The organism is Alteromonas sp. AWJ4_197 (assembly GCF_056160285.1).
The window spans coordinates 115343-173013 of the sequence record NZ_JBSWWW010000005.1 but is presented as its reverse complement, the minus strand read 5'-3'; the positions used below and the strand labels follow the sequence as shown (position 1 = coordinate 173013).

The window sequence follows — 57671 nt, the reverse complement described above, 5'->3', positions numbered from 1 at the left end:
TTTGGCAAACAACAGCATATCGTTTACCTGGCTCTCCAGTTCTTTCAGACGATCGGTAAGTTTACCGGCAAAATCGGCTGTGGCCGCTTCGCCGAGGCCTTTGCGTTTCATATTAGCGGCGTACAACATCGCAGCAGAAAGCGGCGTGCGGATTTGATGCGCCAGTGACGCCACCATTTTGCCCAGCGCTGATAAGCGCTGCATGTGGCTGACTCTGGCCTGCAATTGCCGGGTTTCGGTAAGATCGGTCAGAACAATAAGCTGGCCCGGCTCGTTATCAAGAGGGGTAATGGATAGCTTTACCCGGCGGCCGTCAATTAATGACACTTCATGGCCGTCGTCCGCACGGGGTTTAAATGAACGGGCAATGATGGTTCGCCAGAGCTGGCCCTCGAGGGGTTCACCTAACAGTGACTTAGCCTGACCGTTCGCCTGACGCACAATCCCCTGCCCGTCAATAACGATAACGCCGGCAGGCATGACCTGCAATAAATGAGATAAACGACTGGCCTGCTTTTTAAGCACATCAATATCATCACTACTGCTTTCCGCCTGTGCAGAATGCGCGTAATGATAGTCAGATAAATGTACGGATGCTTCGCCGGCAGCGGCTGCGTAGCTATGCCCATCGTATGTCATGATAACCCTCGTCAAAAAGCAGACATTACGTCCTGACTGGGTTAATGCATTTGATGTGCCAGTATTATTTTACATTTAAAACAGTAGGTTAAAGAGGTTTTGTAAAGAAGGTTAAAGTCAATTATCTGACGATACCGACTCCTCGCGCTGAATTTCATACTTGCGCATCTTTTCAACCAGAGTGGTTCTGCGCATACCCAGTTTATCAGCAGCGCGGGCAACAACCCAGTCCTGCTGATCCAGAGCCTGTATGATCAGATTAATTTCCAGCTCCGACAGATACTCTTTAAGATTTACGCCCTCTTCCGGTAGCTGGGAAGACTCCGCGCCTTCTTCACGGGGGACAGCATAAGCCGAATCTTCAACCGGTGAACGTAAATCTTCTGAAGCAGCTGACTCGGCGAACAATTCATTGAATGCATCGCGTTCCAGCAACTCTTCCGGATAGTCCGGCTCGTAAGCCTGAATTTCGCCGTACTGATACTTAGGCGGCAAGTCCTGAATATCAACGATTTGATTAGGGAACAGTATACTCAGCCGCTCTACCAGATTAGACAGCTCACGGACATTACCCGCCCAGTCATGTTCCATTAAAGAGGAAATAGCCATTTCGGTGAATTTAACCACCGATACGCCGTCACCCTGAATACGGCTGATCAATTCCTGCAGCAATAACGGGATGTCTTCGCGGCGTTCACGAAGTGCAGGACTGTCGATGGGAAACACGTTCAGGCGATAATAGAGATCCTCACGGAACTTATCGTCTTTAATCATGTTTTCCAGGTTACGGTGGGTGGCAGCAACAATACGAACATTGGCTTTTATCGGTGTATGACCACCAACACGCTCAAATGTCCGTTCCTGCAATACCCGCAGTAATTTAACCTGCATTTGCAGCGGCATGTCACCTATTTCGTCAAGAAACAGTGTCCCGCCTTCTGCCAGTTCAAAGCGTCCTTTCCGTGCACTGATTGCACCGGTAAATGCGCCTTTCTCGTGGCCGAATAATTCACTTTCTAACAGTTCACCGGGTATGGCACCACAGTTAACCGGAATAAACGGGCCTTCTTTACGCTCAGACATAAAGTGAACGTTACGGGCGATAACCTCTTTACCGGTACCGGACTCACCCAGAATCAGCACGGTGGCATCGGTCGGGGCAACCTGCTCTACCAGTTTACGTACAGTCTGAATTTGCTGGCTGCGACCAACAAGGCTACGGAAAAGACGGGTTTTCAGGCCAGCGGTTTTTACCGGGCCCGGACGGTGACGGGTATATTCCTGGCAACGATGAATTGCCTGAGTCAGTACCGGGTAAGTAATAGGAAGTGTAGCGGTGCTGACCAGATTGCAATTCGGTGCAATAAGGCCATCCTGCGCCTGAATAGCGACAAACGGGATGTGGGGAAACTGCGCCACCAGGTTTTGAACCTGGTCAGCTCTGGCGTAATCAATCATGACCGCTTCAACGGTATGGGTATTCAGATAGCCGTAGCTATCCGCAAAAGATTGCCCGTAGCAAGCTTCCCCCATGAACGTGATAACGGTTTCTAATTTTTGAATGAGTTCGCCGTCATCACTAACGAGCAGAATTTCCTTCATCTATTCCCCGAGAACGCATTTTTATTATTTACAGTTTAGCGCATCTGCATGATTGTAGCGGTAAAAGATCAGTTCGCAAACACTGATTCTTGTTCCTGAAGCAAAAAAAGCAGGTTTAACCTGCCTTTTTGATTAAAACGTAATCACACCCGTTCTAGTTTAACAATGCCAGAACCTGTCCTTGCTGTTGGTTCGCCTGTGCCTGCACAGAAGTAGCAGCCTGACCCAGTACGCTGTTAGAAATATTTTCTGATACCGCCTGCGCATAGTCCAGATCCTGAATACGGCTGCGGGCTGCAGACACATTCACATCAGCTTCACTGAGGTTTCTTGCCGTACTGGCCAGTGCGTTCTGTGTCGCACCGAGATCTGCGCGGAATCCGCCCACTGACTCAACGGCTTCATCAGCCGCCTGCAACGCAGCATCCAAATCGCCGGAAGTGATATCAATATTCAAAATACCGGACAGATTGCCGGCAACATCAGAAGTGCGTACGCCCACGGACTGATCAGGATTTGCCCCGACCTGAAAATTAATTTCCCCTTCAGCACTCAGCAGAGGCTTACCGCCAAAGGTCGTCTGATCGATTGTTTGCGAGATATTATCCTGCAACTGGGTAATTTCAGACTGTATCGCCTGACGATCGGCATCATTCAGTACACCGCTGCCGGCCTGCAAGGTGAGTTCGCGGATACGGTTAACATCGTCATTAATGCCGGACAAGCCACTTTCCGCAACCTGCGCCAGCGAAATACCGTCATAGGCATTATTGATTGCCTGCCGGTTGCCTTCTACCTGAGAAGTAAGACGGTCGATGATTTGCTGCGCAGCCGCACCGTCGGCAGCACTGTTAATGCGTTTGCCCGACGCCAGTTTCTCCATCAGGCTGGTTTGTTTTTCCTGCACCTGCTGAAGTAATGATGTTGTCGATGACGAATTGCTGTTGAAATTGATCATACACGCCTCCTCTCTGCATTAGAGCATAGCACAAAAAGTAATTCTCCGCTCAGAGTGACATCTTAGGTATATAGAACAATAATCAGTGAGTATTTCTCATACCATTTCAGGCAGGACTAAATACTGCACGGATACCATACCCACGTTTATTCTCTGCAAAATCTTCTGGTTGAATTTCAATGCCAGCTTGTCTTTGCATTATAGAAATTCCGTATGATTCTACCGCCCGGCACTTCAGGCGGCTGTTCTCAGACAGTTTAACCAGCGATTCAGGTGTAAAAAAGTGAATATGCGGAATGTCACGTTCCGGTACATCCCAATAATCATATTGAGTATTAGGTACATCGATGACCAACAGACCGTCAGGCTTAAGCTTTTCACGGATGGCAGTTAATACAGCCGGAACATCAAGGACATGCTCCAGCCAGTGACTGGCGATAATTAAGTCGAACTTCTCATCGCCGGAAAAAGGAAAATAACCGGCGATCTTCTCAAGGCCCAGAGACTCATAATGGGAATCCCACTGAGCGCCTGCTTCACATATACACGTCCTGATGTCTTCGTTTATCGTCTTGAGACATTGACTGGCAAATGCTTCACCTGCACCAATTTCTAAAGTCTGAAACACATTGTTCGCGGACTTAAATCGCATTGCCATCTCAATCTGATGTTCCGAGCGTAGCTGATGATTTCTCGATACAACACCTTCACGGGCCTGATCAACTCTGACTTCACGCTGTTTCCAGAACAGCGCTTTATAATAGCTTTCCAACTCTTCTCCGGACGGAGGTGATAACATTTTTCCGTATCCGCAACTGCTACAGACGGCAATGCATCCTTTAAACAGGTAACCCGGAAAGTCATGATATTTCTTAACATTTGCAGCCATATTTCCGGTATTTACTGAAACATCATGGTGATCGTAGAGTTTTAGAAATCTCTCTTTTGCCGAACAGGCATCGCATCGAAATTCTTCACCTGTCTCAATGTAATAGTTTTCTGCCATAACTAATCTGCAACCTGTTAAATAATGTTCCGTAAAAAATTCAGTTCTCTTGCTGCTGCGCTTTTTAATTTTTCATGGTCTGTCGTATTGATTCTTTTCCGGTTAGAGGCATTTAATCCTCGTGGCAATTGTTCAACGGGCACATGCTCTGCTTGTAACCACTTCAACAAACCGTCATCTTCGCCTTTCAATTCGCCGCAAAACGACAGCTTACCGATAGCAATTTTCGCATTAACCTCATCCAAATCCGGCGAAAATGTACTTATCTGACCATCACGTAGTGAATCTGGAATTTTATCCAGCCAACCGGCCAATTCTGATGTATCCCAGTACCGCCAGTACTCATTATATTTAGGCAAAATTCTGAGATTGTATCCTGTAACTGCACTATCCAAAGATTGAAAGAACATCGAATGTAATCGTTCAACAGGATTACGAAACAAGGTAAAGCCGGAATATCTTTCCCGATCGACAGGAAATACATCAACCCCCATATGCTTTGTACTCAGGTAAGGAAAGTAGTTACTTAGTTCCCTGATGCAGAGCCCTGCCAGTCCGGCGTGGATATAACCGGGAGTTATCACGTTATGTTGCGGGCCATAGAAATAGGTTCCCAGCATTTGATTAACCGATGTTCCGGCGCATTTGGGAATGTGGTAAAACACCAGAGTTTTATCACGTTGATGCCTGACTGAAGGTAAAACATAGGGCTTCACATATTCATCATAGACTTCGTTATCAGCAGACTTACCCATTTGCAACGCCAGAGTTAGCCGGGCTTTTACCTGGTCCGCCGACACCGGCATCTTTTTAACTTTTTGGTGCATCTCTTCAACAAGATTACCTAAAAAGCCCTTGCTGACTAAAAACAGCAAATTAGTAAGCGCAAGACTCCGGGTTTCCTCAACATCGAGCAAATCCATTAATGTACGTCCACCAGCTTCAATATCATCATTCAGCACTTCCAGAATGCCCCGGCTCAACGAAGGTAAAGGACAGGGGTAATCAGATGAGTCTAAGGAATATGGTTCAGAGCGCTGACCACTATTGAAAAGCGTTTTGGCAATGGCAAATCCATCATCATTTGAAGGTACTGACATCCTAGTATCGCCGCCCCATCTTGATGTGGTCACTGTAGTTCGCAACTATTACCCGCCTCGAAGCGCCATCGACCTGAGGGTAACCTCTGTGAATTCCGGTTTGATTACTGATGATTATCGTACCGCGGGGTGCAATGAAACGAATATAAGGTAAGTATTCACTGCTAAGCATATCGCGGGGACGAATGCCGCTTTTTTCGGTTTGCCGGAGCTCCAGACGATGTAAGTAAGGTAAACGATGACTGCCGGGTATATAGCAATACGGCCCCTCGTCTTTTGAGGTTACATCAGTCAAATAGACGAAAACCTTATAAGTCCCGAAAATATTATCAATATGGAATCCACGCGTATCTGTGACAGATTCATTCTCATACATTTGCACATTCGAAAAAGTGAATGACGAAATGGATCTAATCACCTGATAAGCCAGTCCACTTGTAAACAGTTCATATAGCTGTCTGAAACCATCGTCGGCTTTAAGTGGAGTAATACTTTGGATGTTAAACATATCCATCATGCCGGTATCACTACCTGCATTGCCGCGGATATTTACAATTGGCTTGCTGTAATCAAGGAGTTCATTGAAAGTCCGGGCAAGGCTAAGGTTTCTTTGCCATGCGAGTTCACCCAAGTCTCCTGAATCCTTGTCTCCGGCTCCTTTGACCGACGCATATATGTCAGAGAACAATTTGTCGACTTTATGATTGAGGACGTCGAAGCTTGCACTGTCTACCGCATTGTTCAGACAGACAACACCAAATTTCTGAAGACAGGAAGCAATATCTTCAGCCTTTGTGGTTTGCACATCAAAAGTCAGCGCTGATTGACTAACATTTGCAATTCCATGTTTTAATGTGACATCTGCAACTTTTTTTAAAAAGTCGTCCCGGGTGTTCAGTGAACGGGCAAAACGTTTAACGCTGGGGTGACTACCGGCAAAAAATGAGTCCATTTTACCTCCGTTACTCAATCAAACTTGATCACCGGGACATTTAACAACGTGAGTTAAATGCAACCTGCATCTGAACGATACATGCCCGGAAAACTTAACTGGAGTAAGTATACGCCAGAAAAACTAAAATTACCTGCAAGGAAGCCTTTGTTGTGCCTGAAAAAAGTTGCTTTCAGGAAGTCGGAAAATGCGTGCTGAGTGAACCTGTTTTGCGAATTCAAAAAGCAGGCTATATTATACAAAGATACCTTCCGCCTTCTCCGGATCCTTACGTCTGTTGAAGCAAAACAATGAATGTTGAAGCTGAATGAATAAAGAAAGCTTAAAAGGCAGTATCCGGGGCTTGAACCGGCAGAATGTTTGGGATTATGAAAACGGGTTTTATTGGTTTTCACAAAAGTCGCGTCTCAATAAAATGCTCGCTCATTATGAGTTGTACAAACAAATCACCGGCCTTCCCGGACATATTATTGAACTGGGTGTCTATAAAGCCGCTTCATTAGTGCGCTTCGCCACCTTTCGTGACGCTCTGGAAAATGACTTTTCCAGAAAGATAATAGGGTTCGATGCTTTTGGAGCGTTTCCTACAAACAAGCTTGAAGTCGGAGCAGATCTGGATTTTATAGAACGGTTTGAGGAAGAAGGGGGGCATGGTCTCAGCGAAGATGAAGTTTCCGGAATTTTATCTTCAAAAGGATTCGGGAACTGTCATCTGGTTAAAGGAAACGTTTTTGATACGCTGCCTGACTATTTAGATAAGCATCCGGAGACACGTATTGCCTTGTTACACCTTGATATGGACGTCAAAGAGCCTACCGAATTTGCCCTCGGGATCTTATATGAGCGGGTGGTTCCCGGAGGTCTTATTGTACTGGATGACTATAATGCCGTCGCCGGAGAAACAATAGCCGTTGATGCTTTCATAAAAGAACATAACCTTAGAATTGAAAAGCTTCCATTTTATAACGTACCTGCCTTTATCCGAAAACCCTGATAACGGACAGAAGACACAGGTTGTATAAGCCGTTCATGCTTATACAACCTTCACACCCGGTTCAACCTGTTTTCCAGCTTTGCAAAAGCGGTCCAGAAACCCTCACCTTTATTTTTGTGTCCCTGCCAAATTTCAGGGAGCCACGTTGCGTCAGGGCAATACTGACTATACAGAGAGAAGATACGCTGTACCGGAAGCTCACCTTCGCCAATCTGTAGCCCTTCATCGTCAACACCTTTGGCGTCTGCAATATGTAAATGTTTAATCGTTGAGCCGGACAACGAAAAGAAATCATCAATTTCTAAATCGAAATAATTGCAGGCTAACCAGCTGTGAGAAACATCGAGGCATACATTGACATTAAACTGCTTGCAAAAGGTAGCAATCTCATCGGGCTTCACAAACAGGTTGTGGAACCTTTGCCCTCCAAAATGCCACGGAAAAGGAGGCATAGACTGTATAAGTAAATCAACGCCATCGAGTTGTAGTCCGGATAGTGACAGTCCGACTCTTTTGTACATTTCAGCTTTTGTTTCATCGTCAACAAAACTATTTTGTGAAAAACCACCGGCATTGACGACAACGGGAATATCACCGGTGGCAGGATAAAATTGCTTAATCTCCCTTGCGGTGTCTAATACCTTGTTTAGCCATTTCACCGATGTCCGGCGATAGTCTTCATCGGCACTCGCTAAATCAAGTGTATGGTCTGCCTCAAACAGCTCTGGCGCATGCACTACTGCCACTTTATCCTTCAGTACATTCAGATAGCTTTGTGGTGACAGGGAAAGATCCTTAAAGCTGAGATGGAATTCAAGCATGCCAAACTCTGCCTCATTAACGAGGGAGACATCGTGGTAACGAACCGGAATACCAAACGTTCCCGGTAATGCAAAGCGGGATTTTCGCTCAAACACTTCCGAAATCAAATCGGATGAATAAAAGGCATCACCGGCACACATATCACGGTTAGCCGTCTTGCCAACCAGAAGTGCGAGTTTATCTGGTGACAACCCTTTGCCGGGGCTTTTTACCGTTACCATAGACTCAGAGATGACGGTTCCCTTCGAAATAGCCGTACATACATAGAGACTTTTGCCAAGCACTTCCCGGTTCATCATCTCTCCCTGACTAAGGCTGCGCTTATCTGAAGAACCCAGCGCTGCTTCAACCTGCCGTATGCCCTTTACCATACATTCAAACTCAGATGGTAACAGGCTGACTTTATGGTCATTTCCTTCGAGGCTGCGGTCCAGAGTAAAGTGTTTTTCTATAACTTTAGCACCCAATGCGACAGCAGCTATGGCAACATGGATGTCGCGCTCATGGCCTGAATAGCCAACTAATCCCTGATTCAGGTCACTCAATTTTTCAAGATACCTGAGATTAATATCTTTAAATGGCGCAGGGTAAGTTGAGTTACAGTGTAAAAGTACATAACTTGCTCCCTGCTCGTTTAGCAAGGAAACAGCAGCAGCAATTTCATCATCTGTTGCCATTCCTGTTGATACGATGAGAGGTTTTCTCATCGCACTCAGGTGAACAAGAAGGGGGTGGTTAGTTAAATCGGCTGAAGCTACCTTAAAAGCGGGTACGCTAAGCGCCTCGAGTTTATCAGCACTAACGATATCAAAAGGAGTACAGAGGACTGTTATCCCAACTTTTTCACAGTAAGCAAAAAGTGTTTCAAATTCAGTGTCTTTTAGTTGATATTTTCTCAACAACTCCAGCACGTATTGCGCACCGAGATCTTCGCTCTCATCATCAGCATTACCTTGGTTAATATAAAGCGAATCCATATCACGCATCTGAAACTTTACGCAGTCCGCACCGGCAGCGACAGCCGCATCCACCAGCTGACAGGCGCGCTCCAGGCTGCCATTATGGTTATTACCAATTTCGGCGATAATAAACGTTTTGCCTGCGCGGGAAATGGTGAAATCATTGATAGCAACAACAGGCGACTGGCGGCGTGCAATACCACAAACCCTGGCCTGACTATCCAGAACCGGTACATATCTGATGCGCTCATTTAAGCAAGATTCCAGGACTTCTGGTCCCTGCTCTTCAAAAAATGAAACGCACCCGGCATTCATCGCGTGGGTAACGGCCTGATGTATGTCTATATTTGTCTGGCGAAGCACCCAGCGACGGAAGTCTCCGTCTGTAAAGCACCCTAAAAGATGATGATTATTGTCTGTAATAAAAACGATCTGATGTTTATTTGCATTCAGCGCTTCCAGGGCATTCGCGACAGAGCTGTCTGATGACAAAATAAACTTGTCAATTTCACGATCAATGATCATTTACTTCTCCGTCTTCACTTAATTTAGTTAGCATCGCCTGCGCTAGCAAAAGATCGTTCTCAGTATCAATGTCTATGTTGCTACTTTCACCCATTTCATAAAGTGCAATTTTTCCTCCTAACCTGTTGTTGTACTCTTTCAACACCTCAGGAGTAAAAATATAGATAGAACCATTTTCCTGGTATTGGGGCGCCATATCTTGCCGCCTTGGTCTTTCCCTGTAATCGTAATTGACAGAAACGGCATTCCCGTTAACTTCTTTCCAGAAAAACCGGTGGCTGTTGACAACAGACAAAAGTGAGTCGGCCTGTGATTGCTGCAGAACGCGTATTGCGTTATCGATGTCAACCGGAGACCGTACCGGAGAGGTGCATTGTAAAAAAACGATAAGAGACACATTCTCCCCTGTATCTTCAATTACATGCAAAGCATGAAGAAGAGCAGATTCAGAACTTGCTGTATCACCGCTGATTTCCGCAGGTCTGTGAATTATATTTGCATTGTAGTTTTTAGCGACCTGAAGGATTTGGGGGTCATCACTGGTAACATAAACATCATCGACAAGTGATGCAGCTTCCGCCTGTGAAATACTGTGCGCTACCAACGGAATACCATTCAACTCACGAATATTTTTACCGGGCACTCCCTTTGAGCCGCCCCGCGCCGGGATTAGACAAATTACTTTTCCGCTCATTGTTGAAATCTCTGTTTACACAACCTGGCGGACAGTTGCCGGCAGGCAGGTGTAATTAATTCTTACAGCCTCACTATTAGTGAAGCAGTCGCTACCATACACACCAAGTTCATCAGCTCTCTTCAGCATATTCTCAGTGGGTGCGTAACAATACAATTTGATCTGTTGAAAAGCAGACGACGCGACATAAAAAGCGGTAGACACAAAACCATGTAAACTTGCAGGTGGCCGGTCCTGCTCACGTAACCATAGCTCTAAAGGTAAATCGATATACTCAACTTTCAGTGCCGGAAATGCAGCAAGCAGCTCTTCATTAAATGACTGCGTCTGTCCTCTGTGGGGGATATAAATGACGTTTTCCGGACATCTTTTGAGAATTGAATCGATAAACTGCTGGTACTCCTGCACATCACAAAAATCCCGTTCAACGACTTTAGAGCCAATAATGACAGCGGTACTTTCATCTACCTCTTTAAATTCCTTTCTTAACGCGCGCAAGTGATTTGTCATAAATTGTGTGTTTTCCGGAACATGAGTGCCAAAAATGGTAAAAAGACTGATATTACCCGGCACCTCCGGACCAAGACCATACGATACTTTTATCTTGGCTGCTTCCTCACGGCGCACGGCAGAGCCGTATACAGGCAGACTAAACTGTTTACCTGCAGGTAAATGAAAATACAGAAAAGATAATGTGGCAGTGCCGTCATCCAACATCCAGGTGTCTGTTCCGGACATTGCAGACGCGATATCCTTTTGCCACTGAGAGCGGAAGTCGGAGAGAATCAGACGCCCGTAAGCCCTGTCGCGAAATTTTTTGAAGGGTAATGCATAAACACCAATGCGGGCGTTTAAGTCCGGACCGGTTGCTTCATCAGTATTTCCGTAGTGCCAGGTAACCATTGAACTGATTAATTTCGGGAAATAGGACTTAACCGTCTGTAACTGCGTAAAATTTCTGCTTTGATGACTTGTAACCACGAACACATCTAATTCTGTGATCGCCATCTCACTGATGGCTTCATTCAGACATATGAGGTGGAAGGGTGATTCAACCAGAGCTAAAGCACGCATATTTGATCTGATCCGCTGTCGTATTCAAACCGTGTATCGGCCAGCTTTCCGAAAACTTTATTCGTCATATCAGGCTTCGTTTAACCATGGTTTTGATGAAATTTGTTTTGCTCTGTATTCCAGCAACCTTTCAGATGTATATGTCCCCGTGCTTAATAATGACCAGTTTAACGGAGCAGTTACTTTTATCGCCCGGTGACCATCAGGCATAATTAAAGAATCGTTTGTTCTTTCACTGCGGCTAAAAACTACAGCCAGACAGGCATCGTAACAATGAAAAGGTTGCAACTTATTGATACGTAAAGGGTAAGGTTCCTCCACATTTTCAGGCACTAGTACTTTAGGTAACACCACGTCATAGTCTTTACGCAACATAAAATAATTCACTAACATAGATGCCCTGACATAATCATTGGCCTGGAGAGGCGCATCATATTCTTTCATACTGTTACCGGCTAAGCGGATCAACATCATGTCTTCACCAGTTAATAAATCAACCTCCGTATCGCCGGCTGAATCACTGACAAGAATGACATCATTTGCGAATGAAGAAATACGTTTCCTTAGTTCATCACGCTGACAGTCCCGGAAGTAAATCACAACGGGCAGATCTTTAAACTCTTCACGAAAATCCACACCGGACACCCCTTCGTCCAGATAGTCAATTTCAAGCCCGATATTATTGTCCTGCACAAAGGCATCCAGTGATGTTTTAAAGCTCCGGATATTTGTTAGTACCGCCAGCCTTTTCCCTTTCACACTTGCGGCCAGACAGGTATAAACACGTCGTTGCGATATGGCCACTGAAACATCATATGCCAGTTCAGGAGACGCTAATTGTTGTTTCATAAGATCAAAATAATGACTCCAGTCTTCTCTGACTTTGTCACATAAATTCACAGTATCTGCATCAGTGAGTCCCGCCCCGAGTATTTTGCTCAGTACGGCATGATAGTAATTCATTGAGCCATAGAAAAAATAAAACAGAAGACTCTGACCCTGGCTGTAGGAATCAAACAGCTTTATTTTTTGGCTTTCGACTTGCTTTTCGATTTGACAGGGTTCTTCAAACTTCGCGTTGATACTATCCTGCAAGTCATTCAGTTCGCTACGTAATACGGATTCTGAGTATTGCCCGAAATAGCGCTGCGAAAATACTTCTGCCGGCACATTTGCATATGCGTTTCCACGCAGTTTTTTAAGCGCCTGTCGCTTTCGTTCAATCTCTTCAGATACCAGCACCATCTCGGGCCTGAGCGGAACAGCACCGCTAATTCTGGCGCCATCAGCAGTGTTATAGCACTCTGGCTTATAAGCTGATAAAGCCTGTTCCAGGGAAGTTGCAGCGACTTTGAACTCATACTTTGTATTTACCACCGGAGAGAAATTGCCTGGCACCCGGATTGAAACGTTGTTTTTTTCGCTGTAGTCATACACTTCCTGGCCATCTTCAGTGTAATAGCCGGAAGATTTGGAATGATGATTTTTGGCATCCTTAAACCCTAAATCAACACCAAACAGATATAGTTGCCGCATGCCCCATGCAAGTACTACGTTAGCAACAAAATTGGATACTGTTGGAAAAGCAAATTTAAGACGCTGGTACTTTTTGTCATTCAACACCGCAAGGGTAGATACCGTGGACGACTCTCCTTCTTTAAAGGCAAGGTAACATTGCCTGAACAGGTTTGCCGTGTCCGGATGGAAGCCGTTGCACGAAATTAAGTCTATTTCTTTCAGATACGCATCATCGTAAACAGATTTTGCCCAATCAAACGTTGACCTGTTTTGTTCTATTTCTGCGTGAAAATCTGGTTTTATTCCATGACGATGCAATACCTTGATGGCGGTTCCGCAACTGATAATGATTGCACTGTCGCGATTATCTTTTATCACATCAATCGCATCATCGACTGAAGGGCCATTCCCCACAATGAAAACAGGCGTATCACACAGTGCACTACCAAGAATTGCCGGTGCATCCGTTAATAGAAAGCGATGTTGTCTGACCATAGATTCACGGGTATGGCTAATGCCGAAATATGCGTGATCAAAATACTCTCCCATGGCGATAACAACTTGTAGTTGTTCCCTTAATTTTGCAACAGCGTCATTCAGCTTTTCATCATAGTAGCTTTGATAAAAGTAAGTCTGTGCAAGGACGTAAGGACCAATAGAGTGAAACTGATTCAGCAGGTCAGTAAAAAGGTGTGTGCCATCATCCCCTACGTTTAAGTAAATCCGGCTTCCCTGTTCATCAATTTTTTCGAGGATGCCAGCCCAGTCAATGGCAAAGAGAGACGCATAGAAGAAATCTCTGTTTGGTTCGCAAATAAATAGCTTCTCAATTACGCGCTGGCCTGACAGTTCTGCCAGGTCGTAGCCACTACCCAGACCGAAAACAATCAGTGATTTTACTCTTTCCGGTAAAGACTGTTGTTTTTCATGGACTTCATTCAAAAGCTCTTCGCTACGTGCAACGAACTGATAGTGCAAATAGTGCTTTAACTTATCGCCTTTGTATCCCAGGACTATTCCATCCTTTCTGGGATGTTTACAAAAACCTTCAAACTGAACCTGACTTGTTTTTTCAGGTGAGGCTGCATACCACGGTACAAGCAATTTTTTGTTTACAATATTAATACTGCCATTGTCATCAACCGCACACCATTCAAGCGGCTCATAGTCCTTAAATTGCTGATAGACATCAGGAACATATTTCTCAAAAGCAGCCAGGTTTTTATTGAACTTCTCCCCCCGTGATACTGGCTTCCAGCCAGCAGGATCTGCTACACCAGTCCACGCAGGAATATATTGTTCTGGCAATGCAGCAGCTTTTCCCTTACCTGATTGCCGTTTCAGATGAAGGCCGTTTACAGCCAGATCATAGACCACATGACTAAACACGGGAGTGTTGTAGTGCCGGTATACATAAATATGATTAAAGTCTACAGCTGCAGATAACTCGCTAATATCACTGAAGAAGCTATTACCGTCATTTCCGGCCTGAAGATAAATAGCGGTATTCTTCCTGTGTGCAGTCCGGAGCATTTCTTCCCAGGGAGCAACCAGTACCGAGTTTTTGAACATTTGCAGGTCGGGTTCATATACGATCATGTGATCGATTGAGTGATGTTTTAACAGTTCTCTTATGTGAAATCCCATACCTGCGCCCAGAACAACAAGGACAGGAATATGTTCCGGTAAGCCTTCGCGATAATAAGAGTAAAGAGGGGCGCTTCCGAATGGCGTCGACTCACCTCCCTCCTCAACAGTATCAACATCAAAACGCAGCGGATGCGCTTTAAATGATTGATATTGCTCCACCATTCCGGCTTCAGGATGTAAGCCATAAAAGACTCTGCCCTGCCCATAATCCACAATGTTGGGTTCGCCGGATTTATTGCAGAATACAGATAGATTAGTTGAAGGTATTGAGTTAATCAGCTCAGCAACCGGCGGAATGTGATGACTAAAAGCAGTAAGATTGCGTCTGAAATTTCTATGCAGCATTTCAGATAATTGCTTTTCTGAAGCGAGTTGAGCTTCTTCATCATCATGTAAGTGGATTTGAATAGATTCAATCATTTTTCATTCGCCGGGGTGGCGTCCGGTTAAAACATTTATGTTTGTTTATTAGTATTTTTTCCGCAGACAATCCATAAAAAGCGACAGTCCGAAATGCCGGCCCTGCAGGAAAGTTGTAAGGCCGGCGACACTGATATAATGAAACAAGCCTGCGATTCCACTTCTGACAGCGTGGCGCCTGAGCAAGTGAAGAGTCAGTTCTTTCGCATAATCGCCGTACTGCCTTTGAGGGAGTAATCGTAATAACTGGCGACCGGCATGACAGCTTTTCTTCATTGAACCGGTAGAATACGGTAATTTCAGAATGTCAGCCGGATAAATTAAGAACTGCGCCATATCGTCTGTCGTCATGCCCGTAATACCAAGTTCTTCTAACTGTCTTAATACTATTTGCTGACACCCGCGCAATTGTCTGCCAATCTGCGCTGTTGATTCTTGTGCCTCATGCCTGCGATATCGCATCAATGGCTCGTGAATCATTCCTATCTTACCCACTTTACTTACGTCAACCCAAAACTGGTAGTCACTGGCACCGGCAAGTGACTCATCAAAGGTTATTCCATGCTGATGAATGACATCACTTCGCACCATGCTGCCCGGATTCAGTACATAGTTGTAGAACAGCAGAGCATCAGCAGAAACATCCCGTGCCTGCCTCGCGCGATATACCTCAGAGACATCGTCAAACTCTATGTATTCACAGGAAACGGCAACAGCCTTTTGATCTGAATTAAGATAAGCATGTTGTTTTTCAAGGCGGTCAGCCCGTGCGATATCGTCTGCATCCAGCCAGGCAAGAAATTCACCTTTAGCTTCAGAAAGCAAGGTATTCCTCGCCGCAATGATCCCTTTGTTTTGCTCATGGGTGAGAACTCTGATGCGCGGATCCACAGCTTGCCATTGCTGTAACTGAACAGATGTATTGTCAGTCGAGCCATCATCAAGAAGGAGTACTTCGAAACGCTTTTCTGTCTGTTCAAGCAGAGAGGCCATTGTTTCATCAAGGTATTCCGATACGTTAAAACACGGGATCAGCACTGAAATTAAAGGCACTACACGCCCACCATTCTGATATCGTCATGGTGTCTTTCCTTTGCTGCGGAGGCAATACGGCCCGCTATCTCATCCCTGAATGCATGAGACGAAATGACAAAATTTTTCGCCCCGTCATCTAACGCCTGCTCCAATGTAATCACAGTATAACCCGCGACCTGATAAGTTTCGGATCCACCAGCTCTTCTGTCCACAAGGTGCAAAACTTCAATCTTATGCTGCTTAAGGTATGGCAGCATCTGCAGAAAAAACTCTCCGGCACCATAAACGCATACCTGCTTCCATGCCAGAGCGATAAGCTTTTTAATCAGTGATTCCACGTAAAAGCGGTTATCGTTTTCGAGCAGACCGTAAGCTCTGGTCAGGAAACTGTTATCTTCGAGAGCGATGACGCCTGCCGGCCAGTGAATATCTCCCAATGCCCAGCGGTTACTCTGGCCACTTTCAAAGAATGTCTCCATCAATCCGGTTTGTATCACCTGTTTCTTTTGTTCCTCGTCAATAACAGGGTACTCGCCATCAGTCCCGAAATTATCCTGATGCAACAACTCTCCGAACAAACCCGCTTCTTTCGCTGTCGGCATTAGCAGATAACGGGCAACAATGGCCTGGGCGCTTTCAAGGCTTATCGAACTGCGGTCAAGACGATGGGAGACATCCATATAGGAAAGGCAACCAGCCAGAAATTGACTGCAAATCTCTTCGTTTCCTTTGATGCCTTTACCTGTCAAAGGTTGAACACGACCATCACGCTCTATGTACGATAGCGTTGACCCGCCACTCCCCAAAAGAAGCGCTTCTATGCACTCAGGTGAACGGGCCAGGCGCTCACTGAGACGAAATCTCTCATTGCCGGGGGAAATGAATGCACGATAGAGTGTTTTTTCAACAAACCGGTACGCACGCAGGGATGAGTAAAACAGTAAATTTACACCTGCCTGCTTCTGAAAAATCGTCTCCAGGCTATGCTGAATAGTGCCACCGTTACCAAAGTCCACCACAGCGCACTCATGAAAGTCACACCGGGTTTCCTGCGACAGGTAGTGTGATAACAACTTTCGCTGAGTATTAATTTTATCCCTCAGACTGGATGCATTTTCGTGAGCCTCGGCGCAAAGCTTGTCGTAGAGCGGTTCAGAATGAATAAACATTCCCTCAATGTTTTTCAATTCGAGGTCAGGAGGAAGCTCAGAAAAAAGCGCGGGATCAGCGTGAAAATCTTCAATAAAATTCTGAAGAGTATACCCCCGGTAGGTCATCAGGGTATCCATAACCTTGTTTAACCAACCACTTTCCTCCGTATCAATGCCGGGCCAGAATGCAGATTTACGGGAGACGTAAAATGCACTGACTGTGATGTCATTAATTCCGGCAATAGCAAGCCGCTTTTCGATAAGAGGGTTGAACAAATATCCCTCCCGCATCAAACACAATATGTGCCGGCATCCCGTTACGCGACTCTGACTGATAACCCAATCTGCGAATGCATCCATCACCGGCCCCCACACAAAGGCGCCACAGTCAAATGCTAACTGACCGTGTGACGACACTGCCTCACTGTTCATTGAGGCCATCAAACGGGTTGCAGATGAATGTTCACCACTAAGAAATGGCCTTTTCTCCAGTGAACGAATTGACCATGTATCCAGTTGAGGGTGGAAATGGCACGTTTGCAAGCCTGCGGCTTCCGCTGACTTAATATCAGCGTCCAGGTTGTCGCCTACATGTAGCCAGGTGTGAGGGTTTGCCTTCTGAACACTGGCAACATACCGGTACATTTTGCCACTAAATTTGGTAAAACCAGTCTCTGACGAAACGAATAACGGTAACTGTGCCAATTCCGGCCAGGCGTGAAAAAAGGTGTTTTTAATCTGCTCAGCCGAGAGATACATATCAGATATCAGATAAACGGCAATGTTTCGTACTTTCAAATTCCTGATAACATGAACAAGCTGCTGATTTACCAGTCCTGCATGCCGCTCTGCATCTAACTCTGCAAGGACAAGGTTTGCCTGAATATCTTTGCTGAAAGGCATACAACTGAAAATTTGCTCAAAGGTGATGTCTTCAGCTTCTGTATACCGCTGCCTTGCTGCGCGCTCAGCCTGCTCACGTAAAATCCGGTAATCTTCGCCGCTGATACCGTATACTCCTGCTTCACTGAGTACGGTATGACTGAAAACGTCGGCAGGCAGATTTAAGTGACGGAAGACCAGCGTGTCAAAAATATCAAAACTGACCGTACTCAGTTGATGTTCGTCGACCTGCTGCAAAATTCTGTCATAAATATTCATTGTCAGTTTCCGTTCCGTCCCGCTGGTTGCCGGACTGCATCGTAGCCTGTCATCAACTGCCGGATACAAACCGGTATCTGAACCTGTTCGTTGATATTGACGAACTGCCGGTAAGCCTCCTCCAGAGCCTCTGAGTCTTTTGCATGACAAACATTAAGATATGGATCCGTAATAAAGCACTCTGATGATGTATCCGGCGCAACGCCACCTTCAAGAATATGCTCTCTTACAATGACTCTGATAGCATCTTTACTGTGTTGCACCGCATCGTCCAAAATTACCAGTCCGGCAGCGCTAAGTTGAGACTGGACGCGGACACGCAAAGACTCGTTTCTGCTTTCCAATATCAAAGGCCGGCTTTCAGGAAACTGGCTGGCAACGTTATAAGTGTTTTTGCTAAACACTGCGTCGGGTCTTGCAAACCATCTTCCGCAGGAAAAGTCCGCAACCGCAATTTGTGCGCTGACGGCCTGACTTGCCAACCCTTTACGACAAGCAAAAAACGATTGCAACATCAGCTCACGACTCCGCTTTTCGGCAAACTGAGCAAAGTCTTCCCGCTTCAGATACTTCGCAAAATACCTCAGCCGGTTTCGCTCAAAGTAATAATTACTGAATGTATTGGTGGCGTGAACTGCTCCCATCTTATGCTGAACACGGGCACTGGCAATAGCGTGGACTTCAAAACCGGCCTGCTTCACCCGGGTACACCAGTCCATATCGTCCCAGTAGATAAAATGGGCTTCATCGAACACGCCCGCTTCGCGGATTATCTCTGTACGTGTGACCAGACAACAGGCAGGTACATAGTCGCAGATCACAACATCAGGTAGCGAGTTATCATCTTTGTGGCCTTTTAACGGTGTTTTCACACCATAGTTTTCCCGGTCAATAAATGCACCGAGCTCCTGCAGAATATCAGGATCATCCATGGTACAGATCTTGGCACCGGCAACGCCTACCTCTGAATGGGCCTGTAAGTACGCGACCAGTTTGGGCAAGGTGTCGGTGTCGAGAAGAATATCGTTGTCCAGCAAGGCCACATAATCGCACCCGGTTTCCACTGCTGCACGCATGCCGGTGGCAAAGCCCCCTGCTCCGCCGGTGTTTTCTGCTTTTGCAATAAGCGTCACCTGTTTGCCGTACTCGCTTTCAATCAGCTGCTGACTGCCGTCGGTGGAGGCATTATCCACCACGATCACATTGATACTCAGTGAATCAGATTGTGTGGCCAACAGAGAATCGAGGCAGCCTTTCAGGTAATCTTTTTTATTGAAGTTGCAAACTACTGCCGTCAGGGAGACTGTCATCATGCACTCCCCTGACGAATAAAAGCTTTCACTTTTGACGGGTTTGCCCGGTTGCCAAACGCAAACCGGTGACGATCATCGAAGAAGTGGCCTGTTGCAGACGACTTTTCTATCCACTCAACAAATTTCTCATCGTTACCACGGAACAGAAAGTACAGAGCAGCGGCAAACTGATGATGGGCAATACCCTGCTGAATAATGTCCGGCTCTACACCAAATTGTGCAGCCTGTTCACAAGCAAGACAGATATCCCGCAGGCTTTGCTCACGGCGCTCTGTGCTACGCTGCGTTTGCGCGCCGAAGCTGTCAGGATGAATACGGTAACGCCCCAGTACAGCCGGCATGTAGTTGATGCGGGCATTCAAGAAACCGGCGTTTAAGATATAAAATGGATAATCCAGAATAATGCGGCAGTCTGTCGCAATGGTGCAGGCAAGATGGTTATGCCGGCGGAACATCACACTGCTGGCCTGCATGTAGGTGCCGTAGCGGATAAGGTGAGTGATGTCTGACTGTGGTGGTATGTGCTGCCAGTTGTAGAAAGTCTGGCTGTACAGGCGAATGGTTTCATTAGTTTGCGAATCGAACATATCAGACTCATGAAACACCATCTGGCATTCAGGGTGATTGTCGAGATAGTCCACCTGCTTTTGCAATTTACCCGGTAAGGCAACATCATCGCCATCCAGATAAGCAATGTACTTACCTCCTGCTTCACCAAGCAGAGTTTTCATATTTTCAGCCAGTCCCGCATTCTGCGTTTTAAAGATAGCTTTTAAGTGACTGAACTCCTGACGCAGCGCTTCAATTTCTTCGCGGGTGTTATCAGAGGATGCATCGTCACACACCACCACTTCATAATCGAAATCGACATGCTGATCCAGCACTGAACGCAGGCACTCCCCGATATAACGCTCAAGATTATAAGCCGGTACAATGACTGACAGTTTCATTCAAACACCACTTTTCTGCCTAACTGGCTAAACAAATCATATCCGTCCCAGTCCGGAGAAAAAGCAAGTGCATTCCCCAGAGGTACTACCCTGTCTATTCCCTGTATCGGCAACGCGCGGATAATCTTAAAAAGTGCTTCTTTTTCAAAGCCGGCGTAAGACAAAGTCTGCCAGCCTGCGTGGTCGTAACCGGCAATCGCCTGTACATCATCAATATGAATACAGAACAGCGTACTATGCCCCTGATGGCGTTCCAGCAAGACATGGTGCCAGTGATTAATATGTACAAGAGACAGATCACCGCATTGCTCTGCTGTACTTGCCGCACCATCAGCAATACACCACTGGGCAAGCACTAGCTGCTCGTTGCGCTGCACCATTGAAGGGGCGTGCTGAACCGCGATGCCCGACAGGGCGCGGATCAATGTGTTCCAGTTTTGCTTTTCTCCCGTCCAGAACAGAATGCGGGGAGAAGAACAGGCCTGTTGCTGAAACATATCGCATTCTCGCCATAATGACGATGCCATGGCTTCTGCCTTTTCATCAGCACTTTGCACGCTGTCACTTTTTAATGCATCCACGTTTATCAGTGCTGCTGAGAATCTATCGGCAAAACTGATGTCCCGGCATCTTGGCTTACAGGATAACCCGCGTATTTGCCTCACGCTGTCGTCTCCGCCCCATAACACTCTGGCATCCGCCAGCATGCTCACTGCCGGGCCGGCAGGGTCATCCCGCTCAAAATGGATAAACTGATTGCCGGCATGGAGGGCAGCATGTTCCGGCAGCAACAGCAAGTAGCGTAACTTTTCCAGCAGAACTGTTTGCACATCACTGTCTCTGCCTGATACCCGTACCAGATTTCTGTTGCCCATCAGCAAGGCGCAAATCCAGCTATAGATAAACATGGTGTCCACATTTGCCGGTGTGTAATGCACTACCAGTCCCAGCGGACGGTAACTTTGCTTTGCTATATTGGCTGTCAGCGCATTCAGATTACCTTGTCTGAGCCAGTGACCCAGCGCTATGAGTTCAGGATACTGGCGGCAGTCTGATGATGTCATGAGCTGGCGCGACAACGCAGTAGTAAATACCAGCACGTCAGCGGCACTGACAGCAAGATTTTGCGCACTGATTGCCGGCAAAGCATCAGCGGATACCGGTTCCTGCCGGATTAAGTCTTTAATCACACAACACCTCCGGCTGTATCACTGCAACCCCGCAATTCTGCTTTCGGCAACCGTCCCGTGACTTCGAAATAACGTCCTTTACGCCCGCAGGCACAATCGTCTTCCCCCATAATTCTGCCACGATCTTCAGTTAGTAAACTGTAGCCGGGATAACTGTGAGGCAACGCCGATATAACCTGAATTATACCGGGTTCGTCAGGGCCGCAGATTGCCAGCGTACGGGGATCGCGGATCACCACTTCTGCCAGAGAAGGTGCATGTAAGTGGCCTTCTTCACATTCCACAAATACACTGCCTACCTGCTCTGCCATACCGTAAAAGTTATGCACTTTTGTGATGCCGGTTACTGCGCGCACGGTATCTTTAAACTGGAGGTTACTAACCTGTTTGTCCTTAAGCTTTTTCCATCCGCCACTGTGAATAAGAATCCCGTCGGATAAATTAAGCGCAATACCGTCTGCTTTAAGCGCTTCCAAGAAGTGTAACCACACCATAAAGGTAAAGCCGAACACCAGCACCGGTTGTCCGGCATACTTATCTGCAAATTCCTTTACCGCCTGATGATTCAGCGACATATCGGTGTTCAGTGCATAGGTATGTCCGCGGCCAAAAAAAGCCATGCCGCCGACGCCGGCTCCCCGGGCTGAGAGATGAGGGCTTTTCAGTACATCCGGCGAATCAATGATCAGCATAGGCAAACGCTGTTTACCAATAAATTGCTGCATGATGGTGACCAGCGCTTTGGATTGTCTGGCACTGGTTTGTTTATCCAGAGTCACTTTCGCCGTCACCTGACCGGTCGTTCCGGATGACTGCAAGGTTTTAAACACATTTTGGGGTGCCACGCTGCTTAGATGCATCAGTTTGAAAAGCCGCACAGCCAGATAGGGTAAGTCGCTGTAATCATGGAAGGTCTCCCCTGATGACGCGAAAAGCTGATGATATGCATCACAATGTGTCAGATGATGCTGATGCAGCAATGACGTGACATGACACAGTAAGCGACTTTTCTCTGCCTGAGGCAGGCCATACACGGGTTCGCTGAGCAGCAGGTTATACGCGTCTTCATAGGACTTTGGAAAAGGCGCGGTATCAGCCGTTATCATGCTTATCCCTTCCTGCTTTCAAAATAGCCTGATAATCTGTTTTTCCGTTATCCAGCAACGGCCAGTCTGAAAATGCCCGTACCGTTAAGTAGGCAGGCGGCGCGGATACCATAGATTTAAGGCGACTTTCAGCTTTTGACACATCACTTTCCCGGCATGCTATGACAAGAAAGTTGTCCTCACCGGCCACTTTAACTTCCAGACCCTGCTCTGCAAATAACGCTTCCAGTCCGTCCAGATTCACCCGTTCACCGGCCAGTTTAATAATGCGTTTCAGGCGGCCTGTTATGGTGTAGTCGCCATCTTCATCGAAAAAGGCCAGATCGCCGGTATGAAGCACCAGGGGAGGAGTAAATGCTGCCAGATCATTATGATCGGACACATACCCCAGCATGACATTTTTTCCTTCATACAGCAGTTCACCCGTTACGCCGGGCTCACTGATAAGCCGGCCGTATTCATCACAAAGTGACAATTTGCCGCCCGGTATCGCTTTACCTGCTGCTGAAGGTTTGCTCAATACGGTATGTGGTTCGAGATATGCCATTCTCGCGGTCGCCTCTGTTTGTCCGTACATGATGAAACATTGCTTGTAATATTTATCGGCATATTCAGCGAGGGTTTTAACCCCGGCTTCTTTGAGCTTGCCACCCGCCTGAGTGAAATAAGCAAGTTCCGGCAATAACTGGCGGTCAAACCGTAAGCGAAGCAGCATTTCATAAAAAGACGGTACGCCGGACAGTGACGTCACCGCTTCATCTTTAAGCAACGTCCAGAATGCACGGTCCATTGGCGTGAGTGAAGTCAACCTGACTGTCGCCCCTTTTGCCAGATGGGTATTTAGTACCGACAACCCGTAGGAATAAGAGAGTGGCATGGTAAGCAGGGTTTTATCTTTTGATGTAACAGGAAGATAAGAACAGATAGAGGCCGTGTTCGCAGCAAGGTTTTCACGGGATAAAGCAACAAACTTTCCACCGCCGGTTGAACCCGATGTGGTAAGCAACAGTGCCAGTTCCCCGGCTACAGGTATGCATCGCTGGTGTTTTACGGTCAGGCTGTTGTCTGCCACCAGCAAATTGGGGGTGAGCCTGGTGATTAATGCCTGTTGTCCCGCTGCGGACAAACCAGGGTGAAACAGCACCACAGGAAAGCCCGATTTCAGACAGGCCAAGTAGCAACTTACAGAATCAACATTACCGCACATGGCCAGTGCCACTAACGGTCGCTCCACGGTGCTACTGAGTTTTTCCTGCCACTCTGCAATATGCCTTTGCAGCTCAGCGTAAGGGCAGATCCCTTCGTCTGTGATCAGTGCCGCCTTTTCACTGTTGCAGGCAAACACATCCTCAGGGAACACAACGCTCACGGATAAAATAACCCGTCCACGGGCAAGGTATGACCCGTCGTATAAGCCGACTGACGGGACAGTAAAAATACAACAGCCCGCGCCACATCACCGGCACGGCCAGCCCTTTTCATGGTAATTCTGGCTTCAACTTCAGCCCTGGCATCCTCTTCATAATGCGCGGTAAGCCCTGTATCAATGAAGCCCGGAGATACCGCATTCACACGGATCCCCACTGCCGCCAGTTCTTTCGCCAGCGATTTGGTTGCTCCGCTCAGCGCAGCTTTACTGGCACCGTAGGCACTCATGCCTGTAGCCCCCATTTCGCCAATCTGAGAAACAATGTTCACAATACTGCCATGACGGTGGCGTGCCATTAAGCGGCTGGCCAGTTGCATATGCTGATAAGGGGCAAGGAAGTTCACATTCAGCTGTGACTTTAACGCGTCCATACCGCTTACGGTAAAAGCGGCTTCTTCCATAATGCCGGCATTATTAACCAGGCCGGTTAACGGACCGATATCACTTTGATTCTGTTGTTTCTGAATTTGACGGAAGGCGTCTTTAACAGCTTTTTCGTCAGTCACGTCATAGTTCAGCGGGATCACCCGTGATTCATACTGATTTACCAGCGCAGCCAGTTTAGCTTCATTGCGCCCGGCAGCAAATACTGCGGCACCGGCCTGCACGCACTCATTAACAATGGCACGGCCAATATCACCGGTAGCCCCTGTTATCAGTACCGAGCCACCTTTAAGCAGGATAGATTCAGAATTGGACGTCATACTTTGTCAGGATCTCTTTCGCTTTGCCCACGGAACTCATATCAATAATGTCGTCGGTATCGAGCATGACATCAAAGGTGTTTTCCAGCTCGGAGATCAGGATCATGTGTGCAGTAGAATCCCACTCTTTAATAGTGTTGTAGGTCAGTTCATCCGTGACCATCTCTGTACTGATCCCCAGAGCCTGAACAAATGACTGTACGAGCTTTTGCTGATTATCCACAAAAAACCTCTTTATTGACTAAGACTTGCGCGGACGCGACAAGAAAGATTTCAGTGTTACAGTTTGCCGCTCATAGGCCTCTTTTTGCAAGCGCAAGCGCACAAAATCGTCCTGACCGCTGATTTCATAGCCCAACTGACGGTTATATTTCAGTGCGGCGTCGTTATCCGGTTTCACCGCCGCCGAAAATTCGGTCACATTGAAATGGGAAAAACAATAATCATACATCGCCAGAGTGGGAGCGAAAGCCAGAATGTTGCCCTGATAATCAGGTTCACCAATATATAAACCGGGCTCTAATACCCGGGCGGAGACTACTGTCTCTCCGATGACCGGCACTTTCACATTGGTTGAGCCAACAGGCCGCCCTTTGTATTCGATAATCCAGTGCATCTGAGACGGGTCGTGACTGATTTTTTGAAACCATGCAGCTTGTTGCTCCGCAGTGATGAGTGATGTAGACACCATCTTCTCACGCACGTAGTCGCTGTTCCGCCACTGCCTTAATTTATCCAGATCGCCCTCTTCCAACGGCCTTAAGGTAACCTGCCAGGCTTCAATACGTGGTGCCTTAACAGTTGACTCCTGCCTCATGGCTGAATGACCTCTGCGATAGCATTAAGGACATTAAACGCACCGTCAGCATGATACTTACCTTTTACTGCCTGCTGCATGGCTTCCAGCTTACCGGGTTGCTGCCAGAGTGCATGCACTGTGCGGGCAATCTCGTCGACAGGCACATCGCCGGTACAATCAAAGGTGGTACACCAGCCTTCCTGCTGAGCCTGCTCAGTCGCCGTTCTCTGGTTTTCTGCCACCATCAGCAGTACTGAAGGTGTTTCGCAGACGCCCAGTTCAAACTGACTGCCTCCGGCGGCACTGACAGCAAGCTTACTGTGCCGCCACACATCGGCCATATCCTGACAATTATGTATATGCTGAATCGCCAGCGGACTCGCCTTTATTGCCTCATTCAGTGCACTGATATTATTAAACGCCGCACCGGTAATTACCCGCACCGGCACATCATTAAGTACATCAGACAACGCATTAATTAACGGGACGGTCAGCCCTTTCGGATCGCTGCCGCCGATACAAACGGCGATGCCAAAGCGCTTGTCCTGTGGCGGGTTATCGCCCCGTTGAAATTCACGTCTCATCAAACGGTAATCAGGTCCGGAACAAATTTTTACTGCCGGGTTAATTTCCAGATATTGCGCATCCAGTGACGAAGTGGTGCTGTTTACCACCAGCGAGGCCTGCGCGACCTGACTAAGTTGCCCGTCATCCATGACCACCACAGGGATCCCTGCCCCGCGCAGTCCGCTCAATGAGACAGCCGGAATATCGTAGCCGTCAACCACAATAGCTGAGGCATTCATGCGCTGTGCCTGTTCTGTCAGCCAGCGACTTTCGTCATCATCACTACCACAGGGCACTTCCGTCACCGGATAAATCCAGTCGTTTCTTGCTACAGCCAGCGCCCTGCCGCCCTTATCTGTAAAAAAATGGCAGGGAATATCGAAGCTTCCGGCCGCCTGAGCCAGTGCCAGCGAACGCATCAGATGTCCCATTCCAATCGCGGGCGACACACTGACTCTGAATACTATAGGTCTCACTTAAACGTTCTCACTTCAGGGCTCTCATTTCTCCAGATGTTCCCACTTGAGCGCGGTGCCTTTTTTCAACGCGGTACGGGCTTTATTGCCGAGGACTTCCTGCCAGTGCTTTGGCGCAAGGCCAAAAGCCGGCCGGACGATTTTCAGGTTAGACTCATCCAGCGTGTCACCAATATTCACATCTGCACTAATATAAATTGAGCGGCGGTATTGTTTTGCCGCTTCCTCAGCCTGACTGCCTCCGTAGCGAACCTGCCCCATACCTTGCCAGGCCCGCTCAGACTCAGTCACCAGCATTTTGAGCTCTGCAGGCTCCAGTGAAAAAGCCGCATCCACACCACCGGCGCTACGATCCAGCACGAAATGTTTTTCAATAACAGTGGTGCCCAGCGCGACGGAAGCCACTGCCACACCGATACCGCCGGTGTGATCACTCAGTCCCACCTGACAGTGAAAAGCGCTGCGCATATTGGGAATAGTGTTCAGATTAGTATTGCCGGGGTCTGCCGGATAGGTGCTGGTGCACTTCAGCAGCACGATATTGTCACACCCGTTGCGGCGGGCACAGTGAACAGCCTGCTCAATTTCAGCAAGGCTTGCCATGCCCGTAGACATGATCAGGGGCTTCCCTTTACTTGCGGCACGGGCGATAAGCGGTAAATCAGTCAGCTCGAATGAAGCAATTTTAAAACAGGGCACATCAAGACTGTCGAGGAAATCCACAGCTTCACCATCGAAGGGAGAGCTGAAAGCGAGCATACCCAGCGCCTTTGCCCGGTCAAACAGCGGCTTGTGCCACTCATAAGGCGTTGCCGCTTTTTGATATAACGCGTGCAAAGATTCGCCATGCCACAAACTGTCTTTTTCTGAAATCACGAAATCGTCGGTAGCAACATCCAGCGTCATGGAATCGGCGGTGTAGGTTTGTAATTTAATAGCATGGGCACCGGCTTCAGCTGCTGCATCCACCATCGCACAGGCCAGCTCAAAGTCCTGACTGTGGTTGCCGCTCAGTTCTGCAATAATAAACGGAGGTTCATCCGGGCCGATTAAACGGTCACCAATTTTTACATCATGCACCGGCATTCCCCTCTAAGATATTCATCACGCCCTGTGCGATCTGCTCAGGTTCAACAGCCACATCTGACATGTCAGTGGCATACTCGGGCATCAGCGTTCTGGGATCGACATTGCCGCTGATAACCAGAGACGGCGTACCGGTGGCCGTTGCCAGCCACTGCGGCGCAGAAGGTACGGTTATCAGTAACTGACTTGCTTTAAGTTGGGATAACGTCTGGCGCATAGAACAACGCCCGTCAAATCCGGTCCAGACATGAACGCCCTGTGCTTCGAGAAGCGCTTTGAGCGCCTCTCCGTGCGGGTAATTCCGCTCCGCAGTTCTTGCGCCGGTCGCCATGGCAACCACAGGCTGGTTGAGACCGGCCAGATGACTGTCGGCTTCCACATCAATGGTCATGTCCATGTCGATAGTGCTGAATCCGCAACAACGCCTGAGATAAAATTCAGGATATCCCCGCTCAGGTACCTGCCCGTACTCCCACCAGGTTGTATGCCATTGTGCCATGCTCATCCAGCTGCTTTGCATATACTGAGCAGGTAAATTAACGTAATCCGGCGACAGAGTTTGCTTCTGAAATTTATCAACGAGTTCAGCCACACTGATACTCATGGTATTACCAACCACTGGTTCACCGGCATCTTTTAAGAAGCGGGCGAGGAAACACGGCATAAACCACGTGTCGAGATTGATGATCTGAGTATATTCTTCAGCCAGGATCTGTTCAGCCAGCCCGAGAAACGTTTGCATGGCATCTACGATGTTTTCCGGCCACTCTCCCTGTTTCAGCGCGTAAACGGTAATGTCCGGTTCTGCCAGCTTCAGTAACTCCTCACCTGCGGCATAAGTCAGTGCATGAATACTGGCTGCGGGGAATTTTGTTTTTACGTAGCGGATAGCCGGGATCCCCACACAGGTGACATCGCCAAGTCCCAGCATTCTGATTATGAGTATTTTTTCCTGCATAAATTTATTCTGTCTTTATATACGCGCGGTACATGAGTTCAGCCCTTTCCCAGTCTTCCGGTGTATCAATATCCTGTACCAGATGGCGGGGCAGGATAACGGGAATACTGGTAGGCGCAAACATAGGCTTATCTGTCAGCCAGGCAGAGGCTTTCCCCCAGTAAAACTGACCTGCATCGTGAAAACTTTCGGTCAAATCCTGAGAACGGGTAGCCATTTTGCTGGCATCGAAAGGAAGCACGCCTTTGCCATGTAACCGGATTGCCCGTTGGATTGGGAATGGAAACGTTGTGACTGAAAAAGCAAAATGCATGTCAGGATTGTCGTTCAGCCGTGACAACCCTTCTTTAAGGTATGTGGCACTTAGAAAAGGCGCTGTGGCATAGATACAACATACGTTGTCTACCTGCCCCTTATCGTCCTGATAAGAATCAATAGCATGACATACTACCGGCGCAGTGCCGGTGAAATCATCAGCCAGCGACGCCGGGCGACGGATAACATAACTGGCACCGTACTTTTCTGCGATAGCGGCAATTTCTTCGCTGTCGGTGGATACGACAATATCATCGAAAACAGCGGCTTTCAGCGCCGCTTCAATAGAATAAGCAATGAGCGGTTTACCGGCAAAATTCCGGATATTTTTACCTTTTATCCGTTTGCTGCCGCCCCGTGCCGGAATAATGGCAATGTTCACAGTAATACCTCTTTCAGACAGTCAATCACCTTTTGCTGCTCACCGTCTGTGAGTAAAGGATATAAGGGCAACGTCAGTGCACCCCGGTAATATTGTTCACTGACAGGAAAGTCACCTTCGCCAAATCCTAAAGCCTGATAATAAGGATGAAGATGTATAGGGATGTAATGAACATTTACGCCGATACCAGCGGCTCTCAGGGTATTAAAAATGGCTGTGCGCTGCGCCGGTTCCACTTCAATCATATAAAGATGCCACGCACTGTTGTTATCAAACAACGGGCGTTTTACCGGCAATGACGCCAGTGCCTCATGATATCTGGCTGCTCTGGTGCGTCTTTCTGCGACAAAATTGTCCAGTCTGCCCATTTGCGCCACACCTAAAGCCGCGTGTAAGTCACTTAGCCGGTAGTTAAAGCCTAAATGTATTTGCGCGTAGAACCAGGGTTCATCGTCATGTCCTGCCGGTATGGTTGCCGGATCTTTAGTAATGCCATGACTGGCATACAATCGAAGTTTATCCGCCAGTAGCTGGGAACCCGTCAACACCGCGCCGCCTTCAGCTGTCGTCACTGATTTCACCGGATGAAAACTGGTCACGACCATCTCGGAGTAAACACAGGAGCCGACACGGTTTCCATCGGCATCTTTACCTCCCAGAGCGTGGGCAGCGTCTTCAATGATCGTAATTTTCAGCGGGCGACATAAATCAGCAATCGCTTTCATGTCACAGCTACTACCCGAAAAATGCACAGCAATAAGCACGTCAGGCACGTTACCGGCAGCAGACGCTTTTTCCAGTTTAGCCGCAAGGGCATCCACACTTAAATTACGGGTGACAGGGTCAATGTCGACAAAATCCACAGTAGCCCCGCAATACAACGCCGCATTGGCAGAAGCCGCAAAGGAGTTCGGGACTGTCCATACTAAATCTCCGGCTCCCACGCCGGCGGCCAGACAAGCAATATGAAGTCCTGACGTGCCGCTGTTACAGGCGACTGCATATTTTGCCCCGGTATAGTCACACAAGGCCTGCTCAAAGGCAGGGACCTGCTTGCCCTGGGTCAGGAACTCATTTTCCAGCACCTGTACCACGGCATCCACATCTTCTTTAGCAATAGTGTGTTTACCGTAAGGGATCATGAGGTGAGCTTATCCAGTTCGCGAAGCTCTTTCACTGACAGAAAATGTGGATTTTTACCGGAATGATATTCAAACTTTTCTTCTGCGGCTTTACCACGCTCACCGGTGCGATTTTTGAAGTAATCCACATTCTTATCGAAGAAGGTAATGGCCGGCGCGATAACAAAGTGGTCATCGAACTCAATAGAATGATGTGCCATTTCTTCAGGCACCATGACCTCGTGAAGCTTTTCACCGGGCCGTATGCCGATGGTTTCGTATTCCCGTTTACCGCTCATGGCTTCCACCAGATCGACGATACGGATTGAGGGTATTTTAGGAACGAAGATTTCTCCTCCCTGCATGCGGGAGAAGTTTTTAATTACGAATTCCACCCCTTCATCCAGAGTGATCCAGAAACGGGTCATTTCCGGATGAGTCACCGGCAATTTGTCACGGCCTTCACTGAGCAACTGACGATAAAAAGGAACTACCGAGCCGCGGGAGCCGACAACATTGCCGTAGCGTACTACCGAGAACCTTGCACCGTTGGCTCCGGATATATTATTGGCTGCTACAAAGAGTTTATCCGAAGCCAGCTTCGTTGCGCCATACAGGTTAACCGGATTAGCGGCCTTATCGGTGGATAACGCAATGACCCAGGATACTTTATTGGCTATGCAGGCATCGATGACATTTTGCGCGCCGTTGATATTGGTCTTTATACACTCATTAGGATTGTATTCTGCCGCCGGTACCTGCTTCAGTGCTGCCGCATGGACCACGTAATCCACATCTTTCATAGCAGTGATCAGACGTTCTTTATCTCTGACATCACCAATGAAGTAACGCATGCAGCTGTCATTGAAGCGCTGCTGCATTTCAAACTGTTTCAATTCATCGCGGGAATAAATGATGATTTTTCGGGGTGAGTAATTTTTGAGTAAGTGACTGACAAACTTTTTCCCAAAAGAGCCTGTACCACCGGTAATCAAAATATTTTTATCATTGAACATATTCGTGTTCCCACAAAGCGTGAGCCCTAAGGCTGCAAGTCAAGATTCAGCGCATCATACAGCCAGACTTAACGGTATTTTTTTACCGCCTTCTGGCTTCTCAGAAATTGGCTGACATCGTCTTTAGCTGATTTTAGCAAAGTCTGCGCCATTTCTTTTAACATATTATTGACGGTAACTTCCTGTTCTGCAAAAGATCTTGCCGTTTCAGGGTCTGAATTTTCAAGGTGGGATTGAATAACCGTATCACGCCGGGTCATCAAAGACAGCAAAGTGCTGTAGCGGGCTTCTTCGTCATCGTCCGTCAGGCACTGCAGGATTTCAGCATTAATGTCTGCCAGCGCCTGAGGAGTAAACTCATGATTTAATTGTATATTCACACGGCCTGTCGTTTTTGACGCTGTGCTTCGTACGCTTCCTCTTTAGCGGCTTGAGGAATCTGTACCCAGGCATCACGAATGGGAGTTAACAGGCTAATCACTTCATCCAGGATCTGCAAGTCATTCCGTACGTGAGCTTCCCCGGTTCTCTCAATCATATACTCATAAAGTGAGTACATGTTTTCAGCAACTTCTCCGCCCACATCCAAATCCAGTGTGTCACGAAGATTCATCAGAATAGCCGTCACGCGGGAAAGAAACTCAGATTTAGCGGCAAATTCTTTACGCTCCATTGCGCCTTTTGCAAACGCTAACCGGTCCAGTGCGCCTTGCATCAACATAAGCGTCAACTTATGGGGATCAGCATTTGCGATATCTTGTTTCAGGTTACCCTTGCGGTATGCGTTTATGCCTGTCAGTGCCATTATAATTCCTCACTTATCACAGAGATGCCAGCAGTGCAGAGCCTGTCGAATTCAATTGCGAAACGGTCTGGTCGAGGGCCAGATATTTATCCCGCAATATTTGTTCGTAGTTTGCCATTCTTAATTCCAGACGCTCACGATCATCATAAAGCTGATCACGGTCATCCTTCGCTGCACGCTCTCTTAAACTGATTAATCCACTGTATGAAGTGTATTGATCAGTGAACTCATAGAGTTTAACGGCAATACCTTCGTTTTCATCAGTAAATAATTTGGCTATTTCGTCAAAATTATCTTCAAGTGCATCTTCAAGGCGCTCATTACCGGAACCCAGACCGAAATCTGTGTCACCGATTTCCAGCTCACCATCGGAATTAAGCTCTACACCCAACTGGAATAAACCTCCAAGCGCAGAGGATGAAACACTGCCGCCGACAATCGAACCCAGTCCGGTCATGATGCCCCGCATCAGCGAGTCGCCGGCAAGATCACCATCGTCTTCCAGTTCAGATTCACCGTAACGGGTAAGGTTCTGCAACTCTTTGATGATGCCGTTATAGGTGTCGACAAAATCACGGATCTTTTTATCCAGGCCGTCACGGTCGTAACCAATTTCTAATGTTGATGTCTGAAAGCTCAGGCCATCAGCGGACTTTGGCGACACGCGCTCCGCTTCAAAAGAAACGTTCTGGATCGTGTTTTCAAATTCGTTGGTACTGCTCTCTACCACGATACCGTCAATGGTAGCCCGTGCATTGGTCGCAGACGTAATATTAGACGTAGAGATTAAACCGGCAGAAGTTGAGCTGCTTGTTGCCACGCGGTTAAGTTCTGCCGCACCGGTGTCGTTGACAATTTCCAGATCATTACCGTCTCCGGTCACATCAGATGTGAAAACCAGCTTAGGGCCGGCCGATGTGCCCGTGTCGATAATATTAGCATTCACACCAAAGTTATCTTCACTGTTGTTAATGGCTTCCCGCAGCTGCGCCAGAGTCATACCGGCAGACACGTTGATAGTAAAGGAATCGCCGGATGCCCCTACATTAAACGTCAGGGAACCTGAACCGGAGCTCAGTACAGCATCGGAAGAAGAAGAGAAATTACCGTCATCAGTGACAATACGGCTGCCCGTTGCCAGCTGCTCTACGGCAATTTCATAGCTGCCCCGCAGGGCAGAATTTGATGCATCTGCAGAGAGGATCTCTACATCTTCTTCAGGATTGGTAATAGTAGGCTCACGACCATTGATGTCGTTATCGCTGCGCAGTTTATCGACTGCGTCCTTAAAATCGGACAACAAGGATTTAACCTGCCCGAGACCAGAAATTTCAGCTTCAATACGATCTTCACGCTCATTCAGGCGCTCTTCTTTCGGCGTCCTTTCGGCCTCAAGCAGTTGCGTGACCAGATCGTCAAGCGCAAGTCCGGAACCAACACCTAACGATTGAATAGTCATTTGCTTACCTCATTTAAACTTTGTTGTTTACCAGCACTCCTACACTGCTGCCAACATCTTCCTGCAAGGTTTTAATCCGTTCCGCAAGCTTTAACACTTCATCGGACGGGATCTGCCGGATGACATCACCAGACTCAGAATCTTTAACAGTAACCACTGAACGATTAGTATTTTCGTCAACGGAAAATGCCAGGTTTCGATTCTGAACCTGTAGGAATGCTTCTACCTCACGCGCAGCAACTTCGATGTCTTGCTGAGCCTGACCCTCTCTGCTTACTATATCGGCAGCATCGGTCACACCTTGAGCATTTCGGGAAGAATTACGCTCTTCCTGTTGCTTCTCAGTTGCTGACGCATCCTGGTTTGCAGGGGCAGGTGTTTGCACACGTTGAGACTGCACTTCTGTAAGGTTTGAAGCAGCAAAATTTTGGCCAACTTGTAAATTTGCAATTTCCACGTTTACCTCCATTCTCAAACGGCCCGGACGGGAAACAGAACTCCCTGTTTCCCCCTAGCCTTTCAAGTACGGCTCTCTACTATTATCCTAGCAGAGACAGAGCTGTTTGTGGACGCTGATTAGCCTGACTCAGCACAGAAACAGACGCCTGCTGGATGATCTGATTACGGGTCAGTTCTGCAGTTTCAGACGCAAAGTCAGTATCACGGATACGTGAACGTGCAGTTGACAGGTTTTCAGAAATACTGCTCAGGTTACGAATAGTAGACTGGAAGCGGTTTTGCAATGCACCCAGGTCTGCCCGTGCAGCACCGATAGTAGAAATGGCGTTATCAATGGCCGTTAAGGCGGATGTTGCGCCATCTACAGTAGCAATTGACAATGTACCAACGCCCAGACCGGAAGCACCGTAACCGCCACTGCGTGACAGGTTAACACTGATAGTCTGACCAGCATTTGCACCTACCAGGAACGCGGCAGAATAACCGCCTTTCAGCAGGTCAACACCACCAAACTGAGTGTCGGTAGAAATACGGGAAATCTCAGTTTGCAGTGCCGCCACTTCTTTTTGCAGCGCCGCACGGTCAGAAGAGCTGTTAATACCGTTTTGAGACTGAACAGCAAGCTGACGGATACGCTGTAAACTGGTTGTTACCTCAGCTAACGCACCTTCAGTAGTCTGCGTTAATGAGATAGCATCGTTAGCGTTACGTACGGCCTGGTTTAAGCCCTGAACCTGCGTAGTCAGACGATCGGAAATTTGCAGACCTGCTGCGTCATCAGCAGCACTGTTAATGCGGAAACCTGACGACAGTCTTTCAAAAGATGTGCTTAGCTTATTGCCTACATCGAACAACTGACGCTGTGCGTTGAGAGCAGAAGCATTTGTATTTACGTATAAAGACATTTGAATACCTCCTGGGGATCCGTTGCATACAATGCTACAATCAAATCCTTCCTGTTCAGATTCTCCGGGTCACTACTCCCATTGAATCCCCTCTTAGCGAACACATTCGGTGAATCGCATCAAAGTAATTAAATTACCCCTCAGCTATAGGTATCGGCGACTTCTTGAGGATCTTTAGCTTTTTTTCGAAAAAAATTTAAAATAATCTCAAGCTATTGATTCATATCGATTTTATATGATTAAAAACAGCTAAAAAGTAGTTTTAGAGGAGTGTTGATAAAGATATTTAGTTTGCGAACGGGCAAAAATGTGCAAAATAGAAAAGTATAACTGGCACAACTTATGTATCTGAGAAAATACATAACTGATGCAAACGCCAACAATTTGACAATTAGTTGGCACAGGAAATGCTTAGATTAGAATGAAGATTTCTGGTATGAAAATAATGCCGGAGTATTCATCATCGACGTTTGATGAAAAGTTTCGCTCTTAAACAGAGAAGCAAATTACGGTGTTCCGGTACATCATATAAAAAAGGCCGGAACAGATGTTCCGGCCAATTTGCTCACGTTAGGAGATAGAGCAAACTTTTAAAATGTTTCCAGTCGGCTGGCAGGAAAATTAGTAGAATTAACTGGCCTCTCAACCAACACTTCTACCTCTCAGTCCTGTTAGCCGGCGTTTTCTTGCTACGGCCCCCACCCGGGGGCCGTTTTTCATGGGCTGGCCTCTCATTTCCTACCCCCATTTTTTACCCTTTATAATTACGCAGGGTATAGCGCTCTATTTATTATTAACCTCCGAGCAGAGATAACGCTGCCTGCGGACGCTGGTTTGCCTGTGACAGTATAGTTGTACTTGCCTGTTGCAGGATCTGATTGCGGGTAAGCTCTGCCGTTTCGGTGGCAAAATCTGTATCACGTATGCGGGATCTTGCCGCTGATACGTTTTCCGAGATGTTGCTCAGGTTGCGGATAGTTGACTGAAAACGGTTCTGTATCGCACCGAGATCTGCCCGTTTAGCATCAATATTGGAGATAGCCGCATCCACCGCTGTCAAAGTCACCGAAGCGTTAGACTCAGTAAGCACGTTAAGCTGGCTATTACCATTGGTCAGTCCCGAGAAGCCATAACCACCGGCACGAGAAATATTCACACCAATTGTTTGCCCGGCGTTCGCCCCTACCAGGAAGGCTGAAGAAAAACCGCCCGTCAAAATATCCACACCGGCAAACTGGGTAGTTTGTGCGATACGGGAAATTTCAAACTTAAGCGCAGATACTTCTTTTTGCAGTGCCAGCCGGTCCGCAGAACTGTTAATACCGTTCTGGGATTGAATAGCCAGTACACGAATACGCTGTAGTGCGTTGGTAATTTCCTGCATCGCACCTTCAGCGGTTTGAGCAAGTGAAATACCGTCGTTTGCGTTACGAACTGCCTGATCAAGACCCATGATTTGTGACGTCATACGGTCAGAGATTTGCAGACCTGCAGCATCGTCGCGGGCACTGTTGATACGGAAACCGGAAGACAAGCGTTCGAACGCAGTTGTCAGTGAATTTCCAGTGTTAAACAATTGTCGTTGTGCATTCAAAGATGACACGTTGGTGTTTACATACAGACTCATGGGTCTCTCCTAACAATTTAAGTAAGTGTTGTATTTATCTTTTTTATCAACACGGTTTTTTAAAATCTGGCACAGCGTATGCTAGATAAGCTATGTCAGTGATAATTCTCTGACACTTCCGGGTCACTCCCGGGAGTTGAGCGTCACGCTCTGCTGACAGGCAGGTATGTTGTTCCAGACCTCATACCTCTCACTACCTCCTGGCTTCATTCCTGCCGGTCGGCCCCATCAACTAGTAAGCACTCACTATCACTATTAAACCAAACTTTCCCTGACCTTTATTCTTCTTATTTTTTGAGGAAAATTGTCTGGTCTGATGATAGCCGGCAATGTTCGGTTGTTTTGCCGGAGTAAGCGGGCTTGTCAAAATATTGCCGCTTACCTGTCATCTCCTAACGATTTTTGTTGCCGGATATATTGCTTTTATTCTTTCCCGGCGGTGACAAATATTGTTTTTATTCGTGTCACTTTATTGTTTTTCTGAAGGTAGCCGGATGATTATTATTTTTGTTCCGTGCCCCTTTGCTTTATGTATCGTACGGGGACGAAATTTCCTTTAGCCTTTTTTTAAAAAAAGCAGAGAAAAGAGATATGATTTTTTGAGGATGATTGATTTTTAAGGAAAAAAATGGCCGGACAAATTGTCCGGCCAACCGCTCTTCGTTAGGAGAGAATGAGCGTATTCTCACGCAAAGGGCCTTACGAGTCACTACCTCCCGGCTTCATTCCCATGCGTTTTCAGCTATACGGGTGATTAACCCAGTAACTGTAAGGCTGCCTGAGGACGCTGATTAGCCTGTGACAATACTGTAGTACTTGCCTGCTGGATAATCTGGTTACGGGTCAGGTCAGCGGTTTCTGAAGCGAAGTCAGTATCACGGATGCGTGAACGTGCTGCCGATACGTTTTCTGAAATGCTGCTCAGGTTACGGATAGTAGACTGGAAACGGTTTTGCAACGCACCTAAGTCGGCACGTACACCACCAATCGCAGAGATTGCGCTGTCTACGGCGTCCAGCACGCTTGATGCGCCGGCAACTGTAGCAACTGTAGCATCGCTCATGCCCAGGCCACCGGCACTGAAGCCGTCAATACCCGCCAGATTGGCAGCAGAAAGGTTTACAGAGATAGTCTGACCGGCATTTGCACCAACCAGGAACTGCGCTGAGAAACCACCGGTTAAGATATCAACACCGTTGAACTGAGAGTCCGTAGAAATACGGGTGATCTCTGTTTTCAGTGCAGACACTTCTTTTTGCAGCGCCAGACGGTCAGCAGAACTGTTGATACCGTTCTGAGACTGAACCGCAAGCTGGCGGATACGCTGAAGCGCAGTTGTAGTCTCATCTAACGCACCTTCTGCTGTCTGTGACAGAGAAATCGCGTCATTGGCATTACGGACGGCCTGGTTCAGGCCCTGAATTTGGGTAGTCATACGGTCTGTGATTTGCAGACCAGCGGCATCGTCTTTTGCACTGTTAATCCGGAAACCAGATGACAGACGCTCAAAAGAGGTGCTCAGGGAATTACCAACATCAAATAATTGACGCTGTGCGTTTAATGCAGACGCATTTGTATTAACGTACAAAGACATAAGTCTCTCCTACACTCTCAGTCCAGCAGGGCTGGCTGCCGGAACAACCGGCGATTACAAATTAGTAGTCACCAAAACCTGAGGGGTAATTGATGAACTGGCTCTCTCAGTAGTGTTATCGACATGGGGGGATTTCCCTTTAATAAAAAAATACAAAAATTGCCGTAGAGCGGCAGACATTTGCCGCCTATACTCAGTTAACACTTTGGTTTTATAACTATTTTCTATGCCCGAAAAAATTTTAAAAATTGATCGTCTTTGCCGCATATCCAGCCCGTATGCCCATTCCGCCTTTACCGGGCTGATAGCAAATGGTGAAACATTTCTTTGCTGTTACCGCCAGGCACTGACCCATGTCAGTGACGATGGCAGGATTGAAGTGACGTCGATGACCGGTGACGGACAGGTGACAAACAGGCAGAGATTGTCATTACCGGGTTACGATTTGCGGGATCCTAAACTTTCCCGCGATGATAACGGGCGATTATGGTTAATTGCATTTGCCCGTCCGGTGACTCAGGCGACACGGGGAAACCGTTTTCAGATGGTGAGCTGGTTTTCCGGCTCCGGAAAAAGCTGGTCCTCTCCCCGTTTCTTTGGTGAACAACACTGGTGGTTATGGCGGATTACATGGCAAAACAACAAAGCGCTGGGTCTTGCTTACCATGGCGGCCCTCAGCAACTGACGTTATTTACCGGTCATCCCGGCAAGAATATGCAGCGTCATCCGATCCCGGCGATGTCTCTGGCAAGAGATAAGTTGGGCTACCCTAATGAAAGTGACATGCACATAAGCAGTGACGGTGTGATTACCGCACTGGTCAGACGCGATGCAGACAGTTTTACCGCGCAGTTAGGCACAAGCAAGCCACCGTTTAACCGCTGGTACTGGCGGGATTTAAAAACCTATATTGGCGGACCTGCCATGGTAATGTTGACGGAGGGATATGCACTGGTAGCCGGAAGACAGTGGACGGGCAAAGAACTGGTCACACAAATCTGGTTGCTGGATTTGGCGAAGGCTTCACTGGTGCCCTGCCTCACTTTACCGTCCGGTGGAGATAACAGCTATCCCGGCCTTGTGATTCAGGATGACACACTGTTTGTCAGCTATTACTCAGGCCATACCGACGATGAAACCCGCGTGTATTTCGCACGGGTTTCAGGCGTGAATAAGTTAAGAGATATAATTAAACAGGGAAAGGTTTGAAACTTTCGGGAATGTTGCCAGGGCTGCGCTCAGCGCAGCTTCCTGTTTAGCAAACTCAGCTGACGCTTCTGCATAATCAGTTTCTTCAATCTGTGCACGGGCATCTTTTGCGGTGATTTCCAAATCCAGATTAGTTTCATATATTGATTCCGCCACGTTCATCCGGCCTCCCAGCGAAGAACGCTCGAGATTAATACGTTCCATGCCGTTGTCCAGACCCACCAGCGCGTCGCCAAGGGCATCAGTTAACGCATCGCCGCTTAACGAATCATTAATCAGCTGATTGGCGATATCATTCAGCGTTTCCGCAACGTTTTTTTTCACCGGCGTATCCAGAGAGAAATTCACCGTATCTCCGGTGGTTCCGTCAAGGGTAAATGCCATCCCTTTAATGGTAAACGGCTCTCCGGACGTGAAATCTACTGTACCTTCCACGGCACCGGTACCGGTATTCGTCAATTGCACCTGTCCGGTACCCAGTACTGTCAGTTGGTAATTATTATTTGCCGCTGTCACCGGGTCATAATTTTTTTCGTAAAACTGATCAAACGTGCCCTGCTCTCCCACCTTCGCCGTTTGCACGGTGGCGCCGGCAGAACCGGTTACGGTGAAATCAAAACGACTGAGCACATTTTCAAACACTTCCTGTCCGGACGTACTGCGCTGCACCGTGACACTGTCTGAAAGCTTCACTGATGTCGCGCCCGAATCGCCGGTATAGAAAATAGCATTACCGGTGGCAGCGGGGTTGAAGGTAAAAGCCTGCTGCTGCGACTGATAGCCGGCGAAAATATAATTACCGGCAGCATCCTGCGTGTTCATCAAGTCGAACACCTCATTACGGATTTGCTCGAGTTCCACGCCGATTGCCCGTTTATCTTCATCGGTCATAATGCCGGAGCCCGCCTGCACAACCAGAGTCCGGGCACGGTTCAACGAATCATTAATATTGGTCAGTACTGCTTCCTGTTGTTCCAGGGCATTGGTCAGCAAGTCGTTATTACGCTGATACTGGGTAAGCTTATCCAGTTGTTCGGTGATACGGATAACCTTTGCAGCTCCCACAGGATCGTCACTGGGACGATTCAGTTTTTTCCCCGTCGCCAGCGCTTCCTGAGTATCTGCCAGGCCTTTCTGGTTATCCATGATGGCGCGGATATTTTGATCGTAAATCTGATTAGTTGAAATACGCATAAGCTACATTACCTCGCTGCCGATAAAATCGTATCGAACAACTCCTGAGCCGTGGTGAGAATGCGGGCTGCCGCAGCATAGGATTGCTGATAGCGAACCAGGTTCGCAGCTTCTTCGTCCAAACTCACGCCGGATGTGGAATCAAACCAGTTTTCCGACTGCACTTTCATCGCCTCGGCGGCATCCAGAGAAATTTGTGCCGTAGCAGATTTCTCACCAACCCGTCCAACCAGCGACGAATAAGCATCATGAAAAGTACGCTGTTTATTCGAACTGTCACTGCTTAATTGTACCAGGCTTTCACGCTGTAACGCCGCCATTTCTTCGGCGTTAGTATTGTCAGCAATCCCGTCAGTATTATAGGTCAGATTAAAAGAATCTCCCGCAACAGGAATGCCGCTCAGGCTGACATCGTAACCGGGATAATCATCCAGCGCACTGAACGCGGCCGGCCATGCCGGCCCTGAGCCATTCGCTTCCGCCTGTGCCAACAAATTGTCGAAACTGGTCACACCGGATACATTGGTTATGACGTTACCTGCATCGTCCAGCACCTGAAAATCACTGGCAGAGGTAAATACGATTTGCGCCGGTGCACCGACAGTACCACCCGGTGCGGCTGCCGCACTGTGTATACCGCCGGCGCCGTCAAAGGCTGACGCCTCAGCACCTAAAGCAGCATCAACTGTAGTATTACTTATGGACACTTTACTGACCGTGGCATCACCAAGGTTAGATAAGCTGGCTTCTGCCCGCAGTGGAGCTGCAAAGGCGAGATCTTCCGGCCGGTCCGTTGCCAGCGTGAGATCGGATGCCGCATATTTTGATGGCTGGATCAAAAACTCATTATCAACGCTGTAGCCCGTAGCAGCCTGAAACTCGACCTCAATGCCACCCGGCAATTCGTTGAAACCGGTTCCGACTGAGATCCCGGCAAATACCACATCAGCGCCGGAAGCGTCTTTCTTCGGCGTACCGTCACCATTTAACAGCTCAACCGTCACTGAAGTGGGAAAGCCTGCGCCGTTTACCGCATCAACGGTAATTTTATAATCTGCGTCGGTAAGCTGATTACCCTGCCCTGCGGTTACCTGTGCCCGTACGGGTAAGTTATCCGGTGTTCCGCTGAACGGTAAACCAGTAAACTCCGGCATGGAAAAAATATCACCGCCAAGCTGCAAGTCTAAATCCATACCAAGACGGTTTTGCTGGTTCACTGCATCAGCCATCGCCAGCGCCATCTGACCAATATCCCGTTGTGCCGGTCCGAGAATTTCATCGCGAAAACGGAATAAGCCCCCCAGCGAACCGCCAAGATCTTTTTCATTCACGTTGATAGCAGTATTCTGCTTATTAGCGAAATTGGTAGTGAGTTGCAGCTCTTTGAAAGTCAGATCAGCATCATTGCCCAGCTCGAACAGATTAAAACTGCCATCTTCCAGTACCAGCGACTCTCCGGATGATAAATTCACCACCACTGAGCCATACTGGTTTTCACGCACTTCCACTGACATCAGTTCAGCCAGTTCGCTGATCGCCTTGTCACGTTCGTTGAGCAATGCTCCGGGTTCTTCGCCACTGCCACCTCTGGCTGTCAGAACGGCGGTATTTAATTCACCGATACTGGCAATCAAACTGTTCGCCCGTTCAATCTGGCTGGTGAATTCCAGGTTCAGCTCTTCTTCTTTCGCTTCCATGAAGTCAGATAACGTGCTCATGCGGGACAACAATCCGGAAGCCTTACCCAGCACCGCTTCCCGTGAAGCAAGGTTAGTCGGATCATCAGACGCTGTTTGTATGGCAGCAAAAAACTGACTCAGACCGTCAGCAATGGAGTTGGCTTCACTGGCCAGCAGGTTATCCAGCGAGTTAGTTTTCTCCACGAAAGTTTCCAGCTCACCGACAGAGGTAATATCACGGCGTAACTGGTTTTGCGCAAAAATGCTGATAACCCGTTCCGTTGAGCCTTTACCCACACCACCTAAAATTGTACTTTCAAATACCGTGCGCTCGCGGACGTAGCCTTCCGTGTTTACGTTAGCTATGTTATTCGACGTTGTATTCAGCAGTTTGCTGCTGGCGGTAACCCCACTGTTAGCAATATTAAAAAGGTCAGTGCGGATCATGGTGTGACACTCCGTAACAGAACATCATAAGGTTGAGCAGGTCCGGTATTCATTGCTGATATCCCTGTACTGCATCACTGCGGTAAACAGCCATCACTTTACTGGCGTATTGCGGATCGGTGGCGTAACCGGCCTGTTGTAATTCATTAAAGTATTGCGATGCATCTGCACCGTTTGCCACAGCCTGCTGATAACGGGGTTGAGTACGGATAAAATCAACGTAATCGGCCAGTCCGGATTCCAGAGAATCATACTGACGAAAGGCTGCTTTGCGCCGTTCGGGTACACCATTACTGAATTCCAGGGTATCAACTACAGCCTGCTCACCCTGCCACTGGTTGTTGGCTTTGATACCAAACAAATTGTGCGTGCTGTTGCCGTGCTTATCGTGAATAACATACTGGCCCCAGCCGGTCTCAACGGCAGCCTGGGCGATAATGGCTCTGGCATCCGTACCCAGTGCTTCTGCGGCTTTTTCTGCGTACGGATAGAGGGTTTCTACAAAGTCCTGCTGGTCACTGAACATGGCGGCCTTGTAGGCGGATTGTGAACCGGCAGACGCGGAATCCAGCATTGTTGCCTGAGCACGGCTTACTGCCTCTGCCCTTTCACGATTGATTGACGACAGGTTGCCGTCGGAGCGCAGGGTACTTGCCGGACGGTAGTCCGGGTCCTGCTGACCAAGTTGCTTCACAATTAAATCAGCCAGACCAAGCCCGCCATTACTGGATAAGTCCACGGCCAGTTGTTGATCGTGCATATCGCGGTAGAACTTGACCTGCTCAGAGTTAAACGGACTGTCCTCATCAGCAAGGGCATCCTGGGCCTTGCGCATAGACTTCAGCATCATTTGCACAAAAATCGCTTCAAATTGCTGTGCCGCTTCCTGCAACACTTCACCGTTACCACTTGCCATGGCTTCACGCAGGTTATTAAGCCCGCTGATATCACTGGCATTACGGGCCATTTCTAACTGGCTTTGGGAAGTGTTTTGCAGATTCATCAGATAATCACCAGTTCACCACGAAGCGCACCGGCCTGACGCAGGGCTTCAAGGATTGCCATCAAATCGCCCGGGGCGGCACCCACTTCGTTCACGGCACGTACGAGCTGGTCAAGTGTTACGCCGGGCTCAAACTTGAACATACGGCTGTCTGCCAGATCCACATCCACAATAGACTGGGTCGTCACTACGGTGTTACCGTCTGCAAGGGCATTCGGCTGAGACACCTGTTGGTTCTCGGCAATCGTCACCGTTAATCCGCCGTGGGTGATAGCTGCAGGCAGCAGTACTACATCCTGGCCGATAACAATGGTGCCGGTACGGCTGTTAATAACCACCCGCGCCGGAGCGTCAGCAGGTTCGAAATCAAAATTCTCCACCGTCGCCAGAAAACCTACCCGCTGACCCACATCACGGGGGGCGGTAACACGGACAGATGCAGCATCAATAGGTGTGGCAATGGTATAGCCCTGATCCGGTTGCGCACCAAGACGTTCATTAATGGTATCGGCAAGCCGCTTTGCAGTAGAAAAATCCGGATAGTGCAGATTCAGTGTTAAGGTGTCGCCGTTGGCAAAACCGGAAGGAACAGTCTGCTCAACAAACGCACCGTTCGGGATGCGGCCAACAGTAGGTGTATTCACCACTATGCGTGATCCGTCTCCGCCCTGGGCACCGAAACCACTTACTACCAGGCTGCCCTGAGCAACGGCGTACACTTTTCCGTCAACCCCTTTTAAGAAGGTTTGCAACAATGTGCCGCCTTGCAGGCTGCTTGCTTCGCCAACAGACGACACAGTCACATCGATAGACTGACCGGGCTTGATGAATGGCGGCAGTTCAGCATGTACGGCAACTGCTGCCACGTTCTTAATTTTTGGCTTGGTATTCGGGTCCAGACTGATACCGAAGTTGCTGAGCATGGTGCGGAAGCTCTGTTCAGTAAACGGACTTTGTTCACCGGTCCCAGGCAAACCCACAACCAGTCCGTAACCCACCAGCTGGTTGCTTCGCACACCCTGAATACTGGCCACGTCTTTAATACGTTGTGCATCAGCAAGAGGCGCTGTAAATATCACAGCAGTTACAAGGAGAAATCTTAAAATTGTCATAAGTTGCTCCTAGAAAGGCCACACGTCGGAAGAGAAAAAGCGGGTAAGCCAGCCCTTTTCCTGTGCCCGTGCAAAGCTGCCTGTACCACTGTACTGAATGCGGGCATTGGCAATCTTTGTCGACACAATTTCGTTCTCAGGACTGATGTCCGCAGGACGGATAATGCCGGTCAGACGGATATATTCATCCCCCTGATTCAGCGTCAGCCATTTTTCTCCCCGGATCACCAGATTCTGGTTTGGCATCACATCAACCACGGTAACCGAGATAGCACCTGACAGGCTGTTGCTCTGGTTCGCCTGAGCATTACCGGTAAAATCATTCGACGAATTCAGTCCGAACTGAATGGACTGGCTTCCAAGATTAATGGTATCGCCACCCAGGCCGGTTATTGGTTGCACATCCACGCCGGTGCTTTTCGCTGTTGTGGTATCAGCCGTTTTGGACGCCGCGGTATTTTCACTCAGCGTAACGGTAATGATGTCGCCCACCCGGCGTGCGGTCACATCAGAATACAAACTGTTTGCCATGTACGGGCGGAACAGCGCCCCGTCCTCAGTGATCTGTTCCCGGGGAATATCGGGGATCACCGGAGCAAACGCAGGATCATTCGCCTGGACCGGTGGCTGCGGGGTACTGTTACATCCCGCCAGCATTACACTGATTGCGATAAAGCCAAAAATTCGCATGACATCACCTGTTAAAGCTGCTGAATCACCTGACCAAGCATCTGGTCAACAGAAGAAATTACTTTTGAGTTCATCTCATATAAACGCTGACTTTCAATCAGGTTTACCAGTTCTTCCGTGACGTTTACGTTGGAGGTTTCCAGCGTGCCCTGAGAAATCGTACCCAACCCCTGCAAACCCGGCACGCCCTGAATCGGCGCTCCACTGGATGCGGTTTCCACAAACAGGTTTTGTCCGGTAGGTTGTAAGCCGGTGGGGTTTACAAAATCAGACACGTTCAGCTGGCCCAGCACCTGAGGTTCAGCCTGACCACGTACGGAGGCAGAAATCTCACCATCCTGAGAAATAGTAATTTGCTGGGCATCTTCAGGTACTGCAATTTCCGGCTGTAACAGGAAACCGGCACCTGAGGTCACAATCTGGCCCTGATCGTTTAATGTAAACTGACCATTACGGGTATAAGCAATAGTGCCGTCAGGCTGCAGAATTTCAAAATATCCGCGGCCCTGAATAGACATATCCAGTGCATTTTCGGTAGTCAGCATATTGCCCTGAGTATGAGCTTTTTGCGTAGCGACCACTTTTGAACCGGAGCCCAGCATCAGGCCTGAAGGCAACTCAGTATCGGCCGACGAACGTCCGCCCGGCTGGTTGATATTCTGATACAGCAGATCTTCAAAGATCGCGCGATCTTTCTTGAAGCCTACGGTTGAGGCGTTTGCCAGGTTATTGGATACCACGGCAACGTCGGTTTGTGCGGCGTCTAGCCCAGTTTTACTAATCCATAACGCAGGATGCATATCGACCTCCTGACCACCGGCAACAGCATGTGGTCGTTAGTTAAAAATTAAATTATGCGAAGCAATTGATTACCACGTGTAGATAGCTCGTCAGCCTGTTTCATCAGCTTGACCTGCATCTCATAATGGCGCTGCAGGCTGATCATATTGACCATCTCATCAACCGCATTCACATTGGAACTTTCCAGCATGCCTGTTCTGACCATGACATTTGCGTCGGCATCGACTGCCGCGCCGTCTTTGGTTCTGAACAGACCGTCATACCCTTTTTCAAGGTTATTCAAATCAGGGTTAACCAACTTTAACCGGCCCACCTCTTCCGACACATTTTCCGGTGCGCCAACAGGACGGGTGGAAATGGTGCCGTCCATTGCAATATTCAGATTATCCAGAGGCACAGGCAGATAGATTGGCCCGTTGTCACCCATCACAATGTTGCCATGCATGTCTGTGAGCATACCGTCAGCACCAAGCTGAAAGCTGCCGTCACGGCTGTAAGCTTCCTGTCCGTCGGCGCCCTGAACGGAAAACCAGCCGTCTCCCTGAATAGCAACATCCAGGTCGCGGTTGGTCTGCACCATTGCACCGGACTCATAGTTATTAGACGGGCTTTCAGTCATGGAAAATACGCGGGTCGGCAACCCTTCGCCGTATGCCGGCATAGCTCTGGCCTGTTCAAGCTGTGCACGGAAACCTGTGGTTTGCGCATTAGCCAGATTATTGGCGCGCACTCCGGTAGCCAGCAGGTCTTGCTTGGCACCGCTTGCAGCAATATAGAGTAATTTATCCATGACTGACTTTTGACGTTTTAATGAACCTTACAGTGACAACTGCAATTCAAATGCCAAAAGTAAATTGACGTAAAGATGGGAAAGTTTGACGGTCTGCTGACAAAGTTTCCTGGCCTGACAACACGGGCGGAGGGTAAATTTCAGCGTGCAGAATGTGAGTGAACGCCCCGCTGCGGAAATAAAACAGGCCGGAAAACCGGCCTGCCTGAATGTCATACCACTGACGTATTAACGGATATTCAGAATTGTCTGGTTCAGCTGGTTATTGACCTCCAGCGCCCGTGAGTTTGCCTGGAAATTACGCTGAGCGATAATCAGGTCAATCAGTTCGGTAGTCAGATTAACGTTCGCCTGCTCCAGAGCTGATGAGTTAATTTCACCGTAGGTACCGGTTGTGGCTTCACCTGCCAGTGCCTCACCGGAAGCGATTGATTCTTTCCACTGGGTGCTGCTTTGCTGGGTCAGGCCCTGCTCATTTGAAAAGCGCACCAGCGCAACCCTTACAATAGGCTCAGAAGTACCGTTCGAAAAGGTTGCCCGAACCAGACCGTCGGCACCAATATCAATACCCGTTAAACGGCCAACCGGTAAACCATCCTGTTCCAGTGAAGTAACCTCAAACGCTGACGCAAACTGCGTCGGTTCGTTGGTGGTTGCTCCCGTCGGATCAAGGTTAAAGTCTATTGCAATTTGTTGTGACGGATCAGAACCGTTTGACAAAATAGTTCCACCTAAGGCTTCTGTTTGAATCTTCAGGTTAGTCTGAGCCACACCATCCGGCGATTCAATGCCCACAAAATCACCGCCCTGACTGAAAGACATTTTCGCCACGGTGACTGCTGAACCACTTGCAGTACCCACCACGTTAGTCGCCGTTGCCGGGTCTGAGTTAGTCCCGTCAGAGTTCACCAGATCGACGAGATTGTCATCAATGGCAGTAGCAACATACCAGTCATTAGTGGTTGTAGCCGCCGGGTCTTTGATGAAATAGTAAGTCATTACATGGCTGTCACCCAGTGAATCGTAAACGGTGACTGATGTGGCCGCGTTATAAGTCAGCGGATCGTCCGGATTAAATAATGTAGGGTCTAGTGCCTGATCCCCTGCCGGCAGGTTCATCCGGATATCCACTTCGCTTGTTTGTTGCGGCGAACCGGATGAGTCAGGAATGCGTACGGGGATAGTAGTACTTAATGCTACAGATGAACTTGTGCCATCTGTATTTACGGGAAACCCTAATAAGTTGTCACCGTTACTGTTAACCACGAAGTTATCTTCATCCAGCTTGAACTGTCCGGCACGGGTAAATGAGAAGTCCCGTGATGTGATTTCAGGCACCGTGGCAAAGAAGCCGTTACCTGTGATCGCAAGATCCAGAGAAGTATTAGTAAACTGTAAACTACCCTGAGAAAACTGCTGTGCCACATCTTGTGTCAAAACACCGTCACCGACTTTTGTTTTACCGCCTGCCAGCAATGACGATGCATAGACATCACCAAATTCTGCGCGGGACTCTTTAAAGCCCACCGTGTTGACGTTCGCGATGTTATTGGCGGTTACGTCGAGATCTTTCTGCGCGGCTGCAACGCCACTAAGTGCAATATTAAAAGACATAACTCTTTCTCCTGTTAACTGCCTATCTGGATGACGTCGCTAAGATTGATACTCACATCACCCGCCAAATTCAAAATAATGCCCTGACTGCTGCCAGTCATGCTGACACTGCCTACCTGCCGGTTAATAGCAGTAGGAACGGTTGTCCCTTCATTGTCGACGGTGCCGTTAGCATTAACCACATATTCTCCGGCCGGCATAGGATTGCCGTTTGTGTCTGTTCCGTCCCAGTTAAACTGGATATTTCCTGCCGCCTGCGTTCCTGCGTCAATGGTCTTAACAATTTCACCATATTGATTTTCGATGGTGATCTTCAGATCCTGCACGGTCTGATCGTTAACCAGTACGCCACTGAAGCCGGCACCTTCTTCTGCCATATAGCCTACATTACCTTCTACCAGCACCTGCTGACCAATCAGACTGGAAGCCTGCAATGCCTGGTTGGAGGTCATAGACGCGGCAAAGGATTCGAACTTTTCATTTAACTGGGAGATCCCGTCTGCCATCGTGAAAGATGTCATCTGGGCAACCATCTGATCATTGTCCACCGGTTTGGTCGGATCCTGATTCGCCAGCTGCTCTGTAAGCAATGAGAAAAAGTCTTCCTGAGTCAGGCGCTGTTCGCTGCCATCGGCAACGGCTACACCTTCTTCCTGCCAGTAGAGCTCTGAATTTAAGCCTGTCGTATTTGAAATAGTACTCACGAAAATACCCTCTGCTCAGCGCGGTTACTGACCGCGACCAAGCTGCAGTACCTGACGGAAAATACGTTTGGTTGTATCAGCAACCTGAACGTTTGTTTCGTAGCCTTTCGAAGCGGACATCATATTTGCCATCTCTTCGACAATGTTGACGTTGGGCTTGTAGATATAACCGTTTTCATCAGCCATGGGATTGTTCGGTGCATACTCAATTTGCAGAGGTGCATCGCTTTCCACTACGCCTTTAACCTCAACACCCACGCCTTTACTCTGTTCATCTGATGCTCTGGCAAGTTCTGCGGCGAAAACCGGGTAGCGTGCCTTATAGGTTTCTTCGTAACTGCTGCTGACGCTGTTAGCGTTAGCAATGTTACTGGCGGTGGTGTTCAGACGGACACTTTCTGCTTCCATACCGGTACCGGAAATGGACATGACATTAAACAGGCTCATTAACTTTGCCCTCCACTTAAGGCCTTCTTCATACCTTTCAGTTTTCCTTCGAGAAATTGCAGGGTTGCCTGGTATCTCATTCCGTTATCCAGAAAGGCATTTCTTTCAGCCTGCACTTCAACGGTGTTGCCGTCCCCGGTGTCGGGCTGATTTGGGATTCGATAATCGATGTCGAAGCTGTTGATATTGAGACCGCCACCAATGTGATTTTCATGAGTGCGTTGCAAAGAACCCTGGCGCTGTTCACTGCGGGCGCTTTCCATGGCTTGCTTAAAGTCTATATCGCGGGCTTTGTAGCCGGGGGTGTTTGCGTTTGCCAGATTACCGGCAATCACTTCCATCTTCTGCTCTCTGATATCCAGCGCTTTTTTATGGAAACCGGTCAGATTGTCTAGGTTGATGGCCATGTAAAACACTCCACAGGCAAAGATTTCAACAACATCGAATTAAAAAGAGACTCAGAGTATGAATCGTCGTTTTCTTATTGTTGAAAACTTTGCAAATGAAGTGCCAAGTATTTTTTGACGCCCCGGGCGGGGCGTCAGGAGATTATTTATTTCTTTGATAGTAAAGGCCGGGATGGCACTTCACCATGGTAAAATGAGATCCGGCTTCACCGATAGATTCGGAAGCGCCGAGGAACAAAATCCCCCCGGGCTGCATCTGGGCGGCAATTTGTTGCAGTATCTTTTGTTTCACATCTGCCGGAAAATAGATCAGTACATTACGGCAAAATACGATGTCGAAGCGACCCAGGGCCGTATAACTGTGCAGCAGATTCAGGCTTTTAAAAGAAACCATTCTGCGTACTTCCTCATTGACCTGAACCATCCCCTCACTGTTGGGAGAGAAATAGCGTTGACGGCGTTCTGCCGATAACCCGCGGGCCAGAGAAAGTTCGTCATACACACCTTTGTTGCACTTCTCCAGCATGGCAGACGACAAATCTGTGCCGGTAATTTCCACGCCGGCTCTCAGAGCGCCGGGTTTTTGCCGCTGAAATTCCAGTACTGACATAGCGATGGAGTACGGCTCCTGCCCGGAGGAACAGGCGGCACTCCAGACCCGCAACCGGCGATTTTCACTGGCGTACTGCGGCAAGATATTATTAATAAGTAACTCGTAGGGATAATTATCACGAAACCAGAGAGTTTCATTGGTGGTCATGGCATCCAGAACGGATTGCAACAAATTACGGTTTCCACCCCGTACCACAGCTGCAATCAGTCCGTCCAGGCTGTCGTAGTCGTATTCGTACATCAAAGACGACAAGCGGCTACGGACAAGATATTGCTTGTTGTCGCCTAATGAAATGCCACACTGTTGCTGCAGAAAAGTTCCGAATTGACGGTAACTGTCGGCAGACACTTCTTTATTTTTCAAGCTTCCCTGGCCTCGTCAATCAATTAGACAACCATTTACCTACAGCAGTAGCAAGTTCATCAGGATGGAATTTTGCAATGAAATCATCGGCACCGACTTTTTGCACCATCGCCTGATTGAATACCCCGCTTAATGACGTGTGAAGAACCACTTTTAATTTCTGCAATTCGGGGGTGTTTTTAATTTCAGCCGTCAGTGTGTATCCGTCCATTTCCGGCATTTCTATATCGGAAACCAGTACGCCCACTTTATCTGTAACGTCGCCGGTTTCAGCAGCAATCTCTTTGAGACGGTTCAATGCTTCCAGGCCATTCTTAGCCAGCTCCATTTTCAGTCCCAGTGCCGTCAGCGCTTTTTTCACCTGACTGCGGGCAACAGAAGAATCATCGGCAATGAATATAATCTTATCTTCCTGAGCAGTGGTATCCAGCCCGGCGATAACATCTTTACTAACCTCGGCTTTGAGGGGAGAAATTTCGTTAAGAATTTTTTCTACGTCCAGAATTTCCACCAGCTCTTTATCCACTTCCGTAACGGCAGTAAGATAACTGGCGCGACCCGTCCCCTGCGGCGGTGGCATAATGGCATCCCAGTTCGTATTGATAATGCGTTCAACCGCGCCAACCAGAAAGCCCTGTACTGAGCGGTTGTACTCTGCAATAACGATAAACGCTGTTTCGAGGTTTTCAATCCGTCTGCCGCCTGTTGCCATGCTCAGGTCGATGACAGAAATGGTTTGCCCGCGGATATGCGCAATTCCCCGTACCAGTGAATTCAATTTAGGCATTGCTGTCAATGGCGGGCACTGCAGTACCTCCCGCACTTTGAACACGTTAATACCAAAGCGCTGACGGCCGTTGAGTCTGAACAACAGTAGCTCCAGCCTATTCTGCCCCACTAACTGCGTGCGCTGGTTAACGGAATCAAGAATGCCTGACATACATCACCTCTAATTTAAATTGGGCACGAACATTGCGTTTCACCATATCACTTAATGTTTAAAAACAGAATCGCCAAAAAAGTGACACTTTAACCATTACGAATCTAAAGGTTCTGCTTTTAATCATAGTCAAAATACAATGAACTGAACACGAAAAAAGTCATCATGCAGAAAAAGTTATCGAAATTATTGCAGAAATCTTTAAGCAGGCCGCTGATGGTTATGTTGCTGATGATGCTAAACATAGCCAGTATTCCGGCATTTGCCCAATCTTCAGCGCAGATGCGGGAAAAAATTAAGCAGGAAGCTCAGGCTTATCTGTTAAGCGCTATTGGGGACGCTCACGGCGACGATAATATTCAGGTAAGTATTGTGCCAGTTGATGACCGCATTCAGATCCCAGCCTGCCATACGCCTTTTCAGTATCACGCAGACAGCAGCGCCCTCACCCAGTCCTATATTTCAGTAAGAGTGAGTTGCGGCAACAATGACTGGTATCTGTTTACCAACGCACGGGTTGTGCGGACCCGCACGGTGGTGGTGACCTCCGGTCTTATCAGTCCTGGCACAGTGCTGACATCAGCAAACCTGAAGCTGGCTGAAGTAGACATTAACCAGTTACGGCACACCAGTTATATGTCGCAAAAGGAGCTTATCGGCGCGAGAATGAAAAGACGGGTCCGTGACGGCCAGCCTGTACAGGCAAATATGCTATGCTTTGTCTGTAAAGGTGATCGCATCACCATCCGTGCTCAGGCCGCGGGAATGCAGGTGAAAACGGCCGGCATCGCTAGACAGGACGGGGTAATAGGCGATAGTATTCAGGTAGTTAACGCATCGTCGAAAAAGACGCTTATCGCTGAAGTTGCCAGCACGCAAACAGTGGTTGTGAATTTATAGCCTCAAACAGTAAAAAACACTGAAAAAAGGTTAAAGATGCGCCAGTTCAGGCCGATAACGTGTATGAGGTGTTATTGGTAGTGGAAAAAATTTATGGCAATCAACAATGTTAACAATGGAACCCCTAAGGCGCCCATTGACAATGCAAAGCTGAATAATCAGCAGGCACAGACACAAACGGCGCAGCAACAGGAAGCTGCGGCGAAAAATACACAGACAACGGCTCCGCGCCAGGACTCTGTCTCACTGACTCAGTCTGCCCAGCAGTTAAGTCAGGTACAGAAGAAAGGCACTGAGGCGCCGGTCAATCAGGAAAAGGTCGACAAACTGAAGAAAGCCATTCAAAGTGGTGAGTATAAAATCGACCCGGATTCCCTGGCGCAGAAAATCGCACGGTTAGAAGCGCAGGTTTTTGGCATTAAATCGTAGAGAGTAATTTATGTCGCAGTCACTGGTACAGGCACTGGAGCAACAGATCGCAAACTTAACGCATCTGGCGACTTTGCTTGAACAGGAATTGCACCTGATCAGCTCCCGGGATGCTGAGGCATTGATGAATCTGCTCAAGGATAAAGAGCAAACCCTCGATACCATTCAGCAAAGTGATATTGCTATCAGTAAGCAATACACTGCACTTACAGCGGAAAAAACAGCGCCAGACGATGTTACCGCCTTGATTGCCCAGGCCAAAAAGCTTCTCGAAGAGTGTCAGTACCGTACATCAGTTAATCAAAAAGCCGTTGAACAGGGTCAGCTCAGGTTGACCCACCTGCGTAATTTAATGCTGGAAGTCCGCGCCAAAGAATCTCTGACCTACGATAAAAGCGGAAAGCCGAAAGGCTCCGGACTAGGCAGAGGCGTGAGCGCCTGATAACAGTGACAAGTACCAAAAAGCCCGTGAAAACGGGCTTTTTTGCTTTTTGCAGAAGACCGGAGCCAGTAAACCGGCTCAGTAATAAGTAACGTCTCTAATCCTTTTAGGCTTAGCGGTTGTCAGGTAAATATCGTACACCTTACGCATGTCCAGCTCTAACTCAGTAGCGTAAGTATCCTCGCCCACCGGATAACTTTTTATCACCCTCGCGCCGCGGATCACGCCTTCAACAGATGCTTTTAATTGTGAATCCTGCATCACCATGTTCGCCACCGACTGAGAACCATTCAGTCGCTGACCGTATACCTGCTCAGCCAGTTCGCGGTAGGCATCCAGCTTTGATGCTTTCATTGCCATCAGGGAGCGGTCATTTTCCGTCTGACCCATTTGCTGCGCAACCGGTGCATATCCTATCGCTGTCAGCACGGGGTAACTTTCCGGCTCCACCACTTCCCACTCAACATGCTTATCAATAAGCCCTGAGCAACCACCCAGCAGTAATACCAGACTGACGCCTGTCGCTCTTGCTGATCGCAGGATAATAGATTGCATAACCCACCTGTAGTTCTTAATCAGTTTGCTGAATGTCGCTGAACACCATTGTTCTGCATCCACAGCAGATTGTTTCTGTTACCCGTTTCCAGCAATAACCGTGCCCTGATGTTCTGCGCCATTTTTCAGACGCAATTTCAGGAACGTTTTTTGCTCTTGTCTTTGCACATAAAGCCGGAAACGCTGCTTTGCCAGCGGTTCCGCTTCATTTTAAATATGATTGCGGTGATAAAGATGACTCGAATTGACAATTTGCTCCGGCCAGCGGGGATTAAACTGTTTCTTACAGGGCTATTTTTATTACTGTCGTGGCAAACTTCTGCCGCCTGGTATGAAGCCAGAGGACAGGCACTCATCCAGGGCGGAGATAAAATTGCCGCCAAAGCAAAGGCCACCGAAGAGGCGATCAGACAGGCAATGATTTTTGCCGGCGCTTCTGTGCAAAGTGTTCAGATGCTGACCAACGGACTGTTGCAGGAAGACAGGCTTCAAATTAGTGCCAGCGGAGAAGTGAACAACCTTGAGCTTATTGATGAGAAATGGCACAGCGATTATGTAACAGTAACCATACGGGCAGATATTTTTCCGCAAACCGCTACTTGCAGTGTTGCTGACTTTCAAAAAACCCTGGTCACCACCTGGTTTCCTATCGAACACAGGGCGCAGGCACAGGACGGACAAATCCACGATTTATCCGAACAGGCACCCAGACACCTCCAGCAATTATTTAAAGCCCGCTCTGAATTAACTTCTCTGGCTCAGATAGTGCCCTACACTGTCAGATGGAACCGCGCTAATGTGCTGGCTCAGGCACCTGACCTGGCCCGTCAGAGCCGCTCACAATACATTCTGGCAGCAACCATTACAGATTTGAGTATGCTGCGTCCCGCTCACTCTTCACTGGCATTCTGGAAGAGTGATGATGCATTGCGTCAGTTTTCCCTCGATGTATCTCTGGTAGACGGTATGAACGGTGCCGTACTCATGCAGAAAAATTATGCTACCGAAGCCGTGTGGGAATTCGATCAGTTCTCACAGATTGATGTCAGCAGCTATCGGTTCTGGCAAAGTGAATACGGCAAAGCCGTCAACCGGTTGTTTACCGGCGTGGTTGAAGATATTGATGATATGCTCACCTGTCAGCCTGCTACCGGCCGGGTACTGGCCGTCAGAGGCGATGTCTTGCAGGTATCCATTGGCCGGAGTCATGGTATTCAACCCGGTGACGAACTCACCGTCTATAAAACCAGCCAGGTGCGCGATCCGCAGGGTATGACATTTTTGCAATATAACCTTTATCCCGTGAAAGTGCGGGTAACCAGCGCATCCGTTGACAGCGCTACGGTTGAAGCGGTTGACGGGGGAATTCTTGCCAATATCCAGCCCAATGATTTTGTAGCCAGACGATAGAAAACACGGTAAATCAGAGAATTGCGGGTTCAACTTCCATTCAGGATAGCTATAATAGCGGTTCTCCGGCAGTTCCGGACCGGATGTCCCTATAGTTTAATGGATAAAACAAGGCCCTCCTAAGGCTTAGATGTTGGTTCGATTCCAGCTAGGGACGCCATAGCGTTAAGCGACATATTCTTTGTGTTCGAGGTCAGCCATGCACCACCAGTTCGACGATGATGATTTACGTTCTTTCATGGAAGAGATGGGCGATGTACAACGGATAACTACAGACGACAAAGTATTCAATCACGACGCACAGGACAGCCTTGCGAAAAAGGCCAAAAGAGCCGCACTGGCCAAAGATAATCCGGACATATTCAATCCCCTCAGTATGGAAAACGTGAAACCCGTCAAACCCGACGATTTCATTGCTTTTCAACAACCCGGCATTCAGGACGGCGTGTTTAAGAACTTACGGCTGGGTAAGTATGAACTTGAACAGCGTATATCCCTTAAAAACCTGACCCTCGCTGAATCCAGAGACTTACTTTACAAGCAACTCAAAAACGCCCATGAACGGGGCACACGCGCTCTGCTTGTTCAGCATGGCAAAGGCGAAAACAGTAAACCGCTTCCGGCAATGAAAAAAAGCTACGTAAACCACTGGCTCGCCGAACTGGATTTCGTCATCGCGTGGCATACCGCACAACCCGGTCATGGCGGTTTCGGCGCAACTTATGTATTGCTGAAAAAACATCCGCAACAAAAGTTAATAAACCGCGAAAAAAATAGAAAAAGATAAAGTGGAAAAATTGCGATAATGATCTATGTTTAAAGACCGGCCGTTAAATGATATATGTGGCGGTTTTGAGATGTGTTTCAGGTGTTGCGTTTGCACCGAAAATCATTCTTGAGTTTACGAAATTGACTACACCAGAAGTTTTTGAAGACAGTACTAACCCACTCCGCAATGCGAAGAGAGCACTGTTAACTGACCCTGCGACTAAACAGCAATCAGATTGATTGCGAGCGCTTTTCGCTCACTTTTAATTCTGCGGAACTTGCGGAAGAACTGAATACAGCGGTCAGAATCATAAACAAGACTGCGACAGCGACACCGGTTAAACCGAACCCCTTACCAGAACGATACATATTCGTCTCTTATTATCTAACGTTAACTGCGGATCCCTAACGATCCTAACCAAACAACCCGCTTCCGTTGCTACCTTTTATAAGTCTTCCTGACACGCCTAATGTAAAACAGTGTTTTACAGATCACAAGAGATCGGTTCAAAAATTTGACACTGAAACAACTTATTTTTGGCGCTCAGTATATGCAGACCACGTCCGGTTAAAATTGTTCCGGAAAATGTAAAAATTAATCAATTTCCGTAAATCTTTGTAACTGAGCAGGA

54 protein-coding genes and 1 tRNA gene (1 of these 55 cut by a window edge) are annotated in these 57671 nt (G+C 48.0%); 8 read left to right on the top strand and 47 right to left on the bottom strand.

Translation table 11 applies throughout. The features are described 5' to 3' along the window. From ACXAGC_RS12440 to ACXAGC_RS12415, 6 genes are all read right to left on the bottom strand, one after another. Positions 1 to 639: the 5' portion of a sensor histidine kinase gene (locus ACXAGC_RS12440; RefSeq protein ID WP_474844660.1), read on the bottom strand. Its footprint begins 498 nt before the window's first position; 639 of the gene's 1137 nt are visible here — the first part of the coding sequence; its start codon is at positions 637 to 639; its stop codon lies beyond the left edge, outside the window. A gap of 117 nt (positions 640 to 756) precedes the next feature. After that, a complete protein-coding gene (locus ACXAGC_RS12435; protein ID WP_474844659.1) occupies positions 757 to 2241 on the bottom strand; it encodes a sigma-54 dependent transcriptional regulator in 1485 nt (494 codons plus the stop codon). 154 nt (positions 2242 to 2395) lie between these two features. Continuing rightward, positions 2396 to 3199, bottom strand: a complete 804-nt coding sequence (locus ACXAGC_RS12430; RefSeq protein ID WP_119500559.1) for a flagellin N-terminal helical domain-containing protein — start codon at positions 3197 to 3199, stop codon at positions 2396 to 2398. 106 nt (positions 3200 to 3305) lie between these two features. Beyond that, a complete protein-coding gene (locus tag ACXAGC_RS12425) occupies positions 3306 to 3998 on the bottom strand; it encodes a class I SAM-dependent methyltransferase (RefSeq protein WP_474844658.1) in 693 nt (230 codons plus the stop codon). A 224-nt stretch (positions 3999 to 4222) separates the two neighbouring features. After that, positions 4223 to 5305, bottom strand: coding sequence for a hypothetical protein (locus tag ACXAGC_RS12420; protein ID WP_474844657.1), 1083 nt, complete (start codon positions 5303 to 5305; stop codon positions 4223 to 4225). A gap of 1 nt (position 5306) precedes the next feature. Further along, positions 5307 to 6257: a phytanoyl-CoA dioxygenase family protein gene (locus ACXAGC_RS12415; protein ID WP_474844656.1), complete on the bottom strand. Its 951-nt coding sequence runs from the start codon at positions 6255 to 6257 to the stop codon at positions 5307 to 5309. 307 nt (positions 6258 to 6564) lie between these two features. Between ACXAGC_RS12415 and ACXAGC_RS12410 the strand changes: the two genes are divergently transcribed. Continuing rightward, positions 6565 to 7251 carry a TylF/MycF/NovP-related O-methyltransferase gene (locus tag ACXAGC_RS12410; protein ID WP_474844655.1) on the top strand — a complete coding sequence of 229 codons (687 nt, stop codon included), beginning with the start codon at positions 6565 to 6567 and terminating at the stop codon, positions 7249 to 7251. A 50-nt stretch (positions 7252 to 7301) separates the two neighbouring features. Here ACXAGC_RS12410 and ACXAGC_RS12405 read toward each other — a convergent pair whose 3' ends face one another. The 27 genes from ACXAGC_RS12405 to ACXAGC_RS12275 all read right to left on the bottom strand — a co-directional run bounded on the left by ACXAGC_RS12405 (position 7302) and on the right by ACXAGC_RS12275 (position 38521). Then, entirely contained in the window at positions 7302 to 9557 is a 2256-nt protein-coding gene (locus ACXAGC_RS12405; RefSeq protein ID WP_474844654.1) for an N-acetylneuraminate synthase family protein, read from the bottom strand. Beyond that, the gene (locus ACXAGC_RS12400; RefSeq protein WP_474844653.1) at positions 9547 to 10251 is read right to left on the bottom strand and encodes an acylneuraminate cytidylyltransferase family protein; all 705 of its coding nucleotides are present in this window, start codon (positions 10249 to 10251) and stop codon (positions 9547 to 9549) included. The genes ACXAGC_RS12405 and ACXAGC_RS12400 overlap by 11 nt, the downstream gene beginning before the upstream one ends. Before the next feature lie 15 nt (positions 10252 to 10266). Next, the gene (locus tag ACXAGC_RS12395; protein WP_474844652.1) at positions 10267 to 11325 is read right to left on the bottom strand and encodes a hypothetical protein; all 1059 of its coding nucleotides are present in this window, start codon (positions 11323 to 11325) and stop codon (positions 10267 to 10269) included. Between the two features lie 69 nt (positions 11326 to 11394). Next, positions 11395 to 14913, bottom strand: coding sequence for a 6-hydroxymethylpterin diphosphokinase MptE-like protein (locus ACXAGC_RS12390; RefSeq protein ID WP_474844651.1), 3519 nt, complete (start codon positions 14911 to 14913; stop codon positions 11395 to 11397). 48 nt (positions 14914 to 14961) lie between these two features. Next, entirely contained in the window at positions 14962 to 15966 is a 1005-nt protein-coding gene (locus ACXAGC_RS12385) for a glycosyltransferase family 2 protein (protein WP_474844650.1), read from the bottom strand. Further along, on the bottom strand, positions 15966 to 18260 hold the full coding sequence (locus ACXAGC_RS12380) for an HAD family hydrolase (protein ID WP_474844649.1): 2295 nt from the start codon (positions 18258 to 18260) through the stop codon (positions 15966 to 15968). Before ACXAGC_RS12380 ends, ACXAGC_RS12385 begins: the two co-directional genes overlap by 1 nt. Positions 18261 to 18262: 2 nt before the next feature. Next, positions 18263 to 19573 carry a glycosyltransferase family 2 protein gene (locus tag ACXAGC_RS12375; protein ID WP_474844648.1) on the bottom strand — a complete coding sequence of 437 codons (1311 nt, stop codon included), beginning with the start codon at positions 19571 to 19573 and terminating at the stop codon, positions 18263 to 18265. Beyond that, complete coding sequence (locus ACXAGC_RS12370; protein WP_474844647.1) at positions 19570 to 20523, bottom strand: glycosyltransferase family 2 protein; 954 nt, start codon at positions 20521 to 20523, stop codon at positions 19570 to 19572. The genes ACXAGC_RS12375 and ACXAGC_RS12370 overlap by 4 nt, the downstream gene beginning before the upstream one ends. Next, complete coding sequence (locus tag ACXAGC_RS12365; protein WP_474844646.1) at positions 20520 to 21713, bottom strand: acyl-CoA reductase; 1194 nt, start codon at positions 21711 to 21713, stop codon at positions 20520 to 20522. Before ACXAGC_RS12365 ends, ACXAGC_RS12370 begins: the two co-directional genes overlap by 4 nt. After that, entirely contained in the window at positions 21710 to 22819 is a 1110-nt protein-coding gene (locus tag ACXAGC_RS12360; RefSeq protein WP_474844645.1) for a LuxE/PaaK family acyltransferase, read from the bottom strand. Before ACXAGC_RS12360 ends, ACXAGC_RS12365 begins: the two co-directional genes overlap by 4 nt. Further along, the gene (locus ACXAGC_RS12355) at positions 22806 to 24188 is read right to left on the bottom strand and encodes an AMP-binding protein (RefSeq protein ID WP_474844644.1); all 1383 of its coding nucleotides are present in this window, start codon (positions 24186 to 24188) and stop codon (positions 22806 to 22808) included. Before ACXAGC_RS12355 ends, ACXAGC_RS12360 begins: the two co-directional genes overlap by 14 nt. Beyond that, positions 24185 to 24952, bottom strand: coding sequence for an SDR family NAD(P)-dependent oxidoreductase (locus ACXAGC_RS12350; protein WP_474844643.1), 768 nt, complete (start codon positions 24950 to 24952; stop codon positions 24185 to 24187). The genes ACXAGC_RS12355 and ACXAGC_RS12350 overlap by 4 nt, the downstream gene beginning before the upstream one ends. Beyond that, the gene (locus tag ACXAGC_RS12345; protein ID WP_474844642.1) at positions 24936 to 25175 is read right to left on the bottom strand and encodes an acyl carrier protein; all 240 of its coding nucleotides are present in this window, start codon (positions 25173 to 25175) and stop codon (positions 24936 to 24938) included. Before ACXAGC_RS12345 ends, ACXAGC_RS12350 begins: the two co-directional genes overlap by 17 nt. Before the next feature lie 18 nt (positions 25176 to 25193). After that, entirely contained in the window at positions 25194 to 25769 is a 576-nt protein-coding gene (locus ACXAGC_RS12340; protein ID WP_474844641.1) for a GNAT family N-acetyltransferase, read from the bottom strand. After that, entirely contained in the window at positions 25766 to 26794 is a 1029-nt protein-coding gene (pseG, locus tag ACXAGC_RS12335) for a UDP-2,4-diacetamido-2,4,6-trideoxy-beta-L-altropyranose hydrolase (RefSeq protein WP_474844640.1), read from the bottom strand. The genes ACXAGC_RS12340 and pseG overlap by 4 nt, the downstream gene beginning before the upstream one ends. A gap of 24 nt (positions 26795 to 26818) precedes the next feature. Next, positions 26819 to 27874 (bottom strand): pseudaminic acid synthase, encoded by a 1056-nt coding sequence (gene pseI / locus ACXAGC_RS12330; RefSeq protein ID WP_474844639.1) that lies wholly within the window; start codon positions 27872 to 27874, stop codon positions 26819 to 26821. After that, positions 27867 to 28838 carry a glycosyltransferase family 9 protein gene (locus ACXAGC_RS12325; protein ID WP_474844638.1) on the bottom strand — a complete coding sequence of 324 codons (972 nt, stop codon included), beginning with the start codon at positions 28836 to 28838 and terminating at the stop codon, positions 27867 to 27869. Before ACXAGC_RS12325 ends, pseI begins: the two co-directional genes overlap by 8 nt. A gap of 4 nt (positions 28839 to 28842) precedes the next feature. After that, entirely contained in the window at positions 28843 to 29535 is a 693-nt protein-coding gene (gene pseF / locus ACXAGC_RS12320) for a pseudaminic acid cytidylyltransferase (RefSeq protein ID WP_474844637.1), read from the bottom strand. Next, positions 29532 to 30677, bottom strand: coding sequence for a UDP-4-amino-4,6-dideoxy-N-acetyl-beta-L-altrosamine transaminase (gene pseC, locus ACXAGC_RS12315; protein WP_474844636.1), 1146 nt, complete (start codon positions 30675 to 30677; stop codon positions 29532 to 29534). The genes pseF and pseC overlap by 4 nt, the downstream gene beginning before the upstream one ends. Beyond that, complete coding sequence (pseB, locus tag ACXAGC_RS12310; RefSeq protein WP_303574400.1) at positions 30674 to 31672, bottom strand: UDP-N-acetylglucosamine 4,6-dehydratase (inverting); 999 nt, start codon at positions 31670 to 31672, stop codon at positions 30674 to 30676. The genes pseC and pseB overlap by 4 nt, the downstream gene beginning before the upstream one ends. Positions 31673 to 31740: 68 nt before the next feature. After that, entirely contained in the window at positions 31741 to 32052 is a 312-nt protein-coding gene (locus tag ACXAGC_RS12305) for a hypothetical protein (protein WP_474844635.1), read from the bottom strand. Further along, the gene (gene fliS, locus ACXAGC_RS12300; RefSeq protein ID WP_119500530.1) at positions 32049 to 32477 is read right to left on the bottom strand and encodes a flagellar export chaperone FliS; all 429 of its coding nucleotides are present in this window, start codon (positions 32475 to 32477) and stop codon (positions 32049 to 32051) included. The genes ACXAGC_RS12305 and fliS overlap by 4 nt, the downstream gene beginning before the upstream one ends. Before the next feature lie 16 nt (positions 32478 to 32493). Continuing rightward, the gene (gene fliD, locus ACXAGC_RS12295; RefSeq protein WP_474844634.1) at positions 32494 to 33936 is read right to left on the bottom strand and encodes a flagellar filament capping protein FliD; all 1443 of its coding nucleotides are present in this window, start codon (positions 33934 to 33936) and stop codon (positions 32494 to 32496) included. 13 nt (positions 33937 to 33949) lie between these two features. Next, positions 33950 to 34393 carry a flagellar protein FlaG gene (locus ACXAGC_RS12290; protein WP_474844633.1) on the bottom strand — a complete coding sequence of 148 codons (444 nt, stop codon included), beginning with the start codon at positions 34391 to 34393 and terminating at the stop codon, positions 33950 to 33952. An 82-nt stretch (positions 34394 to 34475) separates the two neighbouring features. Then, positions 34476 to 35300 (bottom strand): flagellin N-terminal helical domain-containing protein, encoded by an 825-nt coding sequence (locus ACXAGC_RS12285; RefSeq protein ID WP_349585016.1) that lies wholly within the window; start codon positions 35298 to 35300, stop codon positions 34476 to 34478. Between the two features lie 793 nt (positions 35301 to 36093). Continuing rightward, complete coding sequence (locus ACXAGC_RS12280) at positions 36094 to 36927, bottom strand: flagellin N-terminal helical domain-containing protein (protein ID WP_474844632.1); 834 nt, start codon at positions 36925 to 36927, stop codon at positions 36094 to 36096. A gap of 754 nt (positions 36928 to 37681) precedes the next feature. Then, complete coding sequence (locus ACXAGC_RS12275) at positions 37682 to 38521, bottom strand: flagellin N-terminal helical domain-containing protein (protein ID WP_474844631.1); 840 nt, start codon at positions 38519 to 38521, stop codon at positions 37682 to 37684. A gap of 226 nt (positions 38522 to 38747) precedes the next feature. On the opposite strand from ACXAGC_RS12275, the gene ACXAGC_RS12270 reads away from it, so the two are divergent. Continuing rightward, complete coding sequence (locus ACXAGC_RS12270) at positions 38748 to 39731, top strand: hypothetical protein (RefSeq protein WP_474844630.1); 984 nt, start codon at positions 38748 to 38750, stop codon at positions 39729 to 39731. Here ACXAGC_RS12270 and flgL read toward each other — a convergent pair. The 13 genes from flgL to ACXAGC_RS12205 all read right to left on the bottom strand — a co-directional run bounded on the left by flgL (position 39699) and on the right by ACXAGC_RS12205 (position 52535). Continuing rightward, positions 39699 to 40925: a flagellar hook-associated protein FlgL gene (gene flgL, locus ACXAGC_RS12265; protein WP_474844629.1), complete on the bottom strand. Its 1227-nt coding sequence runs from the start codon at positions 40923 to 40925 to the stop codon at positions 39699 to 39701. The genes ACXAGC_RS12270 and flgL overlap by 33 nt on opposite strands. Before the next feature lie 8 nt (positions 40926 to 40933). Continuing rightward, positions 40934 to 43051 (bottom strand): flagellar hook-associated protein FlgK, encoded by a 2118-nt coding sequence (flgK, locus tag ACXAGC_RS12260; protein WP_474844628.1) that lies wholly within the window; start codon positions 43049 to 43051, stop codon positions 40934 to 40936. Positions 43052 to 43100: 49 nt separating this feature from the next. Beyond that, on the bottom strand, positions 43101 to 44054 hold the full coding sequence (gene flgJ, locus ACXAGC_RS12255; protein WP_474844627.1) for a flagellar assembly peptidoglycan hydrolase FlgJ: 954 nt from the start codon (positions 44052 to 44054) through the stop codon (positions 43101 to 43103). Next, on the bottom strand, positions 44054 to 45166 hold the full coding sequence (locus ACXAGC_RS12250) for a flagellar basal body P-ring protein FlgI (protein ID WP_474844626.1): 1113 nt from the start codon (positions 45164 to 45166) through the stop codon (positions 44054 to 44056). The genes flgJ and ACXAGC_RS12250 overlap by 1 nt, the downstream gene beginning before the upstream one ends. A gap of 9 nt (positions 45167 to 45175) precedes the next feature. Further along, on the bottom strand, positions 45176 to 45856 hold the full coding sequence (flgH, locus tag ACXAGC_RS12245; RefSeq protein ID WP_474844625.1) for a flagellar basal body L-ring protein FlgH: 681 nt from the start codon (positions 45854 to 45856) through the stop codon (positions 45176 to 45178). A gap of 11 nt (positions 45857 to 45867) precedes the next feature. Continuing rightward, a complete protein-coding gene (gene flgG, locus ACXAGC_RS12240; protein WP_119500519.1) occupies positions 45868 to 46656 on the bottom strand; it encodes a flagellar basal-body rod protein FlgG in 789 nt (262 codons plus the stop codon). Positions 46657 to 46703: 47 nt separating this feature from the next. Beyond that, positions 46704 to 47447: a flagellar basal-body rod protein FlgF gene (gene flgF, locus ACXAGC_RS12235; protein ID WP_474844624.1), complete on the bottom strand. Its 744-nt coding sequence runs from the start codon at positions 47445 to 47447 to the stop codon at positions 46704 to 46706. Between the two features lie 228 nt (positions 47448 to 47675). Continuing rightward, positions 47676 to 49061 (bottom strand): flagellar hook protein FlgE, encoded by a 1386-nt coding sequence (gene flgE / locus ACXAGC_RS12230; RefSeq protein WP_474844623.1) that lies wholly within the window; start codon positions 49059 to 49061, stop codon positions 47676 to 47678. A gap of 14 nt (positions 49062 to 49075) precedes the next feature. Continuing rightward, positions 49076 to 49765: a flagellar hook assembly protein FlgD gene (locus ACXAGC_RS12225; protein ID WP_119500516.1), complete on the bottom strand. Its 690-nt coding sequence runs from the start codon at positions 49763 to 49765 to the stop codon at positions 49076 to 49078. Positions 49766 to 49789: 24 nt separating this feature from the next. Continuing rightward, entirely contained in the window at positions 49790 to 50212 is a 423-nt protein-coding gene (gene flgC, locus ACXAGC_RS12220; protein ID WP_119500515.1) for a flagellar basal body rod protein FlgC, read from the bottom strand. Continuing rightward, entirely contained in the window at positions 50212 to 50619 is a 408-nt protein-coding gene (gene flgB, locus ACXAGC_RS12215; RefSeq protein ID WP_119500514.1) for a flagellar basal body rod protein FlgB, read from the bottom strand. The genes flgC and flgB overlap by 1 nt, the downstream gene beginning before the upstream one ends. 142 nt (positions 50620 to 50761) lie before the next feature. Continuing rightward, a complete protein-coding gene (locus tag ACXAGC_RS12210) occupies positions 50762 to 51595 on the bottom strand; it encodes a CheR family methyltransferase (protein WP_474844622.1) in 834 nt (277 codons plus the stop codon). A 19-nt stretch (positions 51596 to 51614) separates the two neighbouring features. Then, positions 51615 to 52535: a chemotaxis protein CheV gene (locus tag ACXAGC_RS12205; RefSeq protein ID WP_474844621.1), complete on the bottom strand. Its 921-nt coding sequence runs from the start codon at positions 52533 to 52535 to the stop codon at positions 51615 to 51617. A 165-nt stretch (positions 52536 to 52700) separates the two neighbouring features. On the opposite strand from ACXAGC_RS12205, the gene flgA reads away from it, so the two are divergent. The 3 genes from flgA to flgN all read left to right on the top strand — a co-directional run bounded on the left by flgA (position 52701) and on the right by flgN (position 54306). Continuing rightward, positions 52701 to 53435: a flagellar basal body P-ring formation chaperone FlgA gene (flgA, locus tag ACXAGC_RS12200; protein WP_474844620.1), complete on the top strand. Its 735-nt coding sequence runs from the start codon at positions 52701 to 52703 to the stop codon at positions 53433 to 53435. 93 nt (positions 53436 to 53528) lie between these two features. Continuing rightward, entirely contained in the window at positions 53529 to 53864 is a 336-nt protein-coding gene (flgM, locus tag ACXAGC_RS12195; protein WP_119500510.1) for a flagellar biosynthesis anti-sigma factor FlgM, read from the top strand. Positions 53865 to 53874: 10 nt separating this feature from the next. After that, positions 53875 to 54306: a flagellar protein FlgN gene (flgN, locus tag ACXAGC_RS12190; RefSeq protein ID WP_119500509.1), complete on the top strand. Its 432-nt coding sequence runs from the start codon at positions 53875 to 53877 to the stop codon at positions 54304 to 54306. Between the two features lie 78 nt (positions 54307 to 54384). Here flgN and ACXAGC_RS12185 read toward each other — a convergent pair whose 3' ends face one another. Further along, positions 54385 to 54861 carry an LPP20 family lipoprotein gene (locus ACXAGC_RS12185; RefSeq protein ID WP_119500508.1) on the bottom strand — a complete coding sequence of 159 codons (477 nt, stop codon included), beginning with the start codon at positions 54859 to 54861 and terminating at the stop codon, positions 54385 to 54387. Between the two features lie 234 nt (positions 54862 to 55095). Between ACXAGC_RS12185 and ACXAGC_RS12180 the strand changes: the two genes are divergently transcribed. The 3 genes from ACXAGC_RS12180 to smrA all read left to right on the top strand — a co-directional run bounded on the left by ACXAGC_RS12180 (position 55096) and on the right by smrA (position 57058). Beyond that, a complete protein-coding gene (locus ACXAGC_RS12180) occupies positions 55096 to 56271 on the top strand; it encodes a flagellar assembly protein T N-terminal domain-containing protein (protein ID WP_474844619.1) in 1176 nt (391 codons plus the stop codon). Between the two features lie 85 nt (positions 56272 to 56356). After that, positions 56357 to 56431 (top strand) — tRNA-Arg (locus ACXAGC_RS12175). Between the two features lie 39 nt (positions 56432 to 56470). Then, complete coding sequence (smrA, locus tag ACXAGC_RS12170) at positions 56471 to 57058, top strand: DNA endonuclease SmrA (protein ID WP_474844618.1); 588 nt, start codon at positions 56471 to 56473, stop codon at positions 57056 to 57058. Positions 57059 to 57671: the final 613 nt, after the last annotated feature.

Excerpts from the sequence above, each read along its gene's own strand:
- ACXAGC_RS12340 (WP_474844641.1), bottom strand. The coding sequence starts at position 25,769 with ATGAGGCAGGAGTCAACTGTTAAGGCACCACGTATTGAAGCCTGGCAG.
- ACXAGC_RS12350 (WP_474844643.1), bottom strand. The coding sequence starts at position 24,952 with ATGACGTCCAATTCTGAATCTATCCTGCTTAAAGGTGGCTCGGTACTG.
- ACXAGC_RS12430 (WP_119500559.1), bottom strand. The coding sequence starts at position 3,199 with ATGATCAATTTCAACAGCAATTCGTCATCGACAACATCATTACTTCAG.
- ACXAGC_RS12280 (WP_474844632.1), bottom strand. The coding sequence starts at position 36,927 with ATGAGTCTGTATGTAAACACCAACGTGTCATCTTTGAATGCACAACGA.
- ACXAGC_RS12435 (WP_474844659.1), bottom strand. The coding sequence starts at position 2,241 with ATGAAGGAAATTCTGCTCGTTAGTGATGACGGCGAACTCATTCAAAAA.
- ACXAGC_RS12375 (WP_474844648.1), bottom strand. The coding sequence starts at position 19,573 with ATGATGACAGTCTCCCTGACGGCAGTAGTTTGCAACTTCAATAAAAAA.
- ACXAGC_RS12420 (WP_474844657.1), bottom strand. The coding sequence starts at position 5,305 with ATGTCAGTACCTTCAAATGATGATGGATTTGCCATTGCCAAAACGCTT.
- ACXAGC_RS12425 (WP_474844658.1), bottom strand. The coding sequence starts at position 3,998 with ATGTTATCACCTCCGTCCGGAGAAGAGTTGGAAAGCTATTATAAAGCG.
- fliD (WP_474844634.1), bottom strand. The coding sequence starts at position 33,936 with ATGACTATTCAATCGTTAGGTGTTGGTTCCGGACTTGCGCTTGACGAT.
- flgC (WP_119500515.1), bottom strand. The coding sequence starts at position 50,212 with ATGAGCCTGTTTAATGTCATGTCCATTTCCGGTACCGGTATGGAAGCA.
- flgH (WP_474844625.1), bottom strand. The coding sequence starts at position 45,856 with ATGCGAATTTTTGGCTTTATCGCAATCAGTGTAATGCTGGCGGGATGT.
- ACXAGC_RS12325 (WP_474844638.1), bottom strand. The coding sequence starts at position 28,838 with ATGCAGGAAAAAATACTCATAATCAGAATGCTGGGACTTGGCGATGTC.
- ACXAGC_RS12360 (WP_474844645.1), bottom strand. The coding sequence starts at position 22,819 with ATGATAACGGCTGATACCGCGCCTTTTCCAAAGTCCTATGAAGACGCG.
- ACXAGC_RS12275 (WP_474844631.1), bottom strand. The coding sequence starts at position 38,521 with ATGTCTTTGTACGTTAATACAAATGCGTCTGCATTAAACGCACAGCGT.
- ACXAGC_RS12370 (WP_474844647.1), bottom strand. The coding sequence starts at position 20,523 with ATGAAACTGTCAGTCATTGTACCGGCTTATAATCTTGAGCGTTATATC.
- ACXAGC_RS12380 (WP_474844649.1), bottom strand. The coding sequence starts at position 18,260 with ATGAATATTTATGACAGAATTTTGCAGCAGGTCGACGAACATCAACTG.
- flgL (WP_474844629.1), bottom strand. The coding sequence starts at position 40,925 with ATGCGTATTTCAACTAATCAGATTTACGATCAAAATATCCGCGCCATC.
- flgG (WP_119500519.1), bottom strand. The coding sequence starts at position 46,656 with ATGCATCCTGCGTTATGGATTAGTAAAACTGGGCTAGACGCCGCACAA.
- flgF (WP_474844624.1), bottom strand. The coding sequence starts at position 47,447 with ATGGATAAATTACTCTATATTGCTGCAAGCGGTGCCAAGCAAGACCTG.
- ACXAGC_RS12390 (WP_474844651.1), bottom strand. The coding sequence starts at position 14,913 with ATGATTGAATCTATTCAAATCCACTTACATGATGATGAAGAAGCTCAA.
- ACXAGC_RS12395 (WP_474844652.1), bottom strand. The coding sequence starts at position 11,325 with ATGCGTGCTTTAGCTCTGGTTGAATCACCCTTCCACCTCATATGTCTG.
- ACXAGC_RS12185 (WP_119500508.1), bottom strand. The coding sequence starts at position 54,861 with ATGCAATCTATTATCCTGCGATCAGCAAGAGCGACAGGCGTCAGTCTG.
- ACXAGC_RS12250 (WP_474844626.1), bottom strand. The coding sequence starts at position 45,166 with ATGACAATTTTAAGATTTCTCCTTGTAACTGCTGTGATATTTACAGCG.
- flgK (WP_474844628.1), bottom strand. The coding sequence starts at position 43,051 with ATGATCCGCACTGACCTTTTTAATATTGCTAACAGTGGGGTTACCGCC.
- ACXAGC_RS12285 (WP_349585016.1), bottom strand. The coding sequence starts at position 35,300 with ATGTCTTTATACGTAAATACAAATGCTTCTGCTCTCAACGCACAGCGT.
- flgE (WP_474844623.1), bottom strand. The coding sequence starts at position 49,061 with ATGTCTTTTAATATTGCACTTAGTGGCGTTGCAGCCGCGCAGAAAGAT.
- ACXAGC_RS12270 (WP_474844630.1), top strand. The coding sequence starts at position 38,748 with ATGCCCGAAAAAATTTTAAAAATTGATCGTCTTTGCCGCATATCCAGC.
- ACXAGC_RS12400 (WP_474844653.1), bottom strand. The coding sequence starts at position 10,251 with ATGAGCGGAAAAGTAATTTGTCTAATCCCGGCGCGGGGCGGCTCAAAG.
- smrA (WP_474844618.1), top strand. The coding sequence starts at position 56,471 with ATGCACCACCAGTTCGACGATGATGATTTACGTTCTTTCATGGAAGAG.
- ACXAGC_RS12205 (WP_474844621.1), bottom strand. The coding sequence starts at position 52,535 with ATGTCAGGCATTCTTGATTCCGTTAACCAGCGCACGCAGTTAGTGGGG.
- pseC (WP_474844636.1), bottom strand. The coding sequence starts at position 30,677 with ATGATCCCTTACGGTAAACACACTATTGCTAAAGAAGATGTGGATGCC.
- flgN (WP_119500509.1), top strand. The coding sequence starts at position 53,875 with ATGTCGCAGTCACTGGTACAGGCACTGGAGCAACAGATCGCAAACTTA.
- ACXAGC_RS12410 (WP_474844655.1), top strand. The coding sequence starts at position 6,565 with ATGAATAAAGAAAGCTTAAAAGGCAGTATCCGGGGCTTGAACCGGCAG.
- ACXAGC_RS12405 (WP_474844654.1), bottom strand. The coding sequence starts at position 9,557 with ATGATCATTGATCGTGAAATTGACAAGTTTATTTTGTCATCAGACAGC.
- flgM (WP_119500510.1), top strand. The coding sequence starts at position 53,529 with ATGGCAATCAACAATGTTAACAATGGAACCCCTAAGGCGCCCATTGAC.
- fliS (WP_119500530.1), bottom strand. The coding sequence starts at position 32,477 with ATGGCACTGACAGGCATAAACGCATACCGCAAGGGTAACCTGAAACAA.
- flgJ (WP_474844627.1), bottom strand. The coding sequence starts at position 44,054 with ATGAATCTGCAAAACACTTCCCAAAGCCAGTTAGAAATGGCCCGTAAT.
- flgB (WP_119500514.1), bottom strand. The coding sequence starts at position 50,619 with ATGGCCATCAACCTAGACAATCTGACCGGTTTCCATAAAAAAGCGCTG.
- ACXAGC_RS12180 (WP_474844619.1), top strand. The coding sequence starts at position 55,096 with ATGACTCGAATTGACAATTTGCTCCGGCCAGCGGGGATTAAACTGTTT.
- pseB (WP_303574400.1), bottom strand. The coding sequence starts at position 31,672 with ATGTTCAATGATAAAAATATTTTGATTACCGGTGGTACAGGCTCTTTT.
- ACXAGC_RS12415 (WP_474844656.1), bottom strand. The coding sequence starts at position 6,257 with ATGGACTCATTTTTTGCCGGTAGTCACCCCAGCGTTAAACGTTTTGCC.
- flgA (WP_474844620.1), top strand. The coding sequence starts at position 52,701 with ATGCAGAAAAAGTTATCGAAATTATTGCAGAAATCTTTAAGCAGGCCG.